52 protein-coding genes, 1 tRNA gene and 3 pseudogenes (1 of these 56 only partly in view) are annotated in these 57,435 nt (G+C 66.5%); 31 read left to right on the forward strand and 25 right to left on the reverse strand.

The annotated features are described in order from the left end of the window. Nucleotides 1-211: 211 nt before the first annotated feature. Both SLQ30_RS19780 and SLQ30_RS19785 read left to right on the forward strand, forming a co-directional pair. Complete coding sequence (locus tag SLQ30_RS19780) at nt 212-1,051, forward strand: DUF2637 domain-containing protein (protein WP_319448286.1); 840 nt, start codon at nt 212-214, stop codon at nt 1,049-1,051. A 65-nt stretch (nt 1,052-1,116) separates the two neighbouring features. Next, complete coding sequence (locus SLQ30_RS19785; protein ID WP_319448285.1) at nt 1,117-1,269, forward strand: hypothetical protein; 153 nt, start codon at nt 1,117-1,119, stop codon at nt 1,267-1,269. Between the two features lie 108 nt (nt 1,270-1,377). Here SLQ30_RS19785 and SLQ30_RS19790 read toward each other — a convergent pair whose 3' ends face one another. From SLQ30_RS19790 to SLQ30_RS19810, 5 genes are all read right to left on the reverse strand, one after another. After that, entirely contained in the window at nt 1,378-1,746 is a 369-nt protein-coding gene (locus SLQ30_RS19790) for a hypothetical protein (RefSeq protein ID WP_319448284.1), read from the reverse strand. 147 nt (nt 1,747-1,893) lie between these two features. Continuing rightward, the gene (locus SLQ30_RS19795; RefSeq protein ID WP_319448283.1) at nt 1,894-2,211 is read right to left on the reverse strand and encodes a hypothetical protein; all 318 of its coding nucleotides are present in this window, start codon (nt 2,209-2,211) and stop codon (nt 1,894-1,896) included. 63 nt (nt 2,212-2,274) lie between these two features. Further along, nucleotides 2,275-3,213, reverse strand: a complete 939-nt coding sequence (locus SLQ30_RS19800; protein ID WP_319448282.1) for an alpha/beta hydrolase — start codon at nt 3,211-3,213, stop codon at nt 2,275-2,277. Further along, entirely contained in the window at nt 3,210-3,671 is a 462-nt protein-coding gene (locus SLQ30_RS19805) for an ester cyclase (protein WP_319448281.1), read from the reverse strand. The genes SLQ30_RS19800 and SLQ30_RS19805 overlap by 4 nt, the downstream gene beginning before the upstream one ends. 10 nt (nt 3,672-3,681) lie before the next feature. Further along, entirely contained in the window at nt 3,682-4,155 is a 474-nt protein-coding gene (locus SLQ30_RS19810; protein WP_319448280.1) for a carboxymuconolactone decarboxylase family protein, read from the reverse strand. A gap of 135 nt (nt 4,156-4,290) precedes the next feature. Between SLQ30_RS19810 and sigJ the strand changes: the two genes are divergently transcribed. Next, the gene (sigJ, locus tag SLQ30_RS19815) at nt 4,291-5,199 is read left to right on the forward strand and encodes an RNA polymerase sigma factor SigJ (protein WP_319448279.1); all 909 of its coding nucleotides are present in this window, start codon (nt 4,291-4,293) and stop codon (nt 5,197-5,199) included. Between the two features lie 6 nt (nt 5,200-5,205). Here sigJ and SLQ30_RS19820 read toward each other — a convergent pair whose 3' ends face one another. Further along, a complete protein-coding gene (locus SLQ30_RS19820; protein ID WP_319448278.1) occupies nt 5,206-5,466 on the reverse strand; it encodes a hypothetical protein in 261 nt (86 codons plus the stop codon). A gap of 319 nt (nt 5,467-5,785) precedes the next feature. On the opposite strand from SLQ30_RS19820, the gene SLQ30_RS19825 reads away from it, so the two are divergent. Continuing rightward, nucleotides 5,786-6,259, forward strand: coding sequence for a hypothetical protein (locus tag SLQ30_RS19825; protein WP_319448277.1), 474 nt, complete (start codon nt 5,786-5,788; stop codon nt 6,257-6,259). Between the two features lie 121 nt (nt 6,260-6,380). Here SLQ30_RS19825 and SLQ30_RS19830 read toward each other — a convergent pair whose 3' ends face one another. After that, nucleotides 6,381-7,220 carry a L,D-transpeptidase gene (locus SLQ30_RS19830; RefSeq protein ID WP_319448276.1) on the reverse strand — a complete coding sequence of 280 codons (840 nt, stop codon included), beginning with the start codon at nt 7,218-7,220 and terminating at the stop codon, nt 6,381-6,383. Between the two features lie 303 nt (nt 7,221-7,523). Between SLQ30_RS19830 and SLQ30_RS19835 the strand changes: the two genes are divergently transcribed. After that, nucleotides 7,524-8,774 carry a cytochrome P450 gene (locus tag SLQ30_RS19835; RefSeq protein ID WP_319448275.1) on the forward strand — a complete coding sequence of 417 codons (1,251 nt, stop codon included), beginning with the start codon at nt 7,524-7,526 and terminating at the stop codon, nt 8,772-8,774. A 19-nt stretch (nt 8,775-8,793) separates the two neighbouring features. On the opposite strand, the gene SLQ30_RS19840 is transcribed toward SLQ30_RS19835, so the two are convergent. After that, nucleotides 8,794-9,579: a DeoR/GlpR family DNA-binding transcription regulator gene (locus tag SLQ30_RS19840; protein WP_319448274.1), complete on the reverse strand. Its 786-nt coding sequence runs from the start codon at nt 9,577-9,579 to the stop codon at nt 8,794-8,796. Between the two features lie 90 nt (nt 9,580-9,669). On the opposite strand from SLQ30_RS19840, the gene SLQ30_RS19845 reads away from it, so the two are divergent. The 11 genes from SLQ30_RS19845 (at nt 9,670) to SLQ30_RS19895 (ending at nt 20,831) form a co-directional block, all read left to right on the forward strand. Then, nucleotides 9,670-10,569 (forward strand): class II fructose-bisphosphate aldolase, encoded by a 900-nt coding sequence (locus SLQ30_RS19845; protein ID WP_319448273.1) that lies wholly within the window; start codon nt 9,670-9,672, stop codon nt 10,567-10,569. Beyond that, on the forward strand, nt 10,566-11,903 hold the full coding sequence (locus SLQ30_RS19850; RefSeq protein WP_319448272.1) for a D-tagatose-bisphosphate aldolase, class II, non-catalytic subunit: 1,338 nt from the start codon (nt 10,566-10,568) through the stop codon (nt 11,901-11,903). The genes SLQ30_RS19845 and SLQ30_RS19850 overlap by 4 nt, the downstream gene beginning before the upstream one ends. Beyond that, nucleotides 11,896-13,032, forward strand: coding sequence for an SIS domain-containing protein (locus SLQ30_RS19855; protein WP_319448271.1), 1,137 nt, complete (start codon nt 11,896-11,898; stop codon nt 13,030-13,032). The genes SLQ30_RS19850 and SLQ30_RS19855 overlap by 8 nt, the downstream gene beginning before the upstream one ends. Then, nucleotides 13,029-14,000 carry a BadF/BadG/BcrA/BcrD ATPase family protein gene (locus SLQ30_RS19860; protein WP_319448270.1) on the forward strand — a complete coding sequence of 324 codons (972 nt, stop codon included), beginning with the start codon at nt 13,029-13,031 and terminating at the stop codon, nt 13,998-14,000. The genes SLQ30_RS19855 and SLQ30_RS19860 overlap by 4 nt, the downstream gene beginning before the upstream one ends. A 21-nt stretch (nt 14,001-14,021) precedes the next feature. Further along, the gene (locus SLQ30_RS19865; protein WP_319448269.1) at nt 14,022-14,969 is read left to right on the forward strand and encodes a DMT family transporter; all 948 of its coding nucleotides are present in this window, start codon (nt 14,022-14,024) and stop codon (nt 14,967-14,969) included. After that, on the forward strand, nt 14,966-16,288 hold the full coding sequence (locus SLQ30_RS19870; RefSeq protein WP_319448268.1) for an alpha-glucosidase/alpha-galactosidase: 1,323 nt from the start codon (nt 14,966-14,968) through the stop codon (nt 16,286-16,288). The genes SLQ30_RS19865 and SLQ30_RS19870 overlap by 4 nt, the downstream gene beginning before the upstream one ends. Before the next feature lie 12 nt (nt 16,289-16,300). Then, a complete protein-coding gene (locus SLQ30_RS19875) occupies nt 16,301-17,581 on the forward strand; it encodes an ABC transporter substrate-binding protein (RefSeq protein ID WP_319448267.1) in 1,281 nt (426 codons plus the stop codon). 2 nt (nt 17,582-17,583) lie between these two features. Further along, nucleotides 17,584-18,477: a sugar ABC transporter permease gene (locus SLQ30_RS19880; protein ID WP_319448266.1), complete on the forward strand. Its 894-nt coding sequence runs from the start codon at nt 17,584-17,586 to the stop codon at nt 18,475-18,477. Further along, a complete protein-coding gene (locus SLQ30_RS19885) occupies nt 18,474-19,394 on the forward strand; it encodes a carbohydrate ABC transporter permease (RefSeq protein ID WP_319448265.1) in 921 nt (306 codons plus the stop codon). The genes SLQ30_RS19880 and SLQ30_RS19885 overlap by 4 nt, the downstream gene beginning before the upstream one ends. 13 nt (nt 19,395-19,407) lie before the next feature. After that, on the forward strand, nt 19,408-20,484 hold the full coding sequence (locus tag SLQ30_RS19890; RefSeq protein ID WP_319448264.1) for a sn-glycerol-3-phosphate ABC transporter ATP-binding protein UgpC: 1,077 nt from the start codon (nt 19,408-19,410) through the stop codon (nt 20,482-20,484). A gap of 116 nt (nt 20,485-20,600) precedes the next feature. Then, nucleotides 20,601-20,831 carry a hypothetical protein gene (locus SLQ30_RS19895; protein ID WP_319448263.1) on the forward strand — a complete coding sequence of 77 codons (231 nt, stop codon included), beginning with the start codon at nt 20,601-20,603 and terminating at the stop codon, nt 20,829-20,831. 54 nt (nt 20,832-20,885) lie between these two features. Here the strand turns inward: SLQ30_RS19895 and SLQ30_RS19900 are convergent, their stop codons facing one another. Then, complete coding sequence (locus SLQ30_RS19900) at nt 20,886-21,401, reverse strand: hypothetical protein (RefSeq protein WP_319448262.1); 516 nt, start codon at nt 21,399-21,401, stop codon at nt 20,886-20,888. A gap of 128 nt (nt 21,402-21,529) precedes the next feature. Between SLQ30_RS19900 and SLQ30_RS19905 the strand changes: the two genes are divergently transcribed. Further along, the gene (locus SLQ30_RS19905) at nt 21,530-22,042 is read left to right on the forward strand and encodes a methylated-DNA--[protein]-cysteine S-methyltransferase (protein WP_319448261.1); all 513 of its coding nucleotides are present in this window, start codon (nt 21,530-21,532) and stop codon (nt 22,040-22,042) included. 37 nt (nt 22,043-22,079) lie between these two features. Here SLQ30_RS19905 and SLQ30_RS19910 read toward each other — a convergent pair whose 3' ends face one another. Continuing rightward, nucleotides 22,080-23,105, reverse strand: coding sequence for an aldo/keto reductase family protein (locus SLQ30_RS19910; RefSeq protein WP_319448260.1), 1,026 nt, complete (start codon nt 23,103-23,105; stop codon nt 22,080-22,082). A gap of 9 nt (nt 23,106-23,114) precedes the next feature. On the opposite strand from SLQ30_RS19910, the pseudogene SLQ30_RS19915 reads away from it, so the two are divergent. Further along, a pseudogene (locus tag SLQ30_RS19915) lies at nt 23,115-23,420 on the forward strand (TetR/AcrR family transcriptional regulator); the annotation flags it as partial. Here the strand turns inward: SLQ30_RS19915 and SLQ30_RS19920 are convergent. The 4 genes and pseudogenes from SLQ30_RS19920 to SLQ30_RS19935 form a co-directional block, all read right to left on the reverse strand. After that, complete coding sequence (locus SLQ30_RS19920) at nt 23,417-24,517, reverse strand: ferritin-like domain-containing protein (protein WP_319448259.1); 1,101 nt, start codon at nt 24,515-24,517, stop codon at nt 23,417-23,419. The pseudogene SLQ30_RS19915 and the gene SLQ30_RS19920 overlap by 4 nt on opposite strands. Nucleotides 24,518-24,730: 213 nt before the next feature. Continuing rightward, on the reverse strand, nt 24,731-25,060 hold the full coding sequence (locus tag SLQ30_RS19925) for a hemophore-related protein (protein WP_319448258.1): 330 nt from the start codon (nt 25,058-25,060) through the stop codon (nt 24,731-24,733). 247 nt (nt 25,061-25,307) lie between these two features. Then, nucleotides 25,308-25,674 (reverse strand): annotated as a pseudogene (locus tag SLQ30_RS19930) (CmcI family methyltransferase); the annotation flags it as partial. Nucleotides 25,675-25,736: 62 nt separating this feature from the next. After that, nucleotides 25,737-25,810, reverse strand: a tRNA-Gly gene (locus tag SLQ30_RS19935). A 58-nt stretch (nt 25,811-25,868) separates the two neighbouring features. Here SLQ30_RS19935 and dcd point away from each other — a divergent pair. From dcd to rfbA, 8 genes are all read left to right on the forward strand, one after another. Next, nucleotides 25,869-26,438 (forward strand): dCTP deaminase, encoded by a 570-nt coding sequence (dcd, locus tag SLQ30_RS19940; protein ID WP_319448257.1) that lies wholly within the window; start codon nt 25,869-25,871, stop codon nt 26,436-26,438. A 74-nt stretch (nt 26,439-26,512) separates the two neighbouring features. Beyond that, a complete protein-coding gene (locus SLQ30_RS19945; protein ID WP_319448256.1) occupies nt 26,513-27,814 on the forward strand; it encodes an ammonium transporter in 1,302 nt (433 codons plus the stop codon). Between the two features lie 176 nt (nt 27,815-27,990). Continuing rightward, nucleotides 27,991-29,538 carry a hypothetical protein gene (locus SLQ30_RS19950; protein ID WP_319448255.1) on the forward strand — a complete coding sequence of 516 codons (1,548 nt, stop codon included), beginning with the start codon at nt 27,991-27,993 and terminating at the stop codon, nt 29,536-29,538. A gap of 85 nt (nt 29,539-29,623) precedes the next feature. Continuing rightward, nucleotides 29,624-30,973 (forward strand): UDP-glucose/GDP-mannose dehydrogenase family protein, encoded by a 1,350-nt coding sequence (locus SLQ30_RS19955; RefSeq protein WP_319448254.1) that lies wholly within the window; start codon nt 29,624-29,626, stop codon nt 30,971-30,973. A gap of 10 nt (nt 30,974-30,983) precedes the next feature. Next, complete coding sequence (locus tag SLQ30_RS19960; protein WP_319448253.1) at nt 30,984-31,310, forward strand: DUF1330 domain-containing protein; 327 nt, start codon at nt 30,984-30,986, stop codon at nt 31,308-31,310. After that, nucleotides 31,307-32,629, forward strand: coding sequence for a cytochrome P450 (locus SLQ30_RS19965; RefSeq protein ID WP_319448252.1), 1,323 nt, complete (start codon nt 31,307-31,309; stop codon nt 32,627-32,629). The genes SLQ30_RS19960 and SLQ30_RS19965 overlap by 4 nt, the downstream gene beginning before the upstream one ends. A 1-nt stretch (nt 32,630) precedes the next feature. Continuing rightward, nucleotides 32,631-33,380 carry a maleylpyruvate isomerase family mycothiol-dependent enzyme gene (locus tag SLQ30_RS19970; protein ID WP_319448251.1) on the forward strand — a complete coding sequence of 250 codons (750 nt, stop codon included), beginning with the start codon at nt 32,631-32,633 and terminating at the stop codon, nt 33,378-33,380. Between the two features lie 9 nt (nt 33,381-33,389). Beyond that, complete coding sequence (gene rfbA / locus SLQ30_RS19975; protein WP_319448250.1) at nt 33,390-34,253, forward strand: glucose-1-phosphate thymidylyltransferase RfbA; 864 nt, start codon at nt 33,390-33,392, stop codon at nt 34,251-34,253. A gap of 60 nt (nt 34,254-34,313) precedes the next feature. Here rfbA and SLQ30_RS19980 read toward each other — a convergent pair whose 3' ends face one another. The 5 genes and pseudogenes from SLQ30_RS19980 to SLQ30_RS20000 all read right to left on the reverse strand — a co-directional run bounded on the left by SLQ30_RS19980 (nt 34,314) and on the right by SLQ30_RS20000 (nt 44,446). Then, on the reverse strand, nt 34,314-35,567 hold the full coding sequence (locus SLQ30_RS19980; protein ID WP_319448249.1) for a YibE/F family protein: 1,254 nt from the start codon (nt 35,565-35,567) through the stop codon (nt 34,314-34,316). Nucleotides 35,568-35,597: 30 nt separating this feature from the next. After that, nucleotides 35,598-36,868, reverse strand: a pseudogene (locus SLQ30_RS19985) (pyridoxal phosphate-dependent aminotransferase). 36 nt (nt 36,869-36,904) lie between these two features. Next, entirely contained in the window at nt 36,905-39,823 is a 2,919-nt protein-coding gene (locus tag SLQ30_RS19990; protein WP_319448308.1) for a heterodisulfide reductase-related iron-sulfur binding cluster, read from the reverse strand. Nucleotides 39,824-40,118: 295 nt separating this feature from the next. Continuing rightward, entirely contained in the window at nt 40,119-42,596 is a 2,478-nt protein-coding gene (gene iniR / locus SLQ30_RS19995) for an isoniazid response ATPase/transcriptional regulator IniR (RefSeq protein WP_319448248.1), read from the reverse strand. After that, nucleotides 42,593-44,446, reverse strand: coding sequence for an Hsp70 family protein (locus tag SLQ30_RS20000; protein ID WP_319448247.1), 1,854 nt, complete (start codon nt 44,444-44,446; stop codon nt 42,593-42,595). Before SLQ30_RS20000 ends, iniR begins: the two co-directional genes overlap by 4 nt. A 248-nt stretch (nt 44,447-44,694) precedes the next feature. Between SLQ30_RS20000 and SLQ30_RS20005 the strand changes: the two genes are divergently transcribed. The 5 genes from SLQ30_RS20005 to SLQ30_RS20025 all read left to right on the forward strand — a co-directional run bounded on the left by SLQ30_RS20005 (nt 44,695) and on the right by SLQ30_RS20025 (nt 51,801). Then, complete coding sequence (locus tag SLQ30_RS20005; protein ID WP_319448246.1) at nt 44,695-45,225, forward strand: Rv0340 family IniB-related protein; 531 nt, start codon at nt 44,695-44,697, stop codon at nt 45,223-45,225. Between the two features lie 274 nt (nt 45,226-45,499). After that, entirely contained in the window at nt 45,500-46,567 is a 1,068-nt protein-coding gene (locus SLQ30_RS20010; RefSeq protein ID WP_319448245.1) for an IniB N-terminal domain-containing protein, read from the forward strand. 99 nt (nt 46,568-46,666) lie between these two features. Further along, nucleotides 46,667-48,523, forward strand: a complete 1,857-nt coding sequence (gene iniA, locus SLQ30_RS20015) for an isoniazid-induced dynamin-like GTPase IniA (protein WP_319448244.1) — start codon at nt 46,667-46,669, stop codon at nt 48,521-48,523. An 82-nt stretch (nt 48,524-48,605) separates the two neighbouring features. Beyond that, on the forward strand, nt 48,606-50,099 hold the full coding sequence (locus tag SLQ30_RS20020) for a dynamin-like GTPase family protein (RefSeq protein ID WP_319448243.1): 1,494 nt from the start codon (nt 48,606-48,608) through the stop codon (nt 50,097-50,099). A 64-nt stretch (nt 50,100-50,163) separates the two neighbouring features. After that, on the forward strand, nt 50,164-51,801 hold the full coding sequence (locus SLQ30_RS20025) for an Hsp70 family protein (RefSeq protein WP_319458331.1): 1,638 nt from the start codon (nt 50,164-50,166) through the stop codon (nt 51,799-51,801). On the opposite strand, the gene SLQ30_RS20030 is transcribed toward SLQ30_RS20025, so the two are convergent. From SLQ30_RS20030 to SLQ30_RS20055, 6 genes are all read right to left on the reverse strand, one after another. Next, on the reverse strand, nt 51,798-52,253 hold the full coding sequence (locus SLQ30_RS20030; RefSeq protein WP_319448241.1) for a hypothetical protein: 456 nt from the start codon (nt 52,251-52,253) through the stop codon (nt 51,798-51,800). The genes SLQ30_RS20025 and SLQ30_RS20030 overlap by 4 nt on opposite strands. Nucleotides 52,254-52,292: 39 nt before the next feature. Beyond that, entirely contained in the window at nt 52,293-53,225 is a 933-nt protein-coding gene (locus SLQ30_RS20035; protein ID WP_319448240.1) for an LLM class F420-dependent oxidoreductase, read from the reverse strand. 31 nt (nt 53,226-53,256) lie between these two features. Next, complete coding sequence (locus SLQ30_RS20040) at nt 53,257-53,880, reverse strand: TIGR03085 family metal-binding protein (protein ID WP_319448239.1); 624 nt, start codon at nt 53,878-53,880, stop codon at nt 53,257-53,259. 1 nt (nt 53,881) lies between these two features. After that, on the reverse strand, nt 53,882-54,430 hold the full coding sequence (locus SLQ30_RS20045) for a hypothetical protein (protein WP_319448238.1): 549 nt from the start codon (nt 54,428-54,430) through the stop codon (nt 53,882-53,884). Nucleotides 54,431-54,501: 71 nt separating this feature from the next. Then, complete coding sequence (locus SLQ30_RS20050; protein WP_319448237.1) at nt 54,502-57,192, reverse strand: ATP-binding protein; 2,691 nt, start codon at nt 57,190-57,192, stop codon at nt 54,502-54,504. 39 nt (nt 57,193-57,231) lie between these two features. Continuing rightward, nucleotides 57,232-57,435 carry the 3' portion of an amidase gene (locus SLQ30_RS20055; protein WP_319448236.1) on the reverse strand. 1,233 nt of this gene lie beyond the right edge of the window, so only the last 204 of its 1,437 coding nucleotides appear in the window; the start codon falls outside the window, past its right edge; it ends in the stop codon at nt 57,232-57,234.

Consider the following 57,435-nt stretch of genomic DNA (forward strand, 5'->3'; position numbering starts at 1 on the left):
CCCCCCTGCTGGGCCGCCCCCCCCCCCCCCCCGCGCCCCCGCCCCACCAACCCCCCCCACCCCCCCGCCCGCCCCCTCCCCCCCCCCGCCCCGGGCCCGCCCCCCCCCGGCCCCCCCCCCCCCCCCCTCGACTGCGTTCGGCGACGCTCGTTGTCGGTGACTCCGGGCAAGATCGGGTCTTGCCGCATTGCGGTGGGAACGAGGAGAGCCGATGACCAGACCCGACCACGCGTTGATCGCGCATGAAAGTGCCACCGCCAGTGCGCAAGCCGGTAGCCGGTCATTGGCGTTCACCCGGGCCGCCGCGGTGCTCATCACCGTAGGCATCGGCGCGGCAAGCTTCGTGTTGTCGTTCGCGGCGCTGCGCGACCTGGCCGCCCGCGCGGGTATATCGGAGCGGCTGGCTTGGCTCTGGCCGCTCATCGTGGACGGCACCATCCTGCAGGCCACCATGGCGGTGGTCGCGTTGGCCGGTCGTCGGGATCAGGACCGCAGCCGCCGATACTTCTGGATAGTCTTGGCATCCTCAGCGGCAGTCAGTGTGGGGGCCAACGCATTACACGCCGTCATCCCTGGATCGGCGCCGTTAAGTCCCTGGCTGGCCGCGGGGATCGCGGTGGTGGCGCCGGTCAGCCTGCTGGCCTCCACACACGGGCTGAGCCTGTTGATTCGAGTGTCGGGCCCCGTTGACTCGGTCGAGCGCCAGAGCGAGGTGGCGACCGGTGAAGCGCCCCAGCAGGATCAACCCACGGCGCCACCGGCGGTGATCGAGGTCAACGAGCAATCGGAGCAACGCAACGCCCCGGTGGCCGTGGACGCCCTGCAGCCGTGGGAGTCGATGGCGGAGGTGATCGCATCCCGTGAAGGTGCGCAAGAGTTCGAGGTCACCGACGTGGCGAGCGTGCTGCACCTGAGCTACGAGCGCGAACTGAGTCACCAGGCCATCGGCAGGCAACTCGGCATCGATCATCGCGTGGTCTATGAGATCGTCTCGGCCAGTTCGGAGTTGTTGCGTTCGGGCGACGTCAGCGTGGAGCGCGTTGCGGTATAGGTCTGCTTGTTGCCCCGAGGCATCGCCGCGATGGGGTCACCCGGGCGTAATGTCCTCGTATGGGCATGCGGGATCCACTTGTTCTGATCGGCATCGCGCTGGTCGTTCTGCTGGCGGTCACGGCCGCGGTACTCACGCTGGCGCGACTGAAGCGGCGACGCCTCGAACGCGACGAGAGTCCGGTCAACAGAGCGTCGCACTCAGACCTGGCGGAGTAGACGATACGGCGAGGGTGGCACTGACGATCCGCCCGGCGGGGGATATCACTGAGACACAAGTGAACTCGGCCTGCCACCTCGATGAGAAGTGGCAGGCCGAGTACTTCGTCAGATTGGGCAGTTCACGAACGGGATGCACGGTTGTGGCGGAGGCGGTGGCCCCCAGTACGGCGGCGGAGGCGGCGGTCCCCAGTACGGCGGGGGTGGTGGCGGACCCCAGCGACCCGGCCCGTTGTCACCCCAGTAGTCGCGATCGTGGTTGTCGAAGTCGACGTCGCGGTGGTGGTCGTCGTGGCAGGACCCGCCCTCCCAGTTGTTTCCCCACCCGGGATCCCAATGGTCACCGGGGCACCAGTGATAGGTCGGGAAGGGAGCCATGGGTTGAGCCTGGGCGATGCCGCCGCCCAGCCCCCACCCAGCGAGCCCCAAGCCGCCGGACAGCACTACGGTCGTCGCGATTCTCGTGGATAGTTTCACGCCCCGTGTATCGCGAAATGCGTTGCCTACGTTACCTTCTAGTTTGCTGACGTCAATTTACGAATCGGCTGTGAACGATGACCAGGCAATGAGCCGACACGGCCCCGCCACAGCTCGGGGTGTGGCGGGGCCGGACTTCGTCAGAGCCTAGGGCGGGCAGTTGACGAACGGAATGCACGGTGGCGGAGGAGGCGGCGGCGGACCCCAGCGACCAGGCCCGTTGTCACCCCAGTAGTCGTGGTCGTGGTTGTTGTAGTCGATATCGCGGTGGTGGTCGTCGTGACAGTTTCCGCCGTCCCAGTTGTTGCCCCAACCGGGGTCCCAACGGTCACCGGGACACCAGTGGTAGGTCGGCATTGGGGCCATGGGCTGGGCTTGGGCGACGCCACCGGCGACGCCGAGTCCGAATAGCGCCAAGCCGCCGGACAGGGCGAGCGTCGTCGTTAATCTCGTTGATTTTTTCACGGGCAAAGTATCGCCAAAACCTTTGCTATATAACCGCATAGTCGACTGCCAATGCTCGACCGATCAGCTGTGAACTGAAAGGCTGCTGTGGTTCGAGCCAACTCCGCGGCGCAGCGCCGCGGCAAGTTCGGCGAGCTGCCGTTGCGATACGTCCGCGGACGAGATCACCTGAGACCCGTGGAACGTGCCGGGAAACTGGTGAAGCTCGACCTGCACGCCGGCCTGCAGGAGGCGCTGCGCGTAGTCGATGTCGTCGTCGCGGTTCGGATCGAATTCCGCGGTGGCGATGTAGGCCGGTGGCAGCCCGGACAGATCGGTGGCGCGGGCTGGTGCCGCGTACTGCGACGCGGGCACTGAGCCGAGGTAGTGCCGCCACGCTGCGGCGACCTTGTCCCGGTGTATCCACGGTGTGTCCGTGAAGTTCCGTTGCGACCAGGTCTGCTGCCGATCGTCGAGCCCAGGCTCGTTGAGCAGCTGAAAGCAGATCCGTGGCCCGTCCTGGTCACGCGCCCGCAGCGCCAGCGCCGCGGCCAGTCCCGCGCCTGCGCTGTGGCCGCCGACCGCGACGCGTTCCGGGTCGACGCCCAACTCGGCCGCGTTCGCGACTGCCCAGTTCACGACGGCGTAGGCGTCATCCAGCGCAGCTGGGAACCGGTGCTCGGGAGACAGCCGGTAGTTCACCGAGATCACCACTGCGCCAGAGCGTTCCGCGATCAATGCGCACCACGGATGCTCGGTGTCGAGGTTGCCCACCACGTAACCGCCCCCGTGCAACCACACCACGGCGCCTTGAGCGTCGCGCGGGCGGTAGACCCGCACCGCGACGTCCGGGTCGCCGGGCACCGTGCGGTCCTCGATCTCCATGTCCCCGGTGTCCAATGGCGGTCTGGCCGCGGCGCGTTCCATGGCGTCCTTGCGATCGGCGACCGGATCGCTCAGGTCTTCGTTGGGCAGCAGGGGTAGGAAGGCCTCGAGTTGGGGATCCAATTCGATTCTGGTCATGCAAAGTTCTCCTGTTCTGGTTGGGACACTACGAATCCGAGTTGCTTCAGCTGCGCGAAGACGTCGACGACGCCCCAGGTCTGGGCGATTCGACCGTCCGCGAATCGAAGGACGAAGATCTCGTCGTAGGCGATGGATCTGCCAGTGGGTGCTAGCCCCATATACGCACCGCCGCTGTGGGTTCCAGTGACCCGGTGTCTTGAGACGACTTTGTCGCCGTCCGCGATGACGTCCTCGACCTCGATGTGGAGGTCGGGGAACGCCCGATGTAGCGTCGCGAACACCTCTTTGATGGCTTGTGCGCCCGTTGCGTGAATGGACAGTGGGGTCGCGACGAGGGCGTCAGGGGCGAACGCCTCGTCGACCATCGTCGACAGAAGCTCTTCGTCATGTGCGTTTGCGGCGTCGAGGACACGGTGGAACGTCGCCGTGTTGCCTTCCAAGCGAGCTGTTGACATGGGTGGTGTCCTAACCGAATTGGCCTGGCTGATAGTCACCGGCAGGCTGTCGGACGATGACGTTTCCGCGATTGAAGGCGTTGATGATGGCGATGGTGAAGACGAGTGCGGCAAGCTGATCCTCGTCAAAGTGCTTGGCGGCGTTGTCCCAAGCGTCGTCGGTGACGCCGCCGGCCGCGTCGGCGATGCGGGTGCCCTGTTCGCAGAGTTCCAAGGCAGCGCGCTCGGCGTCGGTGAACACCGTGGCCTCACGCCACGTCGCGACCAGGTTGAGCCGCGTCGTGGTTTCGCCCGCCTTGGCAGCGTCCTTGGTGTGCATGTCGAGGCAGAACCCGCAGCCGTTCAGCTGGCTGGCGCGTATCCGCACCAACTCTTGCGTCTCGGTAGGCAGTGTCGAGTCGTGCAGCACCTTCGATGCCGCCACGAGGTGTGGCGTGACCTTGCGCACAACGGGATTGGTGAAGAAGTTCAAACGAGCATCCATGGTGTACCTCCAAGTGTTGTAGTTGTTGGGGTACTCCTACGACGACGCAGGCCGCCGGAACGTCAGGCCTGACATCTAGGTGCCTTATTTCGTCGGAGTGGTGAGCGCAGATGCGAAAGGGAGGCGGCCGACGCCATGACCACTGAAGGTCCTGGCCTGAGCGCGGTCATGGGCGAACGGCGTCAGCTGATCAACGTCGCCTACCGACTGCTCGGGTCATTGGCAGATGCCGAGGACGTCGTCCAGGAGACCTATACCCGCTGGTACGCGATGTCCCCCCAACAGCAGGAGGCCATCGAATCGCCCGGTGCCTGGCTGACGACGGTCGCCAGCCGCATCTGCTTGGACCTGCTGGGTTCGGCCCGGGTCCGGCGGGAACGCTACGTGGGCGAATGGCTACCGGAGCCGTTGCCCGAGCCAGGGGAGTTGGTCAGCGGTCGGTCGGCCAGCATCACGGTCGACCCTGCCGATCGGGTCACGCTCGACGAGTCCGTCAACATGGCCTTCCTCGTCATGCTCGAGTCGATGACCGCAGCCGAACGCGTGGCGTTCATCCTGCATGACGTCTTCCGCTACTCCTTTGCCGAGGTGGCCGAGATCGTCGGTCGTACGCCAGCGGCCTGCCGCCAGTTGGCCTCCTCGGCCCGCCGCCGAATCGGCTCGTCGCGGGCCACCGCAACGTCGACCGCTCAGCAGGCCGGAATCGTCAGCGACTTCCGAAAAGCTTGGGAGGCCAAGGACATCGACGCAATCGTCGGTCTGCTCGATCCCGACGCCACATCCCTCGCCGACGGCGGTGGACGCGTCAGCGCCAGGCTCACTCCGGTCGAGGGTGCCGAGCAGATCGCACGCTACTACGTCGACATCGTCGGCAGGGCACCCATCGACCTGAAGATCCTGGAGTGCACGGTCAATGGTCGACCAGGGCTGGTCATGCGGCAGGACGGCGTCGCCGTGACGGTGTTCGCCTTCGACCTGGAAGGTGGTCGGATCAAGCATATTTGGGCGATGCGCAACCCGGAGAAGTTGCGCCTGTGGAGCTGAGCGCGCTCAGAAGGGCAGGTCAAGGTAGCCGTTCGAGGTGTTGGCCTCGTCGTGGTTGGAGTTGACGTAACCCAGCCGGTAAGGGGCCTCCGGGTCGGTGCCGTATGGCACCAGCGGATCGGTCCCGGCGCCAGGCACCGCAGGTGCGGTCGCTGTCGGATGGGGGGTCGGCAACGTAGCTGCGCCAGCGACGGGTGCCAGTGCGACCGCGCCACCGATTGCGAATGCGGCTAGCCATGGGGTGAGGTACTTGATCGAGGTCTTCATGATCGTGCTCCAATTCTTGAGTGGCGGAAAGGCTGTGTCTTCAGCATCGCGCTTGACGAGGCCGGCGTCGTCACTGCTGACACTCCTTCCACCCCCCCTGCTACCTGGAGTTTCGGAGGCTTCGGCACGCGAGCATCGGAGTCGAAACCTGCCAAACGTCACCATTTGGAAACGGTCCGGTGCGGCGCGTCGCGCGTTCGGCGACCGCCGTTAACAATTGACGCAGTCGTAGAACACAAAGTTGGTGTGGCACCAGATTCTGCTGCACCACTTTGAACCGGGGAAGTGTCCAAGCGGGAATGAAGGAGAGTCGACGCCGATGACGATCTTTGATCGATTCAGCATCAGATTGGTCGCCGCTGGCGCCGGGTTATGTGGGGCCGCTTTGGTTTTCAGCCCCGATGTCACGGCCGCGCCGCTGACTACGGGTGGTGGTTACGCATGCATCGAGGGTGCGGCGGGTCAAGTCGGTGGTGGAGCCCCGGCAGCGGCTGGTTGCATTCCGGCCGCCGCTCCAGTCGCGGATATGGCTGGCGTACCGATGGCCTTGCCTGGTCCGGTTCCATTGGCTCCGCCCGTGCCGGTTGTTCCACTGGTCCCGCCGGTGCCGCTGATTCCGGCTGTTCCCGTAGTGCCAGCTGGTGCTCCGCTGGCTGCGCCGATTGCTGGAGGCGCCGGAGTGATTGACATGGCCAACGGCTTCGCGGGCAAGGGCGACCCGATCCTCCCTGCGGCGCCGGGGGCACCCGTTTCTGGTCAGCCGATTCCTCCTGGTCCTGCCGCCGGGCATTAGGCGCCGGAACTCACCTCAGGTCATGTGCTGACCCGCCCGTTCTCACGGGCGGGTCATCGCGTTGTGGCTATGAGCGTTGTGGCGCAAAGGATTAGTACGAACCGCTACATGCGGAGCGTGGTCATCTCGACACTTGCCGAGGAACCTCGATGCTGTTCTCCTGCACGATCACCGGGTCGCCGACGTCGACCGTGTTGTAGTACCACTCGGCGTCCTCGGGGCTGAGGCTGACGCAGCCGTGGCTGACGTTGTCGTACCCGAGTGCATTGACGGCCCAGGGTGCCGAATGCACGAAGAGGCCACGGCTGGTGATGCGGACGGCCCAATCGACTGTCAGCAGGTAGCCGTCCGGCGCGTCGACGGGAATGCCGACGCTGCTCGAGTCCATGGTCACCGATCGCTCTTTGCCCAAGACGGTGTAGGTGCCGACCGGTGTCGGATACTCCGGTCTGCCCATCGAGGCCGGGAACACGCCCGGTTCGCCCCAGTGGGGTCGGTGGTGCGGCGCGGGTAGCGCGGACGGCGGTCCCGCGTCGACGCCGTCGATGCTCACGGTGAAGGTGTGCTCCGAGATGTTGGCGACGCCGACAACTGCAGCGCCCGTTGAGAAGTCGGCAGACATGCTGCCCACCGAAACCGTCACCTTGCTGTGCGCCGGCCAAAATTCGTCGGGAACCCACTGCACGACGTCGTCGTCGAGCCATTCGAACTTGCCGGTCATCGCTGGCGTCGACTTGATGTCGATGGCGCGCTCGGCCGCGCGGCGGTCGGTGACTGGCGTGCGGAATTTCACCACCACCGGGTGAGCGATCCCTACCGTCTCGCCGCGTGCCGGTAGCACCGATGCGACGGCATACCTATACGACTGGTTGGCCGCCGCCAGGCTCAAACCGGCCGGACCCGAAACCACTGTTGCAGAGACCGCGGTCACTGCAAGAACGCACCGAACAACCGCCCGCATGAGTCAGATCCTTTGAAATGACGAAGTTGTCAATTGAATGATCGTAGGGCGCTGCGGTCTGTGGAAGTGTGGGCGCGCCTTGGAGATTCGATCACGGCTACGTCACGCTTCGGCTACGGCCGGCTCACTGCCCGCGTTGAGCTTCGAAACCGACGGCGGCCTTACTCCCCGCCCCTATCCCCGCGAGCAGACGTAGAAGGCCCTGAAGTGGGTGGCGTTTTCTAGGGCCGATCGCTCCGAAACCGGCACGGTTGATTCGATTCGGTGTGATCCTATTAGGAATACCGGAACGGAGGAGCGTCCATGCCCGCACCCAACCTTCCCCCAGGGTTCGACTTCACCGACCCCGACGTCTACGCCGAGCGGCTGCCCGCCGAGGAACTCTCCGAACTACGCCGGGCGGCGCCGGTCTGGTGGAACGAGCAGCGGCACGGTGCCGAGGCCTTCGGCGACGGCGGCTACTGGTTGGTGACCAGGCACGCGGACGTGCGAGAGGTGTCGTTGCGGGACGACCTGTTTTCCAGCGCCGCCAACTGCATCGTGCCGCGCTATCCGGACGAGGAGTCCGGACGCGGTCAGATCGAGGCGGGCCGATTCTCGATGATCAACATGGATGCACCGCAGCACAGCCGATTGCGCAAGATCATCTCCCGCGGATTCACCCCGCGTGCCATCGACCGGCTACGAGACGGGCTCACTCAGGCCGCCCGCGACATCGCCGAGCGTGCCGCCGCGGCGGGCAGTGGTGACTTCGTTCAACAGGTCGCCGCCGAGTTGCCGCTACAAGCCATCGCGAATCTCCTTGGCGTGCCGTTCGAAGACCGCATGAAGTTGTTCCATTGGACCAACGAGATGGTCGGCGACGAGGATCCCGAGTTCGCGGAGTCGGAAGCGTTGGCCTCGGCAGGCGAAGTGATGCTCTACGGCATGCAACTGGCGGCGCGCAAGGCCGACGAACCCGGCGACGACATCGTCTCCAAGCTGATCGAGGCGGACGTCGACGGACACAAGCTCACCGACGACGAGTTCGGCCTGTTCATGGTGACGTTGACCGTGGCGGGCAATGAGACCACCAGGAATTCGATCACCCAGGGCATGATGGCGTTTCTGGACTTCCCCGACCAGTGGGAGCTGTTCAAGAAGACGCGCCCCGAGACCGCGGCCGACGAAGTCATCCGGTGGGCCACCCCGATCACGTCCTTTCAGCGGACGGCCCTGACCGACGTCGAAGTCGGTGGGGTACAGATCGAGAAGGGGCAACGTGTGGTGCTCGCGTATCGCTCGGCCAACTTCGACGACGAAGTCTTCGATGATCCGTTCCGCTTCGACATCTTGCGAAGTCCGAACCCGCACGTCAGCTTCGGAGGAACCGGGGCGCACTACTGCGTGGGTGCCAACCTCGCGAGACTGACCGTCAATCTAATGTTCGGCGCGCTGGCCGACGCGGTGCCGGACCTGAGCGCGCTGGCGCCGCCCGAGCGGTTGCGATCCGGCTGGCTCAACGGGATCAAGCACTGGCAGGTCGACTACGGACCGGTTCCGTCGGCGGAGTGAGCGCCCCGACGGCGCCGTGTCATACCTCGGCCACCTCGACCACGTGGACGTGGACCCCCGTCGCCGAGATCTGTTTCAGCTGTTCGGCATTGGCGGTCGAGTCCGTCACCAGGTGGTGTATCTGACTGGGCGGCACCATCTTTGCCAACGTGATCTTGCCGATCTTGGAACCATCGACGGCGACGACCACCAGTTGAGCATTGGCTGCCATGGCTATCGCGGTGCGTGCCTCGGCCTCGTCGTAGGTCGTCGCACCGACCTCCGCTGACATCCCGTCGGCGCCAAGAATGGCAGTGCCGACGTTGATCACCTGGAATGCGTGCTCGGACATCGGGCCAACTGCCTCAAGCGAATTCGCCCGCACCAGCCCTCCGGTCACGATCACCTTCATGTGTGCGTCGACGGCGCAGTCGGCGGCGATGGTCAGTGAGTTCGTCACGATCGTCATGTGCGGCCTGCCCTTCAGCGCCCTGGCCACCTCGCCGGTGGTCACGCCGCCGGTAAGCGCGACGGCCTGGGGGCCTGCGGGTACCAATGCGGCGGCGTGCTGGGCGATTCGACGTTTGATGGCGATCATCCGGTGGTCGCGCAATCGCACGGGGATTTCGCTGTCGCTCGGGTCCAGCGCCATGGCGCCACCATGGGTCCGCAACAACAATCCTTGGTCCTCGAGTTCGCTGAGATCGCGACGTAGCGTCGCAGCGGACACGCTTAGTTCGGCACGGAGTACCTGCGACGTGACCTCGCCGCGCCCACGCAGGAGTGAGAGCACCTCACGCATCCGGTCGGTGCGCTTGATCGACATTGGGGATCACTCCTCTCGACGACGAGGCGGCACGCTCAGTTTTACTGACCGTTTCGCGGCTCTGCATTGCGCGCTTTGAGCGAGCTTCTCATGATCGACGAATGTTCCATACGACCCGACCACGGCAGCGGTGACGTCGTGACCCTGGCCACCACCGCCGATCTCGTCGCGTCGGCGAGCGCCCGTGAGGCCGCCGTGCTTGCGTTCAACGTGATCAGCATCGAGCACGCCGAAGGCATCGCCGCGGGGGCGGAACACGCGGCCACGGCCGTGTTGATGCAGGTCAGCGAGAACACGGTGAAGTTCCACGGCGGTCAGGTCGCCCCGCTCGTCGCGGCTTGCGCCCGCATCGCGGCGCGTTCCTCGGCGGACATCGCCGTGCACCTCGACCACCTTCAGGACGTCGACCTCATCGCCGAGGTGATCGACACCGCATCCGACCTGGGCATCAGCTCGCTCATGGTCGACGCAGCCCGCCTGGCCTATCTCGACAACGTCGAACTGACCAGGTCCTTCGCCAGGCGTGCCCACGACGCGGGGCTATGGGTCGAGGCCGAACTGGGCGGGGTCGGTGGCAAGGGCGATGCGCACGCGCCCGGCGTCCGCACCGATCCGGGAGAAGCGGTGGACTTCGTCAAGCAAACCGAGGTCGACGGCCTCGCCGTCGCGGTCGGCAGCACGCATGCCATGACCACTCGCGACGCCAGCCTCGACGTCGGCCTGATCGCCGAACTCGCCGCGCGGCTCGTCGTACCGCTCGTCCTGCACGGGTCATCGGGGGTGCCCGACGACGAGCTTCGCCGCGCCGTCCGCGCAGGCATCCGCAAGGTCAACGTCGGGACCGCACTCAACATCGCGTACACCGCCGCGGTGCGTGACGTCCTGGCCGCGGCTCCGAACGGCGTCGACCCGCGCCCGCACCTCGCGGCCGGACGCGACGCCGTCGCCGCCACGGTGGCGGAACTCTGCCGGGTGGGTGACGGTCGATGAGCCGCACCGCGCCGACCTACCCGAAGACGGGCCTGCTTGCCGGCACGATCGAACGTCACAAGGCCGGCGAGCGCGTCGGCGTCTACTCGGTGTGCTCGGCGCACCCCACGGTGGTCCAAGCCGCCCTCGAGCAGGCCGCCGATGACGGCGGGTACGTGCTGATCGAGGCCACGTCGAACCAGGTCGATCAGTTCGGCGGCTACACCGGGCTGCGTCCAGCGGACTTCCGTGAGCTCGTCTACGACGTCGCGGACCGGGTCGGGCTCCCACGCAATCGGGTCGTGCTTGGTGGCGACCACCTGGGTCCCAACCGTTGGCAACGCGAATCTGCAAGTGCTGCAATGGAAAATGCCGACGTGCTCATCGAGGCGTACGTCAGCGCGGGATATACCAAGATCCACCTCGACTGCAGCATGTCGTGCGCGGACGACCCCGACGTACTCTCCGACGAGGTGGTGGCCAGCCGCGCGGCCCGACTGCTGCGGGTCGCCGAAGACGCTTCCCGCCGCGTCGGTGCCCACGAACCGGTCTACGTCATCGGCACCGAGGTCCCAGTCCCCGGCGGAGCCCACGAAACGCTGGGCCGGCTCACCCCGACACCGGCCGACCGCGCGCGCCGAACGATCGCTGTGCATCGCGCGGCCTTCGCCGACGCGGGCCTTGACCACGTGTGGCCACGCGTCGTCGCGCTAGTGGTGCAACCCGGCGTCGAATTCGACCACCTCAACGTCATCGACTACGAGCACGCCGCCACCGCCGACCTGCGCCACGTGCTCGACGACGAGGAGCACCTGGTCTTCGAGGCGCACTCCACCGACTACCAGCGGCCCGCCCAGCTTCGGCAGCTGGTGGAGGACCACTGGGCGATCCTCAAGGTGGGGCCAGCGCTGACGTTCGCGATGCGCGAGGCGTTGTTCGCGTTGGCGCTCATCGAGCGGGAACTCTTGCCGCGACCGTCGCGGTCGAACCTGATCGAAGTGATCGAGCGCCGGATGCTGGCCGAACCCGACCAGTGGCAGGGCTATTACGAGGGCGATTCACTTGTCCAGCGCACGTCGCGCCGATACAGCTACAGCGACCGGCTCCGGTACTACTGGGCTGACCCCGAGGTGGACGCCGCCCGCCGGCAACTGCTCGCGAACCTGGACCGCACGGGCATCCCACTCCCGCTCATCAGCCAGTTCTTACCCGTCCAGTACGACCGGATACGGGCAGGCGAATTGCGCTCCATCGCACAGGATCTGGTCATCGACCGGATCCGCGACGCGATGCGCCCCTACGCCCGCGCGTGCCGCACACCCGACGACCACCCTCATGGAGTAACGCATGTCTGAGAACCACGTCCCGGCCCAAGAGGACGGCGGCGCAACCATTCTCGAGATCGGGCAGCAGCCGGACGCCTGGCGTGAGGTCGGGAACCGCGACAACGACGACGCGACCGCATTCCTCCGCCCAGTTTCCGAGCGGCCCGACCTCCGAATCGTCCTGACGGGGGCAGGCAGCTCGGCCTTCGCGGGTGACATCGCCGCGCCCGCGCTGCGCCGTCACCTCGGCCGCAGGGTGGATGCCATCGCGACGACGGACATCGTGGCAAGCCCACTCGATCACCTGGAGCCTGGAACGCCCACGCTGATGGTGTCGTTCGGCCGGTCGGGCAACAGTCCGGAGAGCCTCGCCACCACCGCGCTCGCGGACGCACTGGTCGACGAAGTCTGGCATCTCGTCCTCACGTGCGACCGGAACGGGAAGCTCGGCCGCGCCCACGGCGGACGTCCGGACTCGCTCGTCGTCTACATGCCCGAGCGCACCAATGACTCCGGGTTCGCCATGACGTCCAGCCTCACCTCGATGTTGTTGTCGTGCTTGATGATGCTGGGACCGCTTGCGCCCAGTGACGCCGAGGCGCTCACCGGCGCGGCCGAGCACGTGATCGGGCTGCAAGCAGACATTCGGGCGCTCGCGCAGAGCAAGAAGCAGCGGTTCGTCTACCTGGGCAGCGGACCGTTGGAGGGCCTGGCCCGCGAATCTGCGCTCAAGCTATTGGAACTGACGGCAGGCGAAGTCGTCACGTATTTCGACTCGCCACTGGGCTTCCGGCACGGTCCCAAGTCCGTGCTCGACGGCGACACGCTTGTCGTGGTGTACGTCTCCACCGATCCATACACCCGGCGCTACGACCTCGACATCGTCGCCGAGATCCGAGCCCAACTCGGACAAGATGCGGTCACGGTGCTCAGCGCCGAACCGATCCCCGACGAACTCGGGCCTGCGATCGTGCTCCCGGGCCTGGCGGGACTGGGGGACTCCGCAGTGGCGCTGCCGTACCTGGTGTTCGCGCAATACGTGGCACTGTTCACCTCACTCGAATACGCCAAGACTCCGGACAACCCGTTCCCGTCCGGCGAGGTCAGCCGTGTGGTCAAAGGCGTGACGATCTACCCAATGGGAGGAGCTCAGCGATGACCTTTTATCTCGGGGTCGACGGCGGTGGCTCGAAGACGGCGTTCGCCCTGATCGACGCGACCGGCCATGTGATCGCCCGCGCCACCGCGCCGACGTCCTATTACTTCAACGACGGATTCGACGTCGTCGAACGTGTACTCGCGCAAGGGATCGCCGATATCTGCCGACAGGCGGCCGTCGCGACCTCCGACATCGACGCGGCCTTCTTCGGCATTCCCGGATACGGCGAGGCGAGCGACGACATCGAGCGACTCGACGCCGTGCCTTCCCACGTGCTGGGCCACGACCGCTACACATGCGACAACGACATGGTCTGCGGATGGGCCGGTTCGCTCGCGTGCGAGGACGGCATCAACGTCATCAGCGGAACGGGATCGATGACCTACGGCGAGCGCCAGGGCGTCGGGCGTCGCGTTGGCGGCTGGGGCGAGCTGTTTGGTGACGAAGGTTCGGCGTACTGGGTTGCCGCACAGGGCCTGAACGCGTTCAGTCGGATGAGCGACGGCCGGCTCGCGCCCAGCCCACTGCACGGGCTCATCAAGGATCGGCTGGAGCTCGCGGGTGATCTCGACGTCGTCAGCCTCGTCATTGACAAGTGGTCCGGCAATCGCAGTTCCATTGCCGGCGTGGCGACTACGGTCTGCCAAGCCGCCCGCGAAGGTGACGAGGTTTCGCAACGAATCCTGGTGGCGGCGGTCGACGAACTCGTCACGCTCATCGACACCACCCGAACGCTGATCGGGTTCACCGACCAGGAGACGGTGCCGGTGTCGTACTCGGGCGGCATGTTCTCCGACGACGGATTCCGGGCACTGTTCCTGGCCGCACTCCAAGAGCAGGCCGCCAAGTACGACCTCCGCAAGCCACTGCTAGACCCGGCGGTCGGCGCTGCGATCTACGCCGCGAAACACAGTAACCGTGCGTTGAGTCCGAGCGCTCTTCACGAACTGGCCACCACTTCAACATGATTCGGACAAGGTGAATACACCATGACTGACACGTCGAGCACCACCCGCACCCGCAGCTGGATCTTCTACGCTGCCCTTCTGATCCTGTTCTGGGGCGTGTGGGGCGCGTTCTCCGCGCTACCCGTGACCTGGTACGGCTACCCCGACGAGATGATCTACTGCATCTGGGCGCTGACCATGATCATTCCCGCGGTCTTCGTGCTGCGCGGCCAGCGCTTCGACCGCCGCCCGCAGGCCACGATCTACGGCCTGCTCATTGGGCTCACCGGTGCAGGCGGCCAGCTGCTGCTCTTCCAGGCGCTGACCATGGGTCCCGCGTACCTGATCTTCCCGATCGTCTCGATCTCGCCTGCGATCACGGTGCTGATGGCCATGGTGCTACTGCGCGAACGCATCAGACCCCTTGCGGCCGTAGGCCTCGTCGCGGCGCTGGCCGCCATCGTGCTGTTCAGCATCACCAGCGCCGACTCCGACGGTTCGTCGGGACCGTGGCTGGTGCTGGCGATCCTGATCTGCATCGCCTGGGGCGTGCAGGCCTACTTCATGCGCAAGGCCGCGACCATCGGCGTCAACGACGCGACCACCTTCGGCTGGATGGCGATCAGCGCGCTGGCCCTGATCCCCGTCGCGGTGATCTCGATGGGCGGCATCCCGACCGGGTTTGGTTGGCAGGCCCCGGTATTGACCGCAGGCACGCAGTTGCTCAACGCCGTCGGCGCACTGTTCCTGGTGATGGCGCTGAGCCGCGGCAAGGCGTCCATCGTTGCGCCGACCACCAACGCGCTTGCCCCGGCGTTGACCATCGTCGTGTCACTCATCGCCTATCAGACGCTGCCGAGTCCGTACGGCGCCATCGGCATCGTGCTCGCCCTGGTGGGTTCGACGTTGATGGTCTACAGCGATGAAAAGCGCGGCGAGGCGCCGACGCCGGCAGTCCTGGAGCCGTCACACACGGGGGAGCGCGCATGAAGCCCACAATTGTGCTCGTCGGCGCGGGCAGCGTCGAGTTCACCCGCGAGCTGCTCGGCGACATTCTGTCGTTCCCGGAACTGGGCTCCGTGCGAATCGTGTTGCACGACATCGACGTCGAGCGCCTCGAAACGGCAGAGGCCATCGCAAGAGCCACGGCCCGGGCGGCGGGCGCCGCACCGGAGTTAGTGGCGACCACCGACCGGCGGCGGGCCCTCGACGGCGCCGACTACGTCATCAACGTCATCCAGGTCGGCATGCACGACGCGACGGTGCGCGACTTCGAGCTCCCCGCGAAGTACGGCCTCAACCAGACCATCGGCGACACCGTTGGCATCGGCGGAATCTTCCGTGGGCTCAGGACCTTTCCGGTGCTCGCTGGCATTGCCCGCGACATGGAGCAGGTGTGCCCCGACGCCTGGTTGCTCAATTACACCAACCCGATGGCCATGAACGTCACGTTCCTTCACCACGTGGCACCGAAGCTGAAGGTGCTCGGGCTGTGTCATTCCGTGTACTGGACGATGGTCGGGCTGTGCGAGCTCGTCGACGTCCCGTTCGACGAGGTGTCCTACTGGTCGGCGGGCGTCAACCATCAGGCCTGGGTGCTGCGGTGGGAACGCGGCGGCCAAGACCTGTATCCGCTGCTGGACCAACGGATCGCGGCGGACCCCGAACTGCGCCGTCGCGTCCGCGTCGACATGTACCGGCGACTGGGCTACTACCCGACCGAGACCAGCGAGCACTCCAGCGAGTACGTCCCGTGGTACCTGCGGCATCCAAGTGAGGTCGAGCGGCTGCGCATCAACGTGGGTGAGTACGTCACCATCAGCGAGGCCAATCTGGCCGAATATGGCCGTGTGCGTGCCGAACTCGCCGCTGCGGAGACACTCGCGATCGATACGGACTCCACGGAGTACGCGCCTCAGGTGATCCACTCCCTGGAGACCGGGACACCACGGGTGATCTCCGCCAACGTCGTCAACGACGGCTTGATCACGAATCTGCCCGACGGCGTCGCCGTCGAGGTGCCTACGCTGCTGGACTCGCTCGGTGCGCATCCCATGAAGGTGGGCGAACTGCCACCACAGTGCGCAGCGCTGAACCGGAACTTCCTCAACCCCGTGGAGTTGACGGTCCGCGCGGCCGTCGACGGGGATCCGCGCCTGGTGCGCGCGGCGGCCATGGTCGACCCGAACACCGCGGCCACCCTGACCGTCGATCAGATCTGGGAGTTGTGCGACGACCTGACCGCTGCGCACGGCGACCTGCTACCCGAATCGTTGCGTTCGTCCCTCGCCCCAGATGTCGCCAACTAAGGAGTGTCCCAGATGATTCGACGCCGGCTCTGTATCGCCATGGTTGCCGTCCTAGCCCTCGTGCTCAGCGCGTGTGGTGGTGGCGGCTCATCGTCCTCGGGCCCGACCGAGATTGCGGTGTGGCACGGGTATCAGGACACCGAAGGCGAGGTGTTCAAGAAACTCGTCGCCCAGTACAACCAGGAACATCCCGACGTCAAGGTCAGCGAGTTGTACTCCAGCAACGACCTGGTGCTGCAGAAGGTGCTGACCGCCGTTCGAGGCGGAAGCGCCCCAGACGTGGCCTACATGTTCGGGTCGTGGTCGCCGAACATCGCCAAGATTCCACAGTTGGTGAACATGTCCGAAGCCGTGTCGGCGCCGGAATGGAAGTGGGACGACTTCTATCCCGCCGAACGGGAGGCCGCGACCGTCGGCGACAAGATCGTGGGCGTCCCGGCTCTGGTGGACAACCTCGCGATCGTCTACAACAAGAAGCTCTTCGCCGACGCAGGGGTAGCGCCGCCTTCGCCGGACTGGACGTGGGACGACTTCCGTGCGGCGGCCGCCAAACTCACCGATCCGGCCAAGGGGCAGTACGGCTGGCTGATCCCCGCCGACGGCAGCGAGGACACCGTATGGCACTACCTCCCGATGCTCTGGGAGGCAGGCGGTGACATCCTGTCACCCGACAACAAGCACGCAATCTTCAACTCCGACGCGGGAATTCGGGCGCTGACCGTGCTGCAGCAGATGGCCGTCACCGACAAGTCGCTCTACCTGGACACCACCAACGAGACCGGGCCCAAGCTGATGAACAGCGGCAAGGTCGGGATGCTGGTGACCGGTCCGTGGGACCTGAGTCAGTTCAGCGACATCGAGTACGGCGTGCAGGTGATGCCGACCTTCGCCGGATCCAGCGGCGGCCACCAGACGATTGCCGGTCCGGACAACTGGGTGGTGTTCAACAACGGCGACGCGAAGAAGAAGGCCGCGCTCGCCTTCGTTCAGTGGTTGACGGCACCCGAACAGGTGAAGGCGTTCTCGCTGGGTACGGGCGATCTGCCCATCCGCGCTTCGGTGGGACAGGATCAGGCTGTGTTGGACAAGCTCAACGAAAACGTTCCCGGCACTTCGGCATTCGTGGAGAATCTGAACAACGTGAAGAAGGTCAGGCCGCAGGTCGAGCAGTACCCGGCGATCTCGGAGGCGTTGGGACAGGCCATCGTGGCAGTCATGCTCGACAAGGATCAACCGAAGTCGGCGTTGGACGCGGCCGCACAGGCCGCCGACGCTGCGCTGGCCGGCAAATAGGGATGACTGCGGTTGCGGTCCTGCGCCGCGCGGGCCGCTCCGACGGCGTCTCGGGGTGGGCGCTGGTGAGTCCGGCGGCGATCCTGATCGGGATCTTCGGGCTGCTGCCGGTACTCATGTCGTTGCAACTGTCGTTCCAGAAGTCGGACCTGCTCACGCCGGAAACGCCGTGGGTGGGCTTCGACAACTACAAGAAGTTGGCCGGGGACCCGGTGTTCGTCGAGGCGATCAAGCACACCATCGTCTACACCGTGCTGTTCGTGCCGGGCACCATGCTGGTCGGCCTGTTCGTCGCCGCCGCGCTGAACAGGTCGGTCCGGTTCATCTCGGTCTACCGGACGGCCGCGTACATCACCATGGCGGTCTCGACCATCTCGCAGGGCATCATCTTCCTGTGGCTGACCGACCGCGACTACGGTCTGGTAAACGCCGCGCTCAACGCGGTCGGCGCACCGTCGCAGCCATTCCTCGCGTCCCCGTCGCAGGCCCTGTACGTGATCGTGGCGATGACGATCTGGGGCTGGACGGGATTCTCGGTGATCGTGTATCTGGCTGCGCTGCAGGGGGTTCCCGCGGAACTGCATGAGGCCGCGATGATCGACGGGGCCAGCGCATTCACCCGGTTCCGCACCATCACGGTGCCGCTGCTCGGACCCGCGAACTTGTTCCTCTTGGTGTGGCTGACGATCAACGCGCTGCAGTTGTTCGACGAGGTCTTCGTCACGACGCGCGGCGGGCCGTTGCGCGCGACGACCGTCATCGTCTACTACCTGTGGGACCGCGCCTTCGTGCAGTTCGACGCCGGCTACGCGGCCGCGATGGCCTACGCGCTGTTCGTCGTCATCCTGCTGATCACCGCCGTGCAGTTCCGACTCGCGCGGGGGCGCACCTCGTGAGCGACATCGACACGGCGACGTCCGCGCCACCCGCCCGCCCCGCGCCCGCCGAGGACGCGTCACCTCGGCCGCGGCGCGGACTGCGCCTGCCGTTCAGCCCGTGGCACCTGGTGCTCATCCCGCTGACATTCGTGCTCATCGTGCCGCTGCTGTGGATGCTGGTCACGTCGCTGGAGACCGAGGGCGAGGCCAACCGCTTCCCTCCGGTGCTGCTGCCCGAGCGGCCCCGATTCGAGAACTACTCCGAGGCGTGGCAGTCCGCGCCGTTCGCCCACTTCTTCCTCAACAGCGCGCTGGTCACGCTGGTGGTGTTGGTCAGCAACCTGATCGTCTGCAGCCTGGCCGGCTACGCGTTCGCCCGCATCCGATTCCTTGGCCGCGGAACACTTTTCGTCACGTTGATGGCGACGCTGATGGTGCCGTTCCAGGTCACGATGATTCCGGTGTTCCTGATCGTCAAGTGGTTCGGCGACAACGTGTGGGAGGGCCTCGGCATCGACCACATCGGCGCGCTCATGTTGCCCAACCTGGCGACGGCGTTCGGCATCTTCTTCCTGCGGCAGTTCTTCCTGACGGTCCCGGTGGAGATCGAGGAGGCCGCCCGGGTGGACGGAACGTCGCGGCTCGGTGTGCTGTTCAGGATCGTACTTCCGCTGTCGCTGCCCGCGATATCGACGCTAGCCGCACTGACGGTGCTGACGTCCTGGAACGACTTTCTGTGGCCGCTGATCGTGATAACCACGCAGGATCAAATGACAGTTCCCCTGGGGCTCAGCTACTTTCAGGGTGCGCACCGGGTGAAGTGGCCGCTGCTGATGGCCGCCAACGTGATGAGTCTGTTGCCGATGCTGCTGGTGTTCGTTGGTGCACAGCGGTACTTCGTCCAGTCCGTCGCCAGTGCCGGGATCAAGGGATGAGGAAGGAATTACGTTGGCAGAAGTAGAGTTCCGCGACGTCGTACGCCGTTATCCCGGAGGGCTGGTCGCGCTGAAGAACCTCAACCTGACCGTGGCCGACGGGGAGTTCCTCATCCTTGTCGGGCCGTCGGGGTGCGGCAAGAGCACCGCGCTGCGCCTGCTGGCCGGGCTGGACAAGCCGACTTCGGGTGAGCTCAGGATCGGCGGCAAAGTGGTCAACGGGCTGGCGCCCGGCGAGCGTGACATCGCGATGGTGTTCCAGAACTACGCGCTGTATCCGCACATGTCGGTGTACCGCAACCTCGCCTACGGACTCCGCCAACGGCGCACGCCGCGCGCCGAGGTCGACCGCCGGGTCCGCGAAGCGGCCGCACTACTCGAGATCGATCAGCTGCTGGACCGCAAGCCCGGCCAGTTGTCCGGTGGCCAGCGGCAGCGAGTTGCCATGGGGCGCGCGCTCGTTCGCGAACCGCAGGCGTTCCTGCTCGACGAACCGCTGTCGAATCTGGACGCAAAGCTTCGCAACCAGGTCCGCGGCGATCTCAAGCGACTGCACCGCGAAGTGCCCGTCACGTCCATCTACGTGACCCACGATCAGGTCGAGGCCATGACGCTGGGCGACCGGCTGTGCGTGATGTCGAACGGCGAAGTGCAGCAACTCGGCACCACCGACGACATCTACAACCGCCCGGCCAACACGTTCGTCGCGGCGTTCATGGGCAGCCCACCGATGAACCTGATCCCTGGCGTCATCACCTCCGGTGTCCTGCACGTCGGCGACACGTCGGTGACGTCGGTACCGTCGCCGGACGGACCGGTGACCGTCGGCGTGCGGCCCGAGCATCTTCGGCTGGAGGTTGGCCACGCTCCGGGCAGGGTCCCGGCGCGAGTCGACTTCATCGAGCCGCTGGGTAGCCACGTCCTGGTGACCGCGCTGGTCGAGCAGACCCGGGTGATCGTCCACGCCCCGGCGGGGACGGACTTGGAGTCGGGCACCGAGATTGGGCTCGTCATGCCGCCCGAGCGGACGTACTTCTTCGACGCCGAGACGGGCGACGCGCGGCGCAGTCGCGAGCGCATCACGTTGTGACTTCGTGGTGTCACGAAAGCCCTACTAACTCGGATTAACCGTACCGCTAATCCGAGTTAGGGAAATTTCTCGGATTTTGGGCGTACTCAATCCGACTTCACGACACGAACCAAAAGGTGCGGACGCCGGGTCGTGAGTTCGCCGCGGACCACATGGCCGCCGTGTGGGCGCGCTCCGCGACGATCGACATCAATCCCGGCAATACCGCGAATGCGGAGTTGGCCTTCGACCTGCCGCCGGACCTGATGAGCCGCGGAGATGCCGGGTATAGCTCGAGTGTCCGTGCGGTCGAGTTGCACGACTCAGCGTCCTCAAGAGGCGTGGTCGTGGACTTGTGGCCGCGCTAGGTCTGTCCGCTGCAGATCATATCGCGCGGGCCGTAACGCATTGGGCCCGAGAGCTTACCGCGGCGGTGGGTCGATGGGGGTCAGAGATATCGGCAGCCAATGGATGCCTGGGCCCTCACCGGGGCATCCGGCTCCGTCAACGGTGAGGGTCCGCTCTCCGAAGAAGCTGCCGTCAGGGTTTGGGATCAGGTAGTCCGAGCGTATGGACTTCACCACGCTCTTCGGGTTGTTGCGATCACAGAAGTAGGGGTACTCCCCGCTTGTTTCCCAACGGTCGATGTTCCATCTGTACTCGAAGGCAGAGGGAGCACCTGGATTTCGGACCTGATCGTCCGCGTTGTCCCAGCGCGGAACACAACCGTTCACGTCACAGTGGGTGGTGAATTGGACGGGGAAGGTCTTCGGATCCATCGGTGTCGGCGCACCGTTGAAGGTCTGCTTCGAGAAGTCGATGAACGCGTTGTAGTACCCGTACAGGGGCGGTGGCTCGGCGCGGTCGGCTTGAGCGACCGGTGCAACGATCAGCGCGGCACACGCGGCAGAGATGCCGATCGGCAGAGGCTTCACCATCTAGCAGGGATAGCACTTACTTCGGGCGCTCGCGGGCGAAACGCCATCCGGGTCTCGAGGCGATGGCACGGGAACTCCACTCACGTTTTCGGGATACGCGACGTCTACTCCATGAGAAGGAGGACCTCATGCGCACCCGGCACACCGTGATCGACAGTCCATTGGGCCCGTTGAGCATCGTCGCCAATGGCGACCACCTCACAGGCCTCTACTTCCGGCACCACCGACCCCGCCCCGCTGCAGACACCCTTGGTCGCTACGTCCTTCCCGACGCCGACGTGTTGCTGGCACGAACGGCGACCCAGGTCGATGGGTACCTACGCGGATGCCGACACCACTTCGAATTGCCGACCGCGTTGGTCGGCGACGTTCGGCATCGTCGAGTATGGGAGTTGCTGTCCGACATCGACTATGGCCGCACCACCACTTACGGCGAGTTCGCGGCCGAATTGGCCGACGGCACCACCGCCTACGAAGTCGGCCAGATCGTCGGACGCAACCCCATCAGCATCGTCCTGCCATGTCACCGCGTCGTCGGCAAGCACGGCAAGCTGACCGGGTACGCCGGCGGGCTCGAACGCAAACGCTTCCTGCTCGAACTCGAAGAACCAGCACCCGCCGTGGCGGGACGGCTGTTCTGACGGTGGCACCGCGACCTAGCAACAAGGTCGTCATCGATCAGGCCGGGCGGGCGGTTGGCGCATTGGTCGCGGTCTTGGCCGCGTCGCGCTCCACCACGTCTCCGAGCACTTCGTCGATCCGGGTCATCGCCTCGGCCGGGATGTGCACACCGGAGGCCTTCACGTTCTCGGCCACCTGCTCGGGTCGCGACGCCCCGATCAGGGCGGAGGCGACGTTGTCGTTCTGCAGCACCCACGCGACCGCCAGCTGAGCCAGGGTGAGCTCGAGTGATTCGGCGATCGGCCGCAGCGCCTGCACCCGGGTCAGCACGCCGTCGTTCATGAAGCGCCTGATGAAGTTGGCGCCACTCTCGTCGGTGGCTCGGGAGCCGGCCGGCGGTGGCTGGCCCGGCTGGTACTTGCCGGTCAACACGCCTTGGGCGATCGGCGACCACACGATTTGGGAGATGCCGAGTTCGCGGCTGGTTGGGACGATCTCGTTCTCGATCACCCGCCACAGCATCGAATACTGCGGTTGGCTCGAAATCAGCTGCACGTTGAGCTCTTTGGCAAGTGCGTGACCCGCGCGTAGCTGCTCGGCCGTCCACTCGCTGACCCCGATGTACAGCACCTTGCCGGCCCGCACCACGTCGGCGAACGCCTGCATGGTTTCTTCCAGTGGCGTCTCGACGTCGTAGCGGTGGGCCTGGTACAGATCGACGTAGTCGGTCTCGAGCCGACGCAACGACCCGTTGATGGATTCCAGAATGTGCTTGCGCGACAAGCCAACGTCGTTCGGACCCCCGGGTCCGGTCGGAAAGTACACCTTGGTGAAGATCTCCAAGGACTCGCGCCGCTGGCCCCGCAACGCCTCACCCAACACCGATTCAGCCTTGGTGTTGGCATAGACGTCGGCGGTGTCGAACGTGGTGATGCCGGCATCGAGCGCGGCATGGACGCACTGGATCGCTACGTCGTTCTCGACCTGGGAACCATGCGTGATCCAGTTGCCGTAGGTGATCTCGGAGATCTTCAATCCGCTGTTGCCGAGGTACCGGTAGTCCATGGCCACGACGCTACTCACGACTGCTCGTTCGCTGCCATGTGGGCAGATGTTCGGCGGCCCGAGCTCCGCCCGTTCGAGCGGTTGTTCTTCGAGTGTTACTCCAGGGGGGCTCAGGGCGAAAAGCCGTACGCCGCAATGGTTCCCGGAGCTGTCGACACGTGGTTGGAGCGAGTCGCCGCGGCCGCCGACGGCACGATTGAGCCCGCAGTTGCACGGCTCGGCCTGGCGGTCATCCGCGGATTGCTGCTCGACCTGGTAGCGACCGGGGACGAGGTTGGGGTGGATGCCGCCGCCGGCTCTTTCGTCGAGATGGTCCGCGGATCAGGCGGTTAGCTCGCGGCCGCCGCGATCACGTCGTCCACCTCAACGGCTCGGGCTGCCATCTCGGCGTGCGCCTTGTCCAGCGCGTCGGCTTGATCCTCGTCGGCCTTCATCAGTGCCTCGATGTCGGAGCCGGCCATGTCGAGGACGCCCATGTCCGAGAAGGCCTTCTGCACCTTGTCGCCCCACAACCCGATGTCCTTGACGATCGGCACGATGCGGCTGAACAGGTGTGAGCGGAATTGCAGCATCAGCGGCGAGGTGTCGACCCACTCGGCGCACTCCTTGACGTTCAGGCCGAGGGTCTCGAAGACCTCTTCGCCGCGGAACCGGTCGCGCATCAGGTAACAGGCGTCTACGACGAACTCTTCGCGCTCGCCCCGCTCGGCTTCGGTTAGCGCGGAGTAGTAGTCCTTCAAAGAGATTCGGCCGAAGGCAACGTGGCGGGCCTCGTCCTGCATGACGTAGGCCAGCAGTTGCTTCGCCAGCGAGCCTTCGGGCGCCAGGTCACGCTGCACCCCGAAGGCGGCGAGTGCGAGCCCCTCGATGAGCACCTGCATGCCGAGATAGGGCATGTCCCAACGCGAGTCGTTCAGGGTGTCCGCCAGCAGTGCCGTCAGGTTCTTGTTGATCGGGTAGACGAGCCCGATTTTCTCCTGGAGGAAGCGTGAGAACGCCTCGACGTGGCGGGCCTCGTCCATGGTTTGAGTGGCCGCATAGAACTTCGCGTCCATGTCCGGGACGACCTCGACGATCTTCGCCGCGCACACCATCGCTCCTTGCTCGCCGTGCAGGAACTGCGAGAAATTCCAGGCCGAGTTGTGCTGGCGCATCTCGGCGCGGCGCTTTTCGTCGGCGGACTCCCATGCCGGGCTGCCGAACAGCGGATGGAACTCGTCGGGCATCCCGATCGGGTTCATTGGGTCGACGTCCAGCGACCAGTCGATGCGCGACTGCGCATCCCACTGCTTGTCCTTTCCCTTCTGGTAAAGGGAAAGAAGCCGGGCACGTCCCTCGTCGTACTCCCAGGTGAAGCGCGCGTCGCCGCCGCTAGCGACCTCCCACGAGTACGGCTCGGGCACGTCTGTGTACTTGTCTCTCGTGGTCATGAACTGCCGCCTCTCTCCCCCCGGAATGGCTACATAGCCATATGACGAACATCACATTGCGCCGCATGTGAAGGCGGCGTCAAGCCTCGAGTTATTACTAGGCCGATGCCGTTAGGGCGGGCGGGGTTGGGCACATCAAGTTGCACGACTTTGCGGGTGTACTCGCGCTCTCATGACGAGGCCTTGAAGGCGCGGGTGCCGGGTGCGGCGTCGTTAAAACTTGTTACAAGTGCTGAATGCTCGCTCGAGTGCCGGGATAAAAGGTTGCGCACCCGGTTGACTACGAAGGTCCGCCACCGCCGGCGCACGGTCGCTCGGTGGTGCCGCAATGAAGCCTCTCAGGCCTTGCTGCAAGCTCGGCGAGTTGGCGAGCATGTTGCCGACTGAAGGGTCGTTGGCATTGAGCGCACTGGTGAACTGCTCATAGCTGCAAGTTGTATCGACCACAGGGTCTGCTAGCGCACTACCTGCGCCAGCGCTCAACGACAAACCCAGACCACCTGCCGCGACCGCCGCAGCAGCTAACAACGACTTGAACACCATCTGCAATTCTCCTCTGTTCTGGTTGACTCGTTCTTCGTAATTGACTGTAAGCGTCCTTTTCAAACCGTGCCTACCCTTCAGCGGCAACCTCAAAACTAAGACGCCCGAATATCGGTGCGGGCCCTAATTTCGTTACAGCTCGCAGTTGGCCTGCTGATCGCCTCATCGAATGAGGCCATCAATTACACGATGACGTCAATATCCTTGTCCTACACCCGGTCTGACGGGGTGCTTCGCTCCGTCACCTCTAATTGCGAATGAGGAACCCGTTCGTCGTGAACGACCACCCGAACTTGCCGTCCCGATGCGAGTCGTGGGTGTAATCACCGGGAAACTCCGCCACGTATTCTTCGATGGCCTCGTACGGTCCCGAATCCCAGCCTGTATGCACCGGGTGTCCGTTGACGCTGGAAATCCTCGACTACCACATAATCGCCCGCTCTCAGCAACGGCCGACCCAATTTCAATTCTGCGAGCACATGCTGTTTCGCATGGTCGCTGTCGAGAATGGCGAATATCCGCCCCGGAAATTCATCCCTCAGTTGCTGGATACGGTCCGCGATGCAATCGACCGCGCAGGCCTCAAGCCGCGCAACTCTGACGTCCGGTGTACGGGACCGTTACGGGGACCACCGGCCAGTCGGGCGGACAACAACGCGGGTTTGACCAGGAAATCTGGAGCCGATGACGGGAATCGAACCCGCGTATTCAGCTTGGGAAGCTGATGTTCTGCCATTGAACTACATCGGCCTGACCAGCTGTGCTGGTGATCACGAAGGCTAGCACTTCCACCCGCTACGCTCGTCGGGTGCTGCTCTCCGATCGCGACATCCGGGCCGAGCTCAAATCCGGACAGTTGGGGATCGACCCCTTCGAGGACGACCTGGTCCAGCCTTCCAGCGTCGACGTCCGACTCGACAACCTGTTCCGCGTCTTCAACAACACTCGCTACACACACATCGACCCGTCGGTGCGCCAGGACGACCTCACCACGCTCGTCGAACCCAAGGAGGGCGAGCCGTTCGTGCTGCACCCCGGCGAGTTCGTGCTCGGGTCGACGCTGGAGCGGTGCACGCTGCCCGACAACCTCGCGGGCCGGCTCGAGGGCAAGTCCTCGCTCGGCAGGCTGGGGCTGCTGACGCACTCGACCGCGGGGTTCATCGACCCTGGCTTCACCGGCCACATCACCCTCGAGCTCTCGAACGTGGCCAACCTGCCCATCACGCTGTGGCCGGGCATGAAGATCGGTCAGCTGTGCCTACTGCGGCTGACCAGCCCCGCCGAGCATCCCTACGGCAGCAGCAAGGCCGGGTCGAAGTACCAGGGCCAGCGCGGTCCGACGCCATCCCGCTCATACCTGAACTTCGTCAAGTCCTGAGCGCGGTGAGGTTTTGGTAACCACGCCGAAACCCTGAACATATGCTCTTCGGGATTCCAACGAGGGAGCCCGACGTGCATGAGATCGATCCCGCCGCGACCGCCTGGCTGCTGGCCGCCACGGCCCTGGTGCTGCTGATGACGCCGGGGCTGGCCATCTTCTACGGCGGCATGGTGCGCACCACCGGAGTGCTCAACATGATCATGATGAGCTTCATCTCGATCCCGTTGGTCACGGTGGCGTGGCTGCTCTTCGGCTACACGCTGGCGTTCTCCGGGGACGGCGCGGGCGGGCTGATCGGCGACCTCACGCACATCGGCATGGCGGGCATCGGCCCCACCACCGTGCACGGGGGCGTGCCCGAACTCTTGTACGCCACCTTCCAACTCAGCTTCGCCATCATCACCGCCGCGCTCGTCAGCGGCGCGATCGCCGACCGCGCGAAGTTCTCCGCATGGGTGGTGTTCGTCCCGCTCTGGGCAATCGCGGTCTACGCCGTGGTCGCGCACTGGGTGTGGTCCCCGCACGGATGGCTGGCCAAGCTCGGCGTGCTGGACTACGCGGGCGGGCTGGTCGTCGAAATCGTCTCCGGCGCTTCGGCATTGGCCTTGGCGCTGGTGCTTGGCCCCCGCATCGGCTTCAACAAGGAAGCGATGCGGCCTCACAACCTTCCGTTCGTGTTGCTCGGCGTCGGACTGCTGTGGTTTGGCTGGTTCGGCTTCAACGCCGGGTCCGCGCTCGCCGCCAATGGAATGGCGGCGGCGATCTTCCTGAACACGTTGGTTGCCGGCTGCCTCGGCATGCTCGGCTGGCTCACCGTGGAGCGGATCCGCGACGGCAGGCCGACGACGTTCGGCGCCGCATCGGGCGTCGTCGCGGGCTTGGTGGCGATCACGCCGTCATGCGGAACGGTGAACGTGCTCGGTGCGGTCGTGGTCGGATTGCTGGCGGGGATCGTCTGCTCGTTCGCGATCGGGATGAAGTTCCGCTTCGGCTACGACGATTCACTGGACGTCGTCGGAGTGCACTTCGTCGGCGGCATCGTCGGCGTGTTTCTGATCGGGCTCTTGGCCACCGAGGTGATGACGGCCGGACCGCGGGGCCTGTTCTACGGCGGCGGCCTCACTCAGCTGGGCAAGCAGGTGCTTGCGGCCGTGGTCGTCGCGCTCTACGCGTTCGGCGTCTCCTATCTGTTGGCCAAGGCCATCGACCGCGTGATGGGCTTCCGCGTCAGCGCCGACGACGAAATGGCCGGCGTCGACTTCACCCAGCACGCCGAGACCGCCTACGCGGAAGGCGTCCACGGGCACCTGCCGTCCCGGCGCCCTCCGCACTTCGGCGACGCTCGACCGCGGCCCGATGCCGCCGACGGGTAGTCACGCTAAGGACACGCGGGTAGGGTCGAGAGCGCGTTCAGCGGCGAGCCATCAGCTAATGCCGCGGGGTGTAACGACTGTGTTGGTAGGGACGATGAAACATCTAGTCGTCGGCTCGCGACAGGTGAATTCGCAGTACCGACCTGAATAGTTCAGCAAACATTTTGGAGGGGTCGATGGACATCGTACTTGGTGTCTCGTTGACACCTAAGACGGTGCGTATGGTGCTGGTCGAAGGTGTCAAGGGTGACGGCGCGATCGTCGACCACGACACTTTCGAGGTGGCTCAGTCGGGCGACTCAGCAACCTCGAATGCGGTCGATCAAGTGGTCGCAGCGATAGTCGGCACCCAGGAAAGCGCCGCCGAGGGTGGCCACGAACTGACGTCGATCGGCGTCACGTGGAGTGACCGCTCCGAGGCGGCGGAACTGCGCGACGCGCTCGCCGGGCGCAACATCCGCGACGTGATTCTGGTCTCCGAACTCCACGCCGCCGGAGCGCTGGCGCAGGCCGCGGGCCGGGCCGTCGGTTACGACAACACGGCGTTGCTCTTCGTCGATCGGGACAGCGCCACGTTGTCCGTAGTCCGCAGCGACGACGGCTCCATCGTGAAGGTGCTGAGCAACAACCTGCACGGGTCGGACGCCATGGCGATGCTCGCCGAGATGGTGTCCGCCGTCGAAGCGCAGGATGCCCCTCCGCAGGGAATCTTCGTGGTCGGGTCCGGCGTCGACATCACATCGGTCAAGGAACACCTGGAAGACCTCGTGAGCCTGCCCGTGCGGGCCCCCGAGGAGTCCGGCCTGGCCTTGGCCCGCGGAGCCGCACTGGCTGCGGCCAACGCACCGACGTACGACGCGACCACCGCAGGGCTCGCCTACTCGCTGGATCCCGAGGGAGCCACGGCGGGTAACGAGTACGGGCTGATTGCCGGCGCAGCGACCATGAGGCGCACGGTGGACGTGGCCGCAGCGGCCAACGCGGTCGACTACGACCCGGATCTCGACTTCGAACCGGTACCCGCCGAGGAGGGCCGCAAGCCGTTCCTGCTCGTCGGTTCCGCGCTGACGTCGATCTTCGTGGTTGGCGTTGTCGCCCTTGTCATCTCGCTCGCAGTGGCCATTCGGCCGACAGCCGACCAGCGACCTGACCCTGGCCAGGCGATCGTCCCGAACGCCGCTGCTCCAGCGGCACCGGTCATTCCGCAGGCTCCGCCACCGGCCCCGGAGGCGGAAGTGCCCGCCCCCGCGCCGCCGCCCCCGCCGGCGCCAGAGACCATCAAGGCGCCGGTGCCCGTCGTCGCGGAACGCCAGGCTCCGCGCAAGGTGTATGTCCAGGATCCACCTGAGGCGGCGCCTGCCCCGGCACCGCCGCCCGAGGCCGCCCCGGCGCCCCCGCCCGAGGACATCCCGGCCCCGCCGCCGGTGGTCGTCCCGCCGGTGATAGCGCCGCCACCGATCTTCACGCCGCCCTGGCAACGGCAGTATCCGCAGTACCCGCCACAGCGCGGTTACCCGCAGTACCCGCCGCAGCAGCAGTATCCGCAGCAGCCCCCATGGCAGCAGGATCAGGGCGGTTACCCCGGTAGTGGCGGTGGCTACCCCGGCGGTGGCGGCAATGGCGGTTACCCCGGTGGTGGTGGCGGCTATCCGGGTGGTGGAGGTGGTCACGGCGGCATCCGCGCGTGCATCCTGATCTTCTGTGCACCTGTCGGCGGTCACTGACCCGAATCCCACTCGTTACCCAGCGTTGGCCTGGCGCTCAGTGTCACTTTGCAACTAGCTCATCGCGGGGGCCTATTCAAGTGGTATGCGATGCACCGTATTTGGCACTGGGTATCTCGGAGCGACACATGCCGCGGGGATGGCCGAGCTTGGACACGAAGTGGTCGGCGTCGACATCGACCCCGGCAAGATCGCAAAGTTGGCCTCGGGCGACATTCCATTCTACGAACCCGGGCTGCGAAAGGTGTTGCGCGACAACATCGAAGCCGGACGGCTGCACTTCACCACCGACTACGAAGCGGCGGTTGAATTCGCCGACGTGCACTTCCTCGGCGTCGGAACCCCGCAGAAGAAGGGCGAATACGGCGCCGACCTGCGCCACGTCCATGCGGTGATCGACACGCTGGTGCCGCGGTTGCGGCGTTCGGCGGTCATCGTCGGCAAGTCGACGGTGCCCGTGGGTACAGCCGCTGAGCTCGCCGAACGCGCTCGTGGGCTCGCGCCCGAGGGTGTCGACGTCGAAATCGCCTGGAACCCGGAGTTCCTGCGCGAAGGGTTCGCCGTCCACGACACACTGCACCCGGACCGCATCGTGCTTGGCGTGCAACGGGATTCGGTGCGCGCCGAGGCGGCCGTGCGGGAACTGTACGCGCCGCTGCTCGCGGAGGACGTGCCGTTCCTGGTCACCGACCTGCAGACCGCAGAGTTGGTGAAGGTCTCGGCGAACGCGTTTCTGGCGACGAAGATCTCGTTCATCAATGCGATCTCGGAGGTCTGTGAGGCCGTCGACGCCGACGTCACGCTGCTTGCCGACGCGCTCGGCTACGACCCGCGCATCGGGCGGCGATTTCTCAACGCCGGACTGGGATTCGGCGGTGGCTGCCTACCGAAGGACATCCGCGCGTTCATGGCGCGGGCAGGTGAGCTCGGCGCCAACCACGCCCTGACCTTCCTGCGCGAGGTGGACAGCATCAACATGCGCAGGCGCACCCGCATGGTCGAGTTGGCCACCAAGGCGTGCGGCGGGTCCCTGCTCGGCGCCAACGTGGCCGTGCTTGGGGCGGCGTTCAAGCCCGAATCCGACGACGTGCGCGACTCGCCTGCGCTCAACGTCGCGGGCCTGTTGCAACTCAACGGCGCCACCGTCAACGTGTACGACCCCAAGGCCATGGAGAACAGCCAGCGCGTCTTCCCGACGCTGACCTACGCGACCTCGGTGACCGAGGCGTGTGAACGCGCAGATGCCGTGCTGGTGCTCACCGAATGGCAGGAGTTCGTCGACCTCGATCCCGAGCAACTGGCCGCGACCGTGCGCGCCAAGGTGATCGTCGACGGGCGCAACTGCCTGGACGTCGGCAAGTGGCAACGCGCCGGCTGGCGGGTGTACGCGCTGGGGCGTCGGATCGCTGAAGTCTCGGGGCCGATCGCGTCGTAGCTTGGAGGCCATGAGCGTCTACGCACTGAACCTGTTCGACGTCGCCGACCGCGACGAATACCTGGCCTACTCGAAACGGTCGGTGGCCGAGGTCGCCAGGTACGGCGGCAAGGTGGTTGCGCTCGGCAAGTTTCGCGAGAACGTGCTCGGTGACGTCGCGGGCAGGCAAGTGCTGATCCTGGTCGAATGGCCCGACAAGGATGCATTCGACGGGTACTGCAACGACCCGACGCTCGCGGACCTGCACGCTCATCGCGAGGACGGGACGTCGGCCTACATTTGGCAACTGTTCGACCGGTTGGACGATCTGCGCCCGGTGCTTAAGCTCGAATCATGACGCTGCGTCAGCGCACACACTGGTTCGCTCTCCACGGCTTCGTCGGCGGGATGTCGACGCTCGGCGTCAAGCGCGGCGACATGCAGGCCAGGCTGATCGCCGACCCGGCGGTACGCGCCGACCCTGGAGCGTTCGCCGACGAGCTCCGCACGCGTGGTCGGCTGGTACGCGGTCGCGCCGCCTGGTTGACCACCGATCACGCTTTGGTCCACCAGCTGCTGCGGTCTGACGATTTCGCCGCGACATCGCTTGGAGAGTCCTTGCCGCGCCCGCTGCGCTGGTTGGAAGGCAAGACCTTGGTCAAGGGCAGGCTGCATCCGCTCCTGCCCCCGTCACTGCTGTCCGTCGAGCCGCCCGAGCACACCCGGTACCGGAAGACGGTGTCGTCGGTGTTCACCACCAGAGCCGTTGCGGCACTTCGGGAACGGGTGGAACAGGCCGCCACCACGCTGATCGACGGATTGAGCGAAAATGCGCACGGTGGTTCCGTCGACGTCGTCGAGCAGTACTGCTCGCAGCTCCCCGTCACCGTCATCGGTGACATTCTGGGCGTGCCAGATGACGAGCGGCCGCGCATCCTCGAATTCGGCGAGCTCGCGGCGCCCAGCCTCGACATCGGGTTGTCCTGGCCGCAGTACCTGCGCGTCGAGCGCGGTCTGGAGGGCTTCAACACCTGGCTCGCCGACCACATCGCGCGGCTGCGCCGCACCCCCGGCGATGACTTGATGAGCCAGCTCATCGCGTCCAGCGAGGGCGGCGCCCGACTGAACGACGAGGAACTGCGCGCCACCGCGGGCCTGGTGCTCGCCGCGGGCTTCGAGACGACGGTGAATCTGCTCGGCAGCGGGATCCGCATCCTGCTCGAGCACCCCGACCAACTCGCCATGCTGCTCGAGCAACCCGAGTTGTGGCCCGGCGCCGTCGAGGAGATCCTGCGCCTGGAGTCGCCGGTACAGCTGAGCGCGCGCGCGGCCGTCGTCGACACCGAGGTGGCAGGCCGGAACGTCGAGGCCGGCGACCTCGTCATCCTGTACCTCGCGGGGGCCAATCGGGACCCCGAGGTTTTCGCCGATCCACATCGCTTCGACATCACCCGCGACAACGCAGGCAAGCACCTGTCGTTCTCCGGCGGCAGGCACTATTGCCTCGGGGCGGCGTTGGCCAGGGCCGAGGGCGAGGTGGGGCTGCGGACGTTCTTCGAGCGCTTCCCGGCGGCACAATTGGCTGGCGCAGGGAGTCGCCGCGACACGCGCGTACTGCGGGGTTGGTCGGCGCTACCGATCACGCTCGGAGAGGCGCGCGCAGCGGTACGTTCGTAGGGTGGACTTCCGAAAAGCGCTGGTCGAGGAGACCAAGGCCTTCGGGGACGTCGTGCGTGGTGCAGACCCGTCGACACCCGTGCCGACCTGCCCGGGCTGGACGCTCAACCAACTCTTCAAACACGTCGGCCGTGGCAATCGCTGGAGTGCCCAGATCATCGCGGATCGGATGCTCGCGCAGCTCGATCCCCGCGACGTGCGCAACGGGAAGCCACCAGAGGATCGCGACGCCGCGATCGGCTGGCTCAACGACGGCGTCCAGGCGCTCTTCGACGCGGTCGATCACGTCGGCCCGGAAACGCGGGTGTGGACGTTCACCGGATCCAAGCCCGCCGGGTGGTGGATTCGGCGCAGGTTGCACGAGGCCACGGTCCATCGGGCCGATGCGGTGCTGGCGGTCGGCGGTGACTTCACCATCGACCCCGAACTGGCGGCAGACGGCGTCAGCGAGTGGATCAACATCAACACCGCGCAGGCCGACCCGCATGCGCCGCCGCTGACCCGCGGGCTGGCGCTGCACCTGCATGCCACCGACGACGGGCTCGGCCCGACGGGCGAGTGGACCATCACCAACGACGAAGACGGCCTGAACTGGTCGCACGACCACACGAAGGGGGAGGCCGCGGTGCGTGGGACGGCGACCAACCTGCTGCTGGCCGTCACCCGCCGCAAGACGTCGGCCGAGGCGGGGTTGGAGGTCTTCGGCGACGCCGCGGTGTGGGACGGCTGGCTGAGCCGCACGCCGTTCTAGGGTCTATCCATGCGGGGAATCATCTTGGCCGGCGGTTCTGGCACGCGGTTGCATCCGATCACCAGGGGGGTCAGCAAGCAGCTGCTCCCGGTGTACGACAAGCCGATGATCTACTACCCGCTGTCCACGCTGATCATGGCCGGTATCCGGGACATCCTGATCATCACCACGGCCGAGGATGCTCCCGGCTTTCACCGATTGCTCGGTGACGGTTCCGATTTCGGGGTCGCGCTCACCTACGCGGTGCAGGATCGGCCCGACGGACTCGCGCAGGCCTTCGTCATCGGAGCCGACCACATCGGGACGGAGTCGGTCGCATTGGTGTTGGGCGACAACATCTTCTACGGCCCGGGGTTTGGCACCAACCTCAAGCGCTTCGAAAACGTCAGCGGGGGATCGATCTTCGCGTACTGGGTGGCCAATCCCACGGCCTACGGCGTGGTGGAGTTCGACTCCGGCGGCACCGCGATCTCGCTGGAGGAGAAGCCGGTCACTCCGAAGTCGAGTTACGCGGTGCCGGGGCTGTACTTCTACGACAACGACGTCATTGAGATAGCCAAGTCGCTGAAGCCGTCGCCGCGCGGTGAGTACGAGATCACCGAGGTCAATCAGCGTTACCTGGAGGCGGGCACGCTCTCGGTAGAGGTGATGGCCCGCGGCACCGCGTGGCTGGACACCGGCACCTTCGACTCGTTGCTCGATGCCAGCGACTACGTGCGTACCGTCGAACGGCGCCAAGGTCTGAAGATCGGTGCGCCCGAAGAGGTGGCGTGGCGCGTCGGTTTCATCGACGACGATCAGTTGGCCACCCGCGCCAAGACGCTGCTCAAGTCGGGCTATGGCGCGTATCTGCTCGAGCTGCTGGAGCGCTGAGTTCGAGGCTGACATGCCCTCTGAAACGCAGTATCACTGGCGATACTGCGTTTCAGAACGCTATGCCGACCGACCCTCGAGGCTAGTGGTGCTGGTGGGACTCTGCGGCGTCGCCAACACCGCCGCGATGCCCGTAGTCAGCGGAACTGCCAACGCCAGCGCGATGCCGCCGACGGCCGACCGGGAGATCTCGATGGCCACGCTCTCGCTGGTCAACACGTCACCCAACGACCGGTTCGCGACGCTGAAGAGCAGCAACAGCGGCAGCGCACTACCCGCATACGCCAGCACCAGGGTGTAGACGGTGCTGGCGATGTGGTCGCGGCCGACCCGCATCGCCCCGACGAAAATGGCCTTCCGGCTCGCGCCGTGCTCGGCGAGTTCGAATGCCGTCGAAGCCTGCGTCACCGTCACGTCGTTGAGCACGCCGAGTGAACCGATGATGAAGCCGGCCAGCAGCAGGCCGGTGATCGACACGCTGCCCAGGTAGGCGGCCACCTCGTTGTTCTGATCCTCGGATAGCCCGGTGAGGTGCACCAGTTCAATTGCTGCCCAAGATAATACGGCCGCCAGCAGCAACGCCGACAACGTGCCGAGCAGGGCAGCGCTGGTCCGCAGGCTCACCCCGTGCGCCAAGTAGATGACGGCGTACAGGATGGCCCCCGACGCCACCAGTGCGACGGGGATCGCGGGTGCGCCGTCGCGCAGCGCGGGCAACAGGAACAGCATCAGCACCCCGAACGCCACGACGATCCCGACCAGTGCGCGCAGTCCCCGCCAACGCGCCACGGCGACGATCACGATCGCGAACGTGGCGGCCAGCAGGCCAAGCGGCCAGCTGCGCTCGAAGTCGAAGAACGCGTACGACGTCGTCCCGTTCTGATCAACCTGCCTGCTCACCCGGATGTCGTCGCCGACCGCGAGGCTCGGCTGACCCGGCCCGCCACTGAACTCCAGAAGCGTGTTGGCGCCCTTGTTGGGGCCGGAGTCGATCTGCACCAGCGACTGCACGCACTCACCGTTGCCCGGCGACCCCTCGACGGGCGCTGAGGTCAGCACGCCGCCCGCCGACGGGCTACCGCATGGCGCGGACGCACTGGACAGCACGTGACCGGCCTCGGTGGTGACGGCCCCGCCTGCGGCGTTCTGGAATGGCAGCGGGATGTCGACGCGCTGGTGGCTGGGCCACAGCAGCGCCATTCCGGCGATGACCGCTACACCGATCGCGACGAGGAGGCCGACGACGATTTTGGCGGCCAGCGGACCCATCGGCGCGGGGCCGGAGGCAGGGGAGTGCGAATGCGAATGCGCCACTCGGACAGGGTAGAGGTGCCGGCTGAATCTCTACTGCTGGTAGCTGGCGAGGAAGTTGCCGAGCCGCTCGATGGCATTGGTCAGGTCGCGGGCCCACGGCAGCGTCACGATGCGCAGGTGATCCGGTGCGGCCCAATTGAACCCGGTGCCCTGCACCACCAGAATCTTCTCCTGCAGTAGCAGATCGAGCACGAGCTGCTCGTCGTCGTGGATGTCGTGGACCTCGGGATCGAGCCGGGGGAACGCGTAGAGCGCCCCCTCGGGCTTCACGCACGACACCCCGGGAATCTCGTTGAGCTTGTTCCACGCGACGTCGCGCTGCTCGAGCAGACGACCGCCCGGCAGCACCAGATCCTCGATGCTCTGATGCCCGCCGAGCGCCACTTGAATGGCGTACTGTGCGGGCACGTTGGGGCACAGCCGCATGTTCGACAGCAGGTTGATGCCCTCGAGGAAGCTGGCCGCGTGCTCCTTCGGCCCGGTGATGGCCAGCCAGCCCGAGCGGTAGCCCGCCACGCGGTAGGCCTTGGACAGTCCGTTGAACGTCAGGCACAGCTGATCGGGGGCGACCGAGGCCATCGCGATGTGCTCGGCATCGTCGTAGAGGATCTTGTCGTAGATCTCGTCGGCCAGGATCAGCAGTTGGTACTTGCGGGCCAACTCGGCGATCTGCTCGAGGTTCTCGCGGCTGTACACCGCGCCGGTCGGGTTGTTGGGGTTGATCACGACGAGCGCCTTGGTGCGTTCGGTGATCTTCGATTCGAGGTCCGCGATGTCCGGCATCCAGCCCTGCGTCTCGTCGCAGAGGTAGTGCACCGGAGTACCGCCCGCCAATGCCGTCGACGCCGTCCACAGTGGATAGTCCGGCGCGGGGATCAGCACCTGGTCGCCGTTGTCGAGCAGCGCCTGCAGGGTCATCGTGATGAGCTCGGATACCCCGTTGCCCAGGTAGACGTCATCGACGTCGAGATACGGGAAGCCTTCTACGAGTTCATATTTGGTGACCACCGCGCGGCGGGCGGAGACGATGCCCTTCGAGTCCGAGTACCCCTGGGCGTACGGCAGAGCCTGGATGATGTCGCGCATGATGACGTCGGGTGCCTCGAAGCCGAACGGCGCCGGGTTCCCGATGTTCAGCTTGAGGATGCGGTGCCCCTCGGCCTCCAGCCGGGCCGCGTGATCGTGTACTGGGCCACGGATTTCGTACAGCACGTCTTGCAGCTTGGTCGACTGCGCGAACGTGCGCTGGCGCGGCTGGTGGCCGGTTTGCCACGGGATCTGATGCGTACTCACGTCCTCATCGTCCCATCGTTGTCTAGTGAATTTGGCGTTGCCGCTTACCTCTTCGGCGGGCGGCGTACCCCTGGTGCGATGCCCAAGCCCTTGACCTCGACCGGCGGGGCGGCGGGCTCCTCCGGCTCTGCGGGCGAGCCGTTGGAAGCCACGGGCTCCGATTCTGGTTCCGGCGCAACGGGTTCCGCCGCGGGTGCAGTCGGCGCCGCGGCGGCCGGGGCACCCTTCTTGGGGGGACGCTTGGCCGCGAGGCCAAGACCCTTGACCTCGACCGGCGGGGCGGCGGGCTCGGCTTCCGCCGGAGCAGCGGCCGCGGGGGCTTGCTCGGCTGGAGCCGCGGCCGCGGGAGCGCCCTTCTTGGGGGGACGCTTGGCGGCCAGGCCAAGACCCTTGACGGGCTCAGCGGGTGCCGCCGGGACCTCTTCTACGGCAGGCACTGGTGCTGCGGCCGCAGCGGGGGCGCCCTTCTTGGGCGGACGCTTGGCGGCCATGCCCAGCCCCTTGGCAGGTGGCGCGGCCGCGGCCTCGGCAGCAGGTGCGGCAGCTTCGGCGGGGGCGCCCTTCTTGGGCGGGCGCTTGGCCGCCATGCCGAGCCCCTTTGCCGGGGCGGCGGTCTCGGTCTTGGCGACGGGCGTCTCGGTTGCGGCCGGTGCGGGCGCCGGCTCGGCCTCGACCGGTGCCTCCTCGACCTTCGCAGGCGCTGCGGCAGCCCGCGCGGCTGCGGCCTCGGCGGCGGTGCCCTTCGCGGGCAACGTCACGGTGGACTTGTCGAGCGAGCCAAGCAGCAGCTGCGCGACGTCGAGCACCTCGGCCTTTTCCTTCCCCATCGCCTCGGCCCGGTCGTCGACGCCGTCGGTCATCATGACGCGGCAGAACGGGCAGGCCACGGCGATCTTGGACGCCCCGGTGTCGAGCGCCTCTTCCACGCGTTCGTGGTTGACGCGCTTGCCGATGTGCTCTTCCATCCACATCCGCGCACCGCCCGCGCCGCAGCACAGGCCGCGGTCGGCGTGACGCGGCATCTCGGTGAGCGTCGCCCCCGATGCGCCGATCAACTCGCGCGGCGCCGCGTACTCCTTGTTGTGCCGACCCAGGTAGCACGGGTCGTGGTACGTCACGTCCTGACCGACCGGACTCACCGCGACCAGCTTCTTGTCGCGGACCAACCGGTTCAGCAGCTGGGTGTGGTGCAGCACCGTGTAATTGGTGCCCAGCTGGGTGTACTCGCGGCCCAGCGTGTTGAAGCAGTGCGGGCAGGTGACGACGATCTTGCGGTCGACGCTCTCGACGCCGGAGAACACGTCGTCGATGGTGGCCTTGTTCTGCTCGGCGAGCTGCTGGAACAGGAACTCGTTGCCCGCGCGGCGCGCCGAGTCGCCGGTGCAGGTCTCGCCGGTGCCGAGCACCAGGAACTTCACGTCGGCGGCGGCCAGCAATTCGGCGACGGCTTTGGTGGTCTTCTTCGCGCGGTCCTCGAATGCGCCTGCGCAACCGACCCAGAACAGGTACTCGAAGCCCTCGAAGCTGTCGACGTCCTGGCCGTAGACGGGCACGTCGAAGTCGACCTCGTCGATCCAGGTGGTGCGCTCCTTGGCGCTCTGGCCCCAGGGATTGCCCTTCTGCTCCAGATTCTTGAACAGCACGCCGAGCTCGCCGGGGAACTCAGAGGCCACCATGACCTGGTAGCGCCGCATGTCGACGATGTGGTCGATGTGCTCGATGTCGACGGGGCACTGCTCGACGCACGCGCCGCACGTGGTGCAGGACCACAGCACGTCCGGGTCGATGACGCCGCCCTCTTCGAGCGTGCCGACGAGCGGGCGCAGCGCCTGGTCCGGACCGGAGCCGAGGATGCGTTCGAAGCCGGATTCCGGTACGGCGTGACTCTCGTCGTGCTTGGACTCGATGAACCCGCCGTCGGTGGAGACCAGATCCTTGGCGGAGTCCGCGTCGGCGGGCATGTCCGTTTCACCAAGGATGTAGGGCGCCTTGGCGAACAGGTGGTCGCGCAGGTTCATGATGACGAGCTTGGGAGACAACGGCTTTCCGGTGTTCCAGGCCGGACACTGCGACTGGCAGCGCCCGCACTCGGTACAGGTGGTGAAGTCGAGGTAACCCTTCCAGGTGAAGTCCTCGATCTTGCCGCGGCCGAACACCGCGTCTTCGTCGGGATCCTCGAAGTCGATGTACTTGCCGTGCGACTCCATCGGCAGCAGCGGACCAAGCCCGTTGGGCAACCGCTTGAACGTGACGTTGACCGGGGCGAGGCCGATGTGAAGGTGCTTGGAGTGCAACACGATCAGCAGGAAGACGAGCGCAACGCCGAGGTGCGCCAGCAGTGCGACGCGCTCGATGATCTCGTTGGGCGTATCGCCGAGCGGGCTGAGTAACGCCCCCATGCCGTGCGAGAAGAACGCACCCCAGCCGTAGGGCAGGTTGTGGGTGGCCGCGGAGGCCCCGCGGAACAGCGCGTACGTCCAGACGACGTTGAAGATCATGACGAGGATCAGCCAGGCGCCCCCGGTGTGCGAGCCGTAGAACCGGGAGTCGCGTCCGTACTCCTTGGGCTCGGAGCGCAGTCGGATGATCGCGAAGGTGATGATGCCGAGCAGCACGGCGAGGGCGAAGAAGTCCTGCAGGAACCCGAGCGGGCCCCAGTGCCCGATGAACGGGATCGCAAACTTCGGGTAGAAGAGCACGCCGAAGGCTTCGAGGTACACGCTGGCGAGGACGAAGAAGCCCCACATGGTGAAGAAGTGGGCGATGCCGGGGATCGACCAGCGCAGCAGTCGAGTTTGCCCGAAGACCTCGGTGAACTGCGTGGTGATGCGCGTCTTGAGGTTGTCCTTGCGGGCGCCCTCGTCGATGGTCTTCTGCCCGGACCGGATCAGGTTCGTCAGGAAGAGCACCCGCTTGGCGGCGAAGCCCAGGACAACGAGTGTCCCGATGACTCCGATGATCATCGTGACCAATACCAACGGGTCGTCCACCGCGTGCCTCCCGAATCCCTGGTTACTCGAGAGTAACTTAAGAGGGTTACTCGTCGGTAACTTACGCTAGATGCCTGCTCATAGTTGCATCTAGGAATAGAAGGTCGCTACGAAGGTTGACCTAACTCGGCGACCGTCCGAGGTGTGTCACGGTGCCCCCGGCGAGTTGGATGGTGGCACTTCCTGCGATGACGCTGTACTGGCGTTCAGGTCCGGCGCGAGCGGGCGCGGCCATTGCTGTGGTGGTTGTCACTGCAGCGCGGTCGTGTCACGCCAGTATCGCCCGCAACATCGACAGCATTTCCGACCGTGACTCCGCGCCCAACCTGCGGCGAATCCGGGCGACGTGGTGCTCGACGGTCTTGGCCGAGATCAGCAGCTGACTACCGATGTCGCGGTACTGCTTGCCCTGAAGCAGAAGCTCGGCCACCTCGCGCTCTCGATCCGACAGGCGCGAGAACGGCGGCGCAACTGTGCCGGCGTGCGCAACGGTGGAGGTCGAGTCGGCCACGTCCAAGGGCCCGTCGTCGCCGGCCACATTCAGCTTCAGATCGCGGGCCACCTGCAGCATGGCCCCGGAGATACGTCCGTCTGGCGTCTGCAACGCGGCCTGGCTGGCCAACCGGGTCGCGTCCCAGGTGAGCCCGTACTGCGCGAGCCCTCGCGCGGCGGCCGTCACCTCGTCGACGTCGACGTGGTTGGCCAGTACCCGCAGCCAGGTACGTCCGGCCCCCGCGAGCGCCTTGGCGAAGGGGCTGCGGGCAGCCGCTGCGGTGAGCGCCTGACCGTGTGGCGCAACGGCCCCGGGATCGTTGGCCAAGATCCCGGCGTGCACGCCCGCCCAGTGAAGAGGTACCGACCACAGCAGCGGATTGCCCAGGGACTCCAACAGGTCGAAGGCATCGGCGAGCGGATGTCGCAGCCGATCCAGTTGGTGCACCCGGGCCGCGGCAACCCAGAGCTCGGCGAGCGGGAACAGTGAGAAGAGGTCGACGGAGTGCTCGGACAGCACTTCCATGGCCGTATACCAATGCTTCTGTACCGCTCCGCTGTCGCCGCTGCGCCGAGCGATCGCCGTCTGCAGTGCCGCCGCCCACAAGGCGTCCCGGCGGTGGAGGTCCGCGCCGAGGGTCGTCGCGACGTCCGCAGCGGCCGCGGGAAGCTGACCGTCCTGCATGCGCACCCAGCCCTGCAGCAGGCGGTGCCGATGGGCGACGAAGCCTTCATCTGCGGCGCCACTCGCCCGCACGGCCCGCCCGATGACGCTGCGCGCGCGCACCGGATCGCCCCCGTGCAAGGCGACGAGGGTGACCAGCGCAGCCGCCGAGTCGGGCGCGACACCGAGCGCCCGCTGATCGGTAGTGATCGACTGCGACAGTCGGGCCATGGCAACCGAGTACGGCTCCTCGAGCGTGCCCAAGAGTCCTTCGGCGAGGCTGCGCGCAGCACGCGCGGTCGACGTGGGTGGTCCGGTGGCGTCGAGTTCGAGGGCCGCTCTGGCCGCCGCGGGATCGCCCGTCGCGACGGACACGGTCACGCTTGCGGAGGCCACATGAGCATCGGGCTGCGGTCCCAGCCAGCCGAACAGGTCGGCGGCTTGCGTGGCGCGGCCGTCGTGCATGGCGATGCTGGCCGCGATACGCACCGCGGTCGCGCGCTCGGCCGGATCTTCGGAACTGAGCAGTTCGTCGGCCAGGTGGCCGGCCGTCGCACAGTCGCCTGTCATCGCGATGGCATCGGCCAACCGGGCCGTGAGTGCGGTCGCGCCTGCAGAAGCCGCGGCCCGGTATAGCCGCGCGGCCCGGCCGGGGTCGCCGCCGCCCTGCTCCGCGCGGTTGGCGAGCTCGTCGGCAAGTGCACTGTCGCGCATACCGTGCTCAGCCAACCGCAACGCGAGATCCGTTGACAATGTGGACATTTCGAGCTGCGAACGCAGTAGTGAAAGTTCGACGTCATGATGTCGGGCGTTGCCTACGAGCTGCGCGAGGCTGCGGTGCAGCGACCGGAGAAACGCCGCATTGTGCGAAGGGGAAAGCAGTCCGCTGGCGCGCGCACGGTCGACCAGCTCGGCGGCCGCCGCACTGTCGAGGCGCAGCGCCGCCGCCACGTCGTCCGGCCCGAGTTCGGGGCTGAGCGAACACAGCAACAGGGTGTCCAGCACGGGTTCGTCGACGCGCACCAGCCGCTCGATGAGCGCGACCCGCGCCGCCTGAGCCGCGGCGGCCTCCGGCGCTTCCCCGTCCGCGGAGTGAGCCGCCTCGATGGCTGGGTAGAGCAGGAACGGCAGCCCGGCCGTCGCCGCCATCAACGCGCGCCCCAGTTCGGCCGGCGGCATCGTGCCCATGGCCTCCGCCGTCACACGAATCAGGTCGCGGCCGGGCAACGGGCCGAGCACGACCGCAGGACTCTCCCTCGCCATGACCGTGGTCAGTTCGGTCAACGCGCCGTGATGGGCCAACGGCTGGCTCGCGATCACGACTGTGGTGGCCGGATCGCCGACCAACCCGGTCAACCGCTGCAAGTCGGCGTCGGCGAGCAGGTGGGCGTCGTCGATCACGAAGGCCGAGCCAGGCTCTTGGTCGGAGCGCGGCGGTCGGCTGAGGAAGGCGACGCCCGCGTCGCGCAGCGCGGAGCGGACGACCGCAAGCAGCTCGGTCTTGCCGGTGCCGATGCCGCCCGACACCAACACCTTGGCGGGTTGCGTCGGTGCCGCCGTCAATGCCGCGATGGCACCGCCCTCGGTCACGGCTGGTCAGGTACCTCTACGGGCGGGGTGACGCCCGTGATGATCGGCTTGGTCGGAACGTCCGGCGTGATGGGTGTGATCGGCGTGATGGGCGGCGCGGTCGTCGTGGTTGTGGTGGTGGTCGGCGGCGTGGTCGTGGTGGTGGTGGTCGTCGTCGTCGTGGTGGTCGTGGTTGTCGTCGTCGTGGTGGTGGTGGGCGAAGTTGTGGTGGTCGTGGGGGACGTCGTCGGCGACGTGGTCTCAGTGGTGGTCGTGGCAGGCGGTACCACCGACGTCGACGTCTCGCCGTTGGAATTGGTGACGGTCACGGTCTGCGCCTCGCTGCCCGCGGTCGTCACGGGCACCGGCGTGCCGTTGCTGTAGCTCGTTCCCGTCACCGTGATCGGTCCGGAGGGTTCCGACGAGCTGGTCAGGGTGACGGCCAGGCCTCCGGCCGCCAGCAGTGCGGCGGCCGCCGCGGCGCCGAAGAGGATCGGCGGCCGTTTGTACCAGGCCAGCGGCTCCGAGTCGGGAAGGTCGTCCTCCTCCTCGTGCGCATATACGAGGGGCGGTCGTGCGTCGGTGGGCCCGGTGTACTCGGACTGATACTCGGCGCCCGAATAGGGCGTCAGGTCACCCTGATCGTCGTCCTGCGACCACGCCAACGCGCGGCCCGTCGACGCGGTGGAGGCATCTGGCACCGGGGCCTGCTGAGTCGCAGCGGGCTCGCCCGCCCAACCCATCGTCGGCGCCAACCCCGTTTCCCCCGCTGCGGGCGCCAGCCCCGTCGCGGCCAGCCCGGGGTCTGCGACCGGCGCCAGGCCCGTCGGTGTGTCCGGGGCGAGTCCGAGCGTGGCCACCAGGCCCGCGCCTGCGGCGTTGACGAACTGCGGCGCAGGCGTCGTCACGACCGGCGCGCGCAGCCGCTCCGACAACCGTTGGGTGACAAGCGGTATCGCGGCGCCGCCGCCGACCGTGGCCACCGCGGAGATGCTCGACAGCGGAATTCGGTAGCGCTGCAACGTATCTTCGACCGCATTGAGCAACCCGCCCAGCGACTCGTCGATGAGGCGTTCAAGTTCGGGGCGCGTCACCCTGACGTCCGATGTGTAGCCAGGAAGGCGTGCAGACAGCACCGTCACCGTCTCGGCGGACAGCCGCTCTTTGGCCGCCCGGCATTCGCCGCGCAGCTGCGTCAGCGACCCGACGGCCGCGGTGCTGCCGGGGTCGGCGCCAGACGCGTCGGCGATCCCGGCGACCACGTGGTTGAGCAGTGCGCCGTCGACGTGGTCGCCCGAAAAGTCTTGGTAGCGCACGGTATCGCCGAGGATGGCCAGCCCCGCGCTCGCGTCGGCAAGCGTGATGCTGGTTCCGCTGCCACCGAAATCGCACAGCACCACGATCCCGTTGGGGGGCAGTCCGGGGCCCGCCCGCAGCGCAGCCAGCGCGGCGCCCGAGTCCGGGATGATCGATGCGGGCACACCGTTGGCGGTCAGGCTGGGCTTGGCGCCAAGGGCCGCGCGCAGTGCACCGACGACCGCTGGACTCCAGTGCGCGGGTACCGCGATCGTGACGGGCGCGCCGCCACCGACCGCGTGGGCCATCGCCTCAAGCGCTTCGACGAGGACGAGCTCGGCGCGATGGGAGGACCCGTCGGCCGCGACCAAGGCGACCGGGTCGCCGACTCGCTCGACGAACGACGTCAACACCAGGCCCGGTTGGTTCAGCTCCGGGTTCTCGGCGGGTGACCCAACCTCGGGTGCGCGGTTCGAAAACAGTGTCACGATCGACTGTCGGCTGACCGGGGGCCTACCGTCGCGGATGGCGACCAGATTGGTCGTTCCGATCGATAAACCGAGCGCGTCGCTCATGTGATACCCCTGTGTCGGAACCGGGCCGCTTCCAAAGACGATGGCGCAGCTAGAGCAGTCCTCACCTTAACCGCCAGGACGCCGCCTGCAATGGGGATCCCCCTAGTGTCGGCGAACCCCTAATCCCCGGTCCCCTAACCGGACGTCGAAAGCCCTGGGTTTCGCACCGATCACGGAAGCCGAGTTGGTCGATAACATTTTCGCTAGAGCCAACTCAACCGATGACAATGAAGAAAGGGGGGTGTGTAATGGCCAACTCGCTGCTCGACTTCGTGATGTCGTTGGTGCGCGATCCCGACGCCGCGGCGCACTATGCCGCCGACCCGGCACAAGCCATCGCCGACGCCAACCTGACCGACGTGACCAGTGCCGACGTCAATCACCTGATCCCGGTGGTCGCGGAATCGCTGTCCTCGGCCGTGCCATCGACGGGTGGCGACGCATTCTCCGGCGACGCCGACCACAACGTGTGGACAAGCGGCGCGGCCACGGCGGCGTTCGACGCGTTCGATGACCACCTGCCCCAACAGGTGGTGGACGACCAGGGCGGGGTGATAAACGACCTGGGCACGGCGGGTCACGCAGTGCTCGACACGGCCGCGCCTGCGCTGGACGTGCCGACGATCACCGGCGTGGACGACCCGGGCCTGCAGCTGCACGAACCGCTCGTCGATGACGTCCCCATTGTCGACACGGCAGCGGATTCGGATTGGCTGCACCACGCTATCGACGATCATCACGTGACCCCCGACGACCCCGGATTCGACGACCTCATCTAGGTCGCGATGGGGCTCCCCACCCACGAACAGAACGACGGCGCGGCCCACTCGGGCCGCGCCGTCGTCGTATCTGCGCATGTCACAGGGGCTTTGCGGGAACCCCCAAGGTTAATCCCCTAATCCCCTAATCGCAGGCCCCGCGGTGGCCCACCATGCCCTTCCGAATCAAGGGGATCCGGCCCCGTTCCCCGCCGGTCCTACGCTCAATAACGTGGTCTTCAGTTCGCCGGAGCATCCGGTGACAGACCTAGACAGACCTCTGAAAGGAACTGCAATGACCACTCTGATCGACTTCATCATGGATCTGTTCCGCAGCCCCGAGACGGCCGCCAGGTTCGTAACCGACCCGGAGCTCACGATGCGCGACGCAGGCGTTCCCGCCAACGTCACGGCAGCCCAGCTTCAGGCCGTTGCGGCCACCGCCGTTCCGGCCGGCGTCGCACTCGGCGGCGGCAACGGGTTCTCCGGCCTGCAGAGCGCGGTCGCTGACTACCACAGCATCGCTTCGCCGTTCTCGCCGCAGACGTCTTTCGCACCGGAGACGAACACCGACTTCGCGAGCCACAACGCCACTCAGGTCGCCAGCAACAACGACTTCATGAGCCCGGATCAGTCGGCAGGCGCGAACGCCCAGAACGGCGCGTTCAACCTCGGCTTCGGTGACATCACGCTCGGCGACAAGACCAACAACACCGCCACCAACGGCGGCGTCGTGAACACCGGCTCCTCGGGCGACATCCACACCCAAACCACCCAGGGCGACGGCAACGTCGTCGGCCACGGCAACAACGCCAACACCGGCGTCATCGAAAGTGGCAGCCATTCGCCGATCATCGTCGGCGAGGGCAACGAGACCACGGTCAAGGACACGTCGCAGCACTCCGGCGGCGACATCATCGACGGCAACCAGGGCACCGTGATCAAGGACAACGACATGTCCGGTGGCCATGGCGGCAGCGCGAGCTCCAGCGGCGGTGGCGGGCTGCTCGGCATCGGCAACGGCGGCAACGAGGCCAACGCCGGTGGTGGCGGGGGCGGTGGCTCGATCATCGTCAACGACCAGGGCAACCACTCGAACACCAGCACCGCCACCACCACGGTGGGCGGCAACCAGACGACGGCCGGCCACGACCTGGGCAGCGGCAACTCGTCGAGTGTGGACTCGCACGCGGTGAGTTCGGTGCACACGAACAACTCGTTCGAGCAGGACAACTCGAGCCACGTCGACGCTTCGAGCCACACCGACCACTCGATCCACAGCGACAACACGTTCTCCCAGGAGAACTCGCTGCACCAGACGACCGAAACGCACGTCGACCCCGACACGCACATCGGCTTCTGACCGAGCAGGTTGACCCCGACTGGCGGGGAGCTCCACTCATCTGGAGCTCCTCGCCAGTTCGGCCGTTTACCGTGACATTGACACCACCCGAGGAGAGCCGTGACGCAACCACCCAGTGACCCCCGCAAGGTCAAGGTGATCGTCGAGCTCATCGACCACACCAGCAACATCGCCGGGCTCCACGACCGAGGTGACCTCGTCGAGCGCCTGGCGGTGGCCAAGGACCGCATCAACGATCCGCAGATCCGCGTCGTCATCGCGGGCCAGCTCAAGCAGGGCAAGAGCCAGCTGCTCAACTCATTGCTGAACATGCCGGTTGCGCGCGTCGGCGACGACGAGAGCACCGTGCTGGCCACCTTCGTCTCCCACGGCGATCCCGCGTCCGCACGGCTGGTGGTGGCGGGGCCGCCCGGACCCGAAGACCAACTCCCCGAGCGCGTCGAGATACCGATGGCCGAGCTCAAGAACGACTTGCGGCGGGCTCCGCAGGCCGGCGGCCGGGAAGTGCTGCGGGTCGAAGTCAACGTGCCAAGCCCGATCCTGAACGGTGGGCTCGCATTTATCGACACACCCGGCGTCGGTGGGCTCGGCCAACCCCATCTGTCCGCGACACTGGGCCTGCTGCCAGAGGCCGACGCCATGCTGATGGTGAGTGACACCAGCCAGGAGTTCACCGAGCCAGAACTGACCTACATCCGTCAGGCGCTCGAAATCTGCCCGGTGGCAACGATCGTCGCCACCAAGACCGATCTCTACCCGCACTGGCGCGAAATCATCGCGGCCAACGTGGCCCATCTGCAACGTGCAGGGCTCAATGTCCTGATCACCCCGGTGTCCTCCATGCTGCGAAGCCACGCGATCGCTACGAACGACAAGGAACTCAACGAGGAGTCGAACTTTCCGGCGATCGTGAAGTTCCTCGGCGACCGGGTGCTGACGCGGGAGAACGACCGCATTCGCGATGACGTCGTCGCTGAAATACGTTCTGCTGCGGAACATCTCAAGCTGTCTGCAGAATCTGAGTTGTCCGCGCTGAACGACCCTGACAAGCGCGAACGGCTGACGTCGGAGCTGGAACGTCGAAAGCAGGAGGCCCAGGATGCCCTCCAGCAGACCGCGCTGTGGCAACAGGTGCTCAACGACGGCATCGCCGACCTGACCGCCGACGTCGATCACGATCTGCGAAATCGCTTCCGGCACATCTCTCAACACACCGAGAAGATCATCGACGGCTGCGATCCCACACAACACTGGGCCGAGATCGGCGCCGAACTTGAGAACACGGTGGCTACCGCCGTCGGCGACAACTTCGTGTGGGCCTATCAACGCGCAGAGGCGCTGGCCGCCGAAGTCGGCCGTACCTTCACCGAAGCCGGTCTCGACGCCGTCCAGATGCCCGACGTCAGCGCCCGTGACATGGGGGCCGGATTCGGGGAGCTCAAGTCGCTGGCGAAGTTGGAGGCCAAGCCGATCGGCAAGGGGCACAAGGCGATCACCGGCATGCGCGGTTCATACGGCGGCGTGCTGATGTTCGGCATGCTCACCTCATTCGCCGGCCTCGGGATGTTCAACCCGCTGTCCCTCGGCGCGGGTCTGGTGCTGGGGCGCAAGGCCTACAAGGAGGACATGGAGAACCGGATGACCCGGGTGCGCAACGAGGCCAAGATGAACACGCGCCGGTTCGTCGACGACGTGTCGTTCGTGGTGAACAAGGAGTCCCGGGACCGGCTGCGAAACATCCAGCGTCAGCTGCGCGACCACTACCGCGGCGTCGCCAACCAGACGACGCGGTCGTTGAACGAATCCCTGCAGGCCACCCTGATGGCCGCCCAGATGGAGGACAACGAGCGCAACACCCGAGTCCAGGAGCTCTCCCGCCAGCTCAACATTCTCAACCAGGTGGTGGACAACGCCATCAAGCTGGTGCCCGCCTCGGCCGTCGGCGCCCCGGGCTAGGTTCGGCCGGGCAGCAAACCCCAAGTCGCGGTGCCTAAGCTTGGGAGCCGGTGAACGCCGAGTGGAAGGACTGCGGGTAGCGATGAGCACGAGCGATCACGTGCGCGCAATCCTTGGCGGCACCATCGCGGCCTACCGGGCCGATCCCGCGTATGCGCAGCGCCCCGACGTGCACAACGAACTGGAGCGCATCGAGCAGCGGCTGAACCAGCCGATCCGCATCGCGCTCGCTGGCACCTTGAAGGCGGGCAAGTCCACGTTGGTGAATGCGCTTGTCGGCGAAGACATTGCGCCCACCGACGCCACCGAGGCCACCAGGATCGTGACCTGGTTCCGCAACGGGCCGACGCCCAAGGTGACCGCCAACCACCGTGGCGGGCGACGCTCCAACGTGCCGATGACGCGTGACCCCCACGACCGGGCGCTGAGTTTCGACTTCGCCACGCTGGACCCGGTGGACGTGGTCGACCTCGACGTCGAATGGCCTGCGGCCGAGCTCATCAACACGACGATCATCGACACTCCGGGTACGTCGTCGCTGTCCCGCGACGTATCCGAGCGCACGTTGCGCCTGCTGGTGCCCGAAGACGGGGTGCCGCGCGTCGACGCCGTTGTGTTCCTGCTCCGGACTCTCAACGCGGCGGATATCGCATTGCTCAAGCAGATCGGCGAACTCGTCGGCGGGTCGGCTGGTGCGCTTGGCGTCATCGGCGTCGCGTCGCGGGCAGACGAGATCGGGGCCGGGCGCATCGACGCGATGATGTCGGCCAAGGACGTCGCGAGCCGCTTCACGACCGAGATGTACAAGACGGGTATCTGTCAGGCCGTCGTCCCGGTATCCGGGCTCTTGGCGCTGACGGCCAGAACCCTGCGGCAGAGCGAGTTCGTCGCATTGGAGAAGCTTGCGGGCGTCGACGTCGCCGAACTGACCAAGGCGATGCTGTCCGTCGACAGGTTCGTGCGGGAGGACAGCGCGCTGCCGGTCGACGCCGCCACCAGGGCCGCGCTGCTCGAACGCTTCGGGATGTTCGGGATCCGGATCTCGATTGCGGTGCTGCGGGCCGGGATCAGCGATTCGGTAGCGCTGGCCGACGAGCTACTGGACCGCAGTGGGCTGATCGCCCTGCGGGACGTCATCGATCAACAGTTCGCGCAGCGTTCCGATCTGCTCAAGGCGCATACCGCGTTGCTGTCGTTGCGACGCTTCGTCGAGCTCAACCCCATCTTCGCGACGCCGCACATCGTCGCCGACATCGATCCGCTGCTGGCGGACACCCACGCCTTCGAGGAACTGCGCCTGCTCAGTCAATTGCGTTCGCGCCAAACCACGTTGAACGACGACGAGATGACCTCCCTGCGCAGGCTCATCGGCGGGTCCGGTACCGACGCCGCCAGCAGGCTCGGGCTGCAACCCGACGAACCCCACGACGGCCCGCGCGCGGCGTTCGCGGCGGCGCAGCGATGGCGGCGACGGGCCGACCATCCACTGAACGACCCCTTCACCACGCGGGCCTGCCGAGCCGCCGTGCGTAGCGCGGAAGGCCTGGTCGCCGAGTACGCAGCCTTAGGCCGCTAGCGCTGCTAACGAATCGGGTTCGCGCGGCGACATAGAGAACATGCGTGACTGTCTCGGGTTGTCAGTGGGTGCGACTCATCTCGTCGCCGCCCGCGCCGACGGTAGCGCGACCGTGCGTCCCGCTGCCGTGGCATGGCGCGGTGACGTGCTCAAGGGCTTCGTCGAGCGCATCGGGGACCCGGTTCCGATCGTGGCATCCGACGGTTCCGCGCATTCCGCGCAGCGCCTGCTGAGCCATGCCCTGTCCGACCTCGTCAATGCCGCGGGCGGACCGCGGGAAGGCATGTCGATCGCCATACCCGCGCACTGGCCCGAGCACGTCGTCGCCCGGTTCCGCGCCGTGGCGCCCGACGTCCCGGTGGTCACCGACGCCACCGCGGCCTTGACCGCGCTGCGGGCCAACCCCGGACTGCCCGCACGCGGCGTCGTGATGCTGTGCGACTTCGGCGCCTCCGGCACCAACATCACGCTCGTCGACGCAGGAAGAGCGTTCCAGCCCATCGGGCCGACGACGCGGTACGACGACTTCTCCGGTGAGCTCATCGACAGGTACGTGCTCACTCATCTGCTGGACGACGCCGACGTCGACCCGGCGCGCACGTCGGCCATCGCTTCGCTGACCGGCTTCCGCGAACACTGCCGCACGGCCAAGGAACGGCTGTCGCACCAGACCGCCACGGGGCTGCCCGGCCTGGTGCCCGGCTCGACCGTGCGGCTCACCCGTACCGAGCTCGAGGCGCTTCTGCAAGGGCCGCTCGACGGCCTGCTCGACGCGATAGACGACACGTTGCGCCGGGCCGGCGTGCTGCCGTCCAACCTGGCAGCCGTCGCGACGGTCGGCGGCGGTGCGCGCATTCCGATTGTTACGCAATGGCTTTCGCAAGCACTACGGATGCCAGTGACCACCACGCCGGACGCGCAAACGGTGGCGGCCATCGGGGCGGCGCTCTTGGCAAGTCGGGAACCCGAGTCGGCGACGCGCGTCGTCGCAGCCCCGCAGACCGGGACACTGCTCGCCGCCGCGGTGCCTGCGCTCGCATGGTCCCAGGAGTCCGTCGTCGACGATCCGGTGCTGGAACTCGATTGGCAGGACGAGCAGTGGGCCAGGCCCGAGGTCGAGTACGAACCCCATCAGGACGACGAAGCGGCGCCTACGCTGCCGTGGTACCAAGCGTCCCGCGCTGCTGTTCGCCGGAGCCGCGTGTGCCGTGGTGCTCGCCTCGGTGGGCCTTGTCGTCAGCACCAACACCGATACGGCGAATGCCTCTGCGTCCGCGCCGCTGGCCGCTGCGCCGCCCGCGATGTCCCAGGCTCAGCTGCCGAGTGCGGTCGCGGCGGGCCCGTCGACGGTCGTCACCCAGACGGTCGTCGAGAACGGCGCGCCGAATGTCGTCACCTACACGCGGGCGGCACCGGCTTGGCAGGAGCCCGCGCCGAACGTTCCCGCGCCTGCCCCGCAGGTTCCGCTGCCCGCTCCCGAGGTGCCGCCGCCTGCTCCCGAGGTGCCGCCGCCTGCTCCCGAGACGACGACACCGACTACTACGTCGACGACTCCCACCACTACGTCGACGACGCCCACTACTACGTCGACCAGTACACCCACCTCGACTTCGACTTCGACGCCGACATCAACCTCGACTCCCACGTCGGCAAGTACGACGACGCCGACCACTTCGTCGGAAGCGCCCGCCGAAGGCGCTAATTCGGCCGGGGGATCGTCCGCGTCTCGTTGAACCGGGGCCGCCGGCTGTAGCCGGACTCGTCGCTGCTGCTGCTGGGAGTGCTCCGGCGCGTGGTCGGCAAGTTCGTGTTCGGCGAGGTGTCGGTGGTGGTGGTGGTGGTCGTCGTCGTAGTCGTCGACGACGTATCCCCGGGGTTCAGCTCCGTGGTGACGGGCGGAACGGTGCTCGTGATGGTCTCGCTCGTGGTGGTCGCCGACGTTCGGCTGAATGAGCTCGAACTACCCGGGTCCACGTAGTACGAGGGCGCCTGATCGGGCTCGTTGAACTGGCGGGCGACGGTCGAGATCAGGAAGTAGAGGATGGCGAGCGCAAGGAGCGCCGCAACGCTGGCACCGACCACCGTCGGCGTGTGCTCGTGCCAGGGCGGCTCGGACGAGGTGTCACGCTCGTCGTCGTCACGCACCCTGGTCACGGGCCCGATAGTAACCGTGACGCAAGATCACCCTGCGGGTCACCGCAGTGCAGGGATCACCTCGCTGGCGAAGAACGCGAGGTGGTCGAGGTCGTGCATGTCGAGCAGTTGTAGATACACCCGCTGCACTCCAGCCTCGACGAACGGGCCGAGGTGGTCGACGATTTCCGCGGCGGTGCCCGCGAGCGGTGAGTTGCCGCGAAGCTCGTCGGTTTCCCGGCCGATCGCTTCGGCCCGCCGCGCGACGTCGGCGTCGTCGCGCCCAGCGCACACCACGAAGGCCGCTGAGTACGTCAGCGAATCGGCGGCGCGGCCCGCGTCGGCCACCGCGGCGCCGACGCGCTCGTACTGGGTCTTCAAGACGTCCAGGGGTGCGAAGGGGATGTTGAACTCGGTCGCGAACTTGGCGGTGAGCGCCGGAGTGCGCTTCGGGCCGCCCCCGCCGATGACGATGGGAGGATGCGGCGCCTGCACCGGCTTGGGCAGTGCGGGCGAGTCGACCACGGTGTAGTGCTCGCCCTGGTAGTCGAACGTCTCGCCTGTCGGCGTGGTCCACAGGCCGGTGAGGATGTCGAGTTGTTCACTCAGCCGGTCGAACCGCTCGCCCAACGGGGGAAACGGAATGGCGTAGGCCTTGTGCTCGGCTTCGAACCAGCCGGCGCCGAGGCCCAATTCGACGCGGCCGCCGCTCATCTCGTCGACCTGGGCGACCGAGATCGCCAACGGCCCAGGGAAGCGGAACGTCGCCGAGGTCACCATGGTGCCCAGCCGGATGGTCGACGTCTCGCGGGCGATGCCGCCGAGGGTCACCCAGGAGTCCGTCGGCCCTGGCAGCCCGTCGCCACTCATTGCGACGTAGTGGTCGGACCGGAAGAACGCGGAATACCCCAGTTCCTCGGCGGCCCGTGCGACGGCGAGTTGGTCGCCGTAGGTAGCGCCCTGCTGAGGTTCGACGAATACGCGGAAGTCCATGCCCGCCACCCTAAACCCCGGGTCCGCCAGCCTAAAGCCCGCTTCTGCCAGCCTTCACCGCGGCGATGGCGGCGTCGTCGCCAGTGAACTCCACCCGTGCCTCGTCCCGACCGGAGCTGAACATCAACAATTCGAGCGGTTCCCCGGTAACCACGACGGATTCGCCGCGTCCGGCGGTCGCCAGCGTCTTGCCGTCCGGCGTACGCAGTGAGACTTTGGCCGGAGCCTTGGCGAGCGCCATGCGCGCCATCAACGACACCTGACGGGTCAGCGCCGTCACCGCGTCCTGATCGAGTTCCCGCGGCGCCCAGTCGCTCGCGGCGCGTCGGACGTCCTCATGGTGGATGTACATCTCCGCGACGTTCACGACCGGGTCGAGCAGCTTGAACGGCGACAGCAGGGGCGGACCTGATGCGATCTTGTCGAGCAACACATTCCAGTCATCCGCGGCGGCGACCTGCTCCTGAACCCGTGCGGTGTAACCCGCGAATGCGGGGATCAGAATGCCCGGCGCCGCGTCGATGCGGCGCTCGCGGATCACCAGGTGCGCGGCCAGATCACGGGTGGACCATTCGCCGCACAACGTGGGGTGGTCGGGGCCGACGCCTCGCATGGTCGTGACGAGCGCGGCGCGTTCCTGTTGGGCGATAGTCATTTCAGAAGGGCTCGACTTTCTCGATGCTGACGGACATTCCGTGACCCGTTTTGTCATTGGTGAACCGGGTGCTCGCCTCGGTGGCGATGATGGTCCACCCCTGCGCGGAGTACGTCTGGTAGCCCAGAGCCACCACGGGTGGATCGCCGAGATTGCCGACCAGCCAACGAGTTTTGCCGTCCGCGGTGGTTTCGACGCCATTGGCCTGCTCGCCGCCGACCTTTGGGGCGTTCGTGAAGGCCGCTTCGCAACCCACCGCGGTGACGTCGATTTGGCAGCGGGTCTGGCCGGACTTCGTCTCGATGAACGAGTAGCCATTTTCAGAGGGCAGCACCTGGGCGCCCGGTGGGGTACCGGTCTGCGACGGAGCCGGTGTGGCGGTGGGTGGCGGCGACGACGGCGGTGGTGTCCGAGAGGGCCGCGGTGTCGAAAAGCTGGGCTCGGTCGGGGATCCGGCCTGGGTGGTCGGCGTACCTGGCACGGTGGATTGGCAGCCCGCGAGCAGTGCGCCCACGGCGAGCGCGCATGCGCCGACCTGCAGTGGCTTCATCGGGACCAAGCCTACGCAGCCATCATCGTCGGGTTCAGAATCGCCATGCGCACCATGGTGCGCCACGTCTCTCAACGGCGGTGGAGATCGGCGCTTCGTATTGCTGTCGGGTTGGTGACGTCTGCGCGGGCCTGGTCGATCTGTTCGTAGGCGAAGTTCACCATCTCCGCAGTTGTCATTGCTTCGCCGGCGCCACGAAGTGCTTCGTAGCGCTGCTCGCCGAGCACCTCCCGCAGGTGGACTACCGCCGCTTGGATTTCGGGGACGCTGGTTTCGGCCATGGGGCCAGCCGCGCAGCCTGCGAGCGCGGCCGCCGGCTCGTAGCGCCGAAGCCCGTCGAAGAACGCGGCGAGTGCAGCGAGGGTAGTCCGAACCGTGGGGACCGCGCCCGCATCGTGGAAGAGCCGAACGGCCATGGGGGCGAGCGCGAGCGCGGTCCCCGGGTCGCCGTATCTGGCCTCCGCGCGAAACACACTGTGCGTCAATTGTGATTCGGTGAAGCGGTTGCCGCTGTCCTGTGCGATGGCCAGACCCCGCCGGAGAATTTCTAGTGCACGGAGCGGCTCGGAATCGCCGAAGGCGTACCCGCAGGCGAGTATGGCGAAGGTGACGGCGTAGGGATTGTTGCTCGCTTCGGCGGCCTCGACCATTCCAGCCGCCGCAGCCCTCGCCTCCGCGGAGGAACCGGCGATCGCGAGCGCGAGGACGAGGCTCGCTCTGGCGAGCGCGTGCCTATCTGGACCGCGGCCGAGCTGAATGTGGCACCACTCGTTTAGTCGTTCGGGATGCCCGGAGTACTGGTATGCGGCTCCGAGCCAGCCGTCGGCACAGTACGGCGATTCGTCGCCACCGTGGGCGATCACCAACTGTCCGGCCGCGCAGTAGCGCAGCGCATGCTCGATCCGCCCGGGCAGGCAGCACCGCGCGGCCATCACGTACAGGGAGGCGAGTCGGGGATGGCCGACGTCGCGGGCGGCTTCGATGAGCTCCTCGGCCCACGCGATGGGCTCGAAGTGGTTGACCTCGGTGCCGAGTTCCGACGCCAACGCGGCGATCGGAGCGGCGACGTCGAGGTCGCCGTGGTCGGCCGCCCAGCGGAATGCGCTGCGTAGATTGGCGAGTTCGGTAATGAACCAGTCATACGCCTCCCGCTGGCGCGGGCTGTCCCAGAGCGCGAGCACGTCGGCTTCGCGCGCAGCGAAGTGGGCGGCGTGGGCCGCACGTGTGGCATCCGCCGTGCCATCGGCGACCAGTTCGTCCTCGGCGAACTGGCGAATGGTCTCTAGCATCGAGTAGCGGGTCCGCCCCGCGGCGTAATTGGCCATCAGCAGCGACTTGCGCACCAGTGCGTCGAGTACGTCGAGGACGGCATAGTCGTCGTCGGATTTAGCTACCGTGCAAGCACTTTCGATATCGAATCCGCCTGCAAACACAGAACAACGCTTGAGCAGCACCTGCGCTGCTTCGTCGAGGTGGTCATAGGACCATGCCACGGCGTGGCGAAGCGTTTGATGCCGCTCGAGACTGCGCCGGGATCCGATGAGTAGTCGAAAGCGCTGATCGAGGCGGTCGCGAACCTCGCTCGCCGTCATTGACGACATCCGTGAGGCCGCCAGCTCGATGGCCAGCGGGATTCCGTCCAGACGCCGGCAGATGTCCAGGACTGCGGCGGCGTCGTCGGCCTGCTCGACCGTGAAGTTTGGCGCAACCGTACGGGCTCGTGCGACGAATAGTGCTACCGCGGGCGATTCGCCTCCCTCGCGGACGTCGAGCGTGGGGACCGGCCACGCCTGCTCCTCCGCGAGGCCCAGGCCCTCCCGGCTGGTGGCTAGGATCTTCACGGTCGCCGAATGCGCGAGGATCAGCTCCACCAGATCGGCAGTTGCGTCGATTAGGTGCTCGCAGTTGTCGAAGATCAACAGTCGTTTCCGGCCTTCCAGCGCGGTGGCGACGCTCTCGGCCAGTGTCGTGCCAGGCTGTTGAGAGATTCCAAGCACCGCTGCGACCGCGTCCGGAACGGCAGCGGCATCGCTCACCACTGCAAGTTCGAAAACCCATATGCCATCGGGGAATTCATCAACGAGCGGGGTGGCGACCTCCAATGCGAGCCTGGTCTTTCCGACGCCGCCCACTCCGGTCAAGGTGACCAGCCGTCGTTCCCGCAGCGCTGATGTCACCGAAGCCACCTCTCGCAACCGACCAACGAAGCTGGTGCCGGTCGGACGCAGATTGCCCGGTGTCGAATCAACGGTGCGAAGCGGCGGGAAATCGGTGGCGAGGCCCTCGGCGCGGAGCTGGAACAAGCCGACGGGCGCCGGTAAGTCTCGGAGTCTGCGCGGACCCAGTTCCACTAACTCGACTCCGCTGAGCAAGCTTGCCGTCGAATCGACGAGCAGAATCTGGCCACCGTGTCCGGCGGCCATCGCTCGTGCGGCCCGATTCAGGGCGACGCCGAAATAGTCCTCGCCGCGCAGTTCGGCTTCGCCCGTCGCGATGCCCATGCGGACGGGCAATTGCAGCGCGCGCTGAGCGGCGACGGCTGCGTCGACGGCGGCCCGCGGTGATGCGAAAGCAGCGCACACGCCGTCGCCGGTGTGCTTGAACAACCAACCGCCGTGCGCCTCGATGGCTTTGTGCAGCACTTCGTCGTGGGCGGCCAGCGCCAGGCGCATCTGCGCGGCGTCGGCCTCCCACCGACGTGTCGAACCCTCGATGTCGGTGAAGAGGAACGTCACAACACCCGAAGGCGCCCCCGCAGCCACTCCCGCAGGATGACACAACGCATCACTTCAGGTGGCGGGTCAGACGTTTGGAGTGCGACCGGCCCACGGGTTCGCCTGCTCGAGTTGACTGGCGATGCGGAACAGCACGTCCTCCCGGCCGTAGCCCGCGACCAGTTGCACTCCCACGGGCAAACCGTCGGCGGTCCATTCCAACGGAATGCTGATGGCCGGTTGACCGCTCATGTTGAACGGGGGAGTGAACGGCACGAATTGACCCGCCCG

Origin of the sequence: Mycobacterium sp. RTGN4 (assembly GCF_033804635.1) — a bacterium.
GTDB lineage: Bacteria > Actinomycetota > Actinomycetes > Mycobacteriales > Mycobacteriaceae > Mycobacterium.

Bases quoted from the DNA above. Each gene is read 5' to 3' on its own strand.
- SLQ30_RS19780 (WP_319448286.1), top strand. From the start codon at position 212: ATGACCAGACCCGACCACGCGTTGATCGCGCATGAAAGTGCCACCGCC.
- SLQ30_RS19785 (WP_319448285.1), top strand. From the start codon at position 1,117: ATGCGGGATCCACTTGTTCTGATCGGCATCGCGCTGGTCGTTCTGCTG.
- SLQ30_RS19800 (WP_319448282.1), bottom strand. From the start codon at position 3,213: ATGACCAGAATCGAATTGGATCCCCAACTCGAGGCCTTCCTACCCCTG.
- SLQ30_RS19805 (WP_319448281.1), bottom strand. From the start codon at position 3,671: ATGTCAACAGCTCGCTTGGAAGGCAACACGGCGACGTTCCACCGTGTC.
- SLQ30_RS19810 (WP_319448280.1), bottom strand. From the start codon at position 4,155: ATGGATGCTCGTTTGAACTTCTTCACCAATCCCGTTGTGCGCAAGGTC.
- sigJ (WP_319448279.1), top strand. From the start codon at position 4,291: ATGACCACTGAAGGTCCTGGCCTGAGCGCGGTCATGGGCGAACGGCGT.
- SLQ30_RS19820 (WP_319448278.1), bottom strand. From the start codon at position 5,466: ATGAAGACCTCGATCAAGTACCTCACCCCATGGCTAGCCGCATTCGCA.
- SLQ30_RS19825 (WP_319448277.1), top strand. From the start codon at position 5,786: ATGACGATCTTTGATCGATTCAGCATCAGATTGGTCGCCGCTGGCGCC.
- SLQ30_RS19830 (WP_319448276.1), bottom strand. From the start codon at position 7,220: ATGCGGGCGGTTGTTCGGTGCGTTCTTGCAGTGACCGCGGTCTCTGCA.
- SLQ30_RS19835 (WP_319448275.1), top strand. From the start codon at position 7,524: ATGCCCGCACCCAACCTTCCCCCAGGGTTCGACTTCACCGACCCCGAC.
- SLQ30_RS19840 (WP_319448274.1), bottom strand. From the start codon at position 9,579: ATGTCGATCAAGCGCACCGACCGGATGCGTGAGGTGCTCTCACTCCTG.
- SLQ30_RS19845 (WP_319448273.1), top strand. From the start codon at position 9,670: ATGATCGACGAATGTTCCATACGACCCGACCACGGCAGCGGTGACGTC.
- SLQ30_RS19850 (WP_319448272.1), top strand. From the start codon at position 10,566: ATGAGCCGCACCGCGCCGACCTACCCGAAGACGGGCCTGCTTGCCGGC.
- SLQ30_RS19855 (WP_319448271.1), top strand. From the start codon at position 11,896: ATGTCTGAGAACCACGTCCCGGCCCAAGAGGACGGCGGCGCAACCATT.
- SLQ30_RS19860 (WP_319448270.1), top strand. From the start codon at position 13,029: ATGACCTTTTATCTCGGGGTCGACGGCGGTGGCTCGAAGACGGCGTTC.
- SLQ30_RS19865 (WP_319448269.1), top strand. From the start codon at position 14,022: ATGACTGACACGTCGAGCACCACCCGCACCCGCAGCTGGATCTTCTAC.
- SLQ30_RS19870 (WP_319448268.1), top strand. From the start codon at position 14,966: ATGAAGCCCACAATTGTGCTCGTCGGCGCGGGCAGCGTCGAGTTCACC.
- SLQ30_RS19875 (WP_319448267.1), top strand. From the start codon at position 16,301: ATGATTCGACGCCGGCTCTGTATCGCCATGGTTGCCGTCCTAGCCCTC.
- SLQ30_RS19880 (WP_319448266.1), top strand. From the start codon at position 17,584: ATGACTGCGGTTGCGGTCCTGCGCCGCGCGGGCCGCTCCGACGGCGTC.
- SLQ30_RS19900 (WP_319448262.1), bottom strand. From the start codon at position 21,401: ATGGTGAAGCCTCTGCCGATCGGCATCTCTGCCGCGTGTGCCGCGCTG.
- SLQ30_RS19905 (WP_319448261.1), top strand. From the start codon at position 21,530: ATGCGCACCCGGCACACCGTGATCGACAGTCCATTGGGCCCGTTGAGC.
- SLQ30_RS19920 (WP_319448259.1), bottom strand. From the start codon at position 24,517: ATGACCACGAGAGACAAGTACACAGACGTGCCCGAGCCGTACTCGTGG.
- SLQ30_RS19925 (WP_319448258.1), bottom strand. From the start codon at position 25,060: ATGGTGTTCAAGTCGTTGTTAGCTGCTGCGGCGGTCGCGGCAGGTGGT.
- SLQ30_RS19950 (WP_319448255.1), top strand. From the start codon at position 27,991: ATGGACATCGTACTTGGTGTCTCGTTGACACCTAAGACGGTGCGTATG.
- SLQ30_RS19955 (WP_319448254.1), top strand. From the start codon at position 29,624: ATGCGATGCACCGTATTTGGCACTGGGTATCTCGGAGCGACACATGCC.
- SLQ30_RS19960 (WP_319448253.1), top strand. From the start codon at position 30,984: ATGAGCGTCTACGCACTGAACCTGTTCGACGTCGCCGACCGCGACGAA.
- SLQ30_RS19965 (WP_319448252.1), top strand. From the start codon at position 31,307: ATGACGCTGCGTCAGCGCACACACTGGTTCGCTCTCCACGGCTTCGTC.
- rfbA (WP_319448250.1), top strand. From the start codon at position 33,390: ATGCGGGGAATCATCTTGGCCGGCGGTTCTGGCACGCGGTTGCATCCG.
- SLQ30_RS19990 (WP_319448308.1), bottom strand. From the start codon at position 39,823: ATGATCATCGGAGTCATCGGGACACTCGTTGTCCTGGGCTTCGCCGCC.
- SLQ30_RS20000 (WP_319448247.1), bottom strand. From the start codon at position 44,446: ATGAGCGACGCGCTCGGTTTATCGATCGGAACGACCAATCTGGTCGCC.
- SLQ30_RS20005 (WP_319448246.1), top strand. From the start codon at position 44,695: ATGGCCAACTCGCTGCTCGACTTCGTGATGTCGTTGGTGCGCGATCCC.
- SLQ30_RS20010 (WP_319448245.1), top strand. From the start codon at position 45,500: ATGACCACTCTGATCGACTTCATCATGGATCTGTTCCGCAGCCCCGAG.
- SLQ30_RS20020 (WP_319448243.1), top strand. From the start codon at position 48,606: ATGAGCACGAGCGATCACGTGCGCGCAATCCTTGGCGGCACCATCGCG.
- SLQ30_RS20035 (WP_319448240.1), bottom strand. From the start codon at position 53,225: ATGGACTTCCGCGTATTCGTCGAACCTCAGCAGGGCGCTACCTACGGC.
- SLQ30_RS20040 (WP_319448239.1), bottom strand. From the start codon at position 53,880: ATGACTATCGCCCAACAGGAACGCGCCGCGCTCGTCACGACCATGCGA.
- SLQ30_RS20045 (WP_319448238.1), bottom strand. From the start codon at position 54,430: ATGAAGCCACTGCAGGTCGGCGCATGCGCGCTCGCCGTGGGCGCACTG.